Genomic DNA, 57,671 nt, shown 5'->3' on the forward strand with positions numbered 1-57,671 from the left:
ATTAACAACCACCCAACACGCTTACAGCCACAAGGCCAAACCCCCAACATAAACAACGCGTTTAGTTCCTATAGCCCACCCATGCCGAAGCCAAGATTAGGACACCCCGACAAACTCCGTTACGGCATCAAGGGATAATCTTCGCCAATCACTGTCGGCAATCTATAGAACCCACACCTCGATCAAATCTTTAACCTCGACTAACCAGCATTGTTTTTATCTCCCACCTAACAGGATAGAGCTCGCTCAGACTCCCATTCTTCATTGTGAATCATGCTTGCCACAACCTTTGTGCCGACAAACCTCCAAGGGCCTTACAATTATTCTGATTAAAAATGTCGCAGTCTATCTGCAAACAGATTCATGGGCTCATCGCAACGACTCTGGAGGCTTGCACAACAATGACCAGAACTGAAAAGGGCGCACTGGGCGCACTTACTGGGCTGTCCTTGGGAGATGCGCTGGGCATGCCCACGCAGAGCATGAGTCCAGCAGCCATCCATGAGGCCTACGGCAGGGTTGACACCCTTCGTGATGCTATTGCGGATCAGCCGATCGCTCCAGGTATGCCTGCGGGATCTGTGACCGATGACACCGAGCAGGCACTGATTGTCGCAGAGCTGATCATCGAGGGCAGAGGACACATCGATCCCAAAGAGTTCGCTAAGCGCCTTCTGGCCTGGGAGGACGGCATGAAGTCACGCGGATCACTCGACCTGCTCGGGCCATCCACCAAGCTGGCCCTGGAACAGGTTCGCCATGGCGCGGACATCATGACCACAGGAAGGACCGGCACCACCAATGGGGCGGCCATGCGAGTCGCCCCGGTAGGGATAGCCAACAGGCCCGAAGACACTAGACGGCTGGCCAATCGCATCTACGAGTCCTGCCAGGTCACCCACGACACGGTCACAGGCTTTCAAAGCGCAGCGCTGATCGCTACGACAGTCAGTCTGGGACTTGAAGGAATGACCGTTCGCCAGGCACTGAATGAGTCCTTGCGCCTGGTACCCGCCATGGAAACCGCCGGAGCCTGGACACCCAAGGCATCGGTTCCCGCTCGGGCCCGCCAGGCAATACAAGTGTCCGAAGAATTCAGCGATGAGGACGACTTCGAACGCCACCTCATCGAAGACTGCGGCACTTCGGTGGAGGCCAATGAGTCTGTGGCAGCCGCTTTTGCCCTGGCCTGGAGATTCGCCGACGATCCCCAATCGGCTCTATTCGTCGCGGTCAACCTGGGCGGCGATACGGACACCATCGCTGCCATGACCGGCGCAATGACCGGCGCATGCACCGGCCCCGAGGTGTTCGACCCTGCACTCTGCTCCCAGGTGGCTTCAGTATCTCACCTCGACCTGCAGAAAACTGCCCGTGGCCTGATTACCCTAAGGTAAAGCGCAAAACGGATACGACAGAATCCTTCAGGAATACAAGAATGTAAAATCCAGTCAACCCCGAGATCATGGAGTCCACCCAGACCACACCACAGGCCTGACCAGACAATCCATCGCTGCATCCAGTACATCGTGAGTCAAAGGAGACAATCCATGTCAACTGCACCAAAAGAGGGCACCATCCTCTCCAGAGTTGAGCAAAGGGGCATCGAACCCGTGCCCGAGGATCAGAGGAACGGGTCGCCCGGTCAGCTCTTCTGGGTCTGGTTCGCCGCCAACATCTCGATCCTGGGAATCCCTCTGGGAGCTACCCTGATTGCCCAGGGCCTCAATCTCTGGCAGGCCGTGCTCGCCACGACCATCGGAGCCTTCGGATCCTTCGCACTGGTCGGCATCATTTCCATAGCCGGCAAAAGAGGCGGCGCCCCCACGCTGACCCTGTCCCGAGCCATTTTCGGCGTCAGAGGCAATGCGGGCCCCACACTGGTGGCTCTGCTATCCAGGCTGGGCTGGGAGACGGTGAACACGATGACTGGCGCTTTTGCCCTGCTCTCCCTGATTGCCATCATCTTCGGCACCTCAGCTGATGCCAAGCGCTCCCCCTTCCTGACCTTCGTCTGTATTGCCGTCTTCGTAGCCTTGACCGTGGTGGTCTCGGCCGCAGGCCACGCCTTCATCCTCACTGTGCAGAAGTGGGCCACCTGGATATTCGGAGCCCTTACCCTCTTGGTAGCCATCTATCTGGCCACGACCGTCGACTGGTCCTCCTTCATCGGCAATGCCCCCGGGTCAGCCAGCGCCTTTTTTATCGGAGTCGGCACCATAGCCGCAGGGACGGGCATCGGCTGGGTCAATTCCGGCGCAGACATGGCCCGCTACCAAAAGACCTCGGTAAAATCCGGCTCTCTGATCCTGACTGCAGCAGCCGGCGCCGGCATCCCCCTGGTCGTGGTTATCGGCCTGGGATCGGTCCTGACAGCAGGCAACTCCACCATTGCCTCCGCCGCTGATCCGGTCGCCGCGGTTCGAAGCGCCCTGCCCGCCTGGGTTTCGATCCCCTATCTGATTGCCGCCTTCGCTGGGTTGCTCATGTCAAACAACCTGTCCGTATATTCGGCCGGCCTGACCACCATCACCCTGGGCATCAGAATTCCCCGCGTCTATGCGGTCGTCGTCGATGTGGTGGTGACCACCTGCGGAGCCCTGTACTTCACGCTGGGCTCCGACGGATTCTACGGCCCCTTCGTCACCTTCATCTCCCTCTTGGCAGTGCCGCTGAGCACCTGGGCAGGCATCTTCCTGTCAGATATGATCTTCCGCAAGCGCTATGATTCGGACGGCCTTCTGAATCTTCAAGCCGATTCCCCATACTGGTACTGGCACGGCATCAACCTCCCGGCCATCGTCAGCTGGCTGGTGGGGATAGTCGTCGGCTTCCTGTTCGTGACGGCCCAGGTCTCCAAGAACGAGGTCTGGTTCTCAGGACCGCTGGCCGGCAGCTTCTTGGGCAGGAACGGCCTGGCATGGCTGGTATCCCTCCTACTGGGAGGAATCCTCTATGCCATTTTGCACCTCCTCTCCAAGGACTCCGTGGCGGTGAGGGGCAGCAGTAATGACTGAACCCAGCATCCTTCATCTCGGTCAGGTGGTGATTGACCTGAGCATGAACATCGACCACCTCCCGGAACGCGGAGGGGACATTTTCGCCAGGCGAACCGCCATAAAGGTCGGCGGCGGATACAACGTGATCCAGGCAGCCAGGCGGATGGGGGCACCCATAGCCTACATGGGGGCGATCGGCACAGGTCCGATGGCGGACATGGCCCGTGGAGCCCTTGCTGCCCTGCAGGTTCCCGCACAAGGGCCTGTGCTGGATAACTGTGACACCGGATACTCGGTAGCCATGATCGAACCCTCGGGTGAACGCACCTTTGTATCGGCGAGTGGCGCAGAGACCCGGGTACCGGAGGGCACCTACGAAAGCATGAATCTGGTTCCCGGTGATGTCATCTACCTGAGTGGGTATTCCTTCTGCCACAAGGACAACACCCGAAGCCTGCTCGGTTTTGCTGAGAAACACCAGGGCGAAGGATTTCCGGTGCTCTTCGACCTGGGACCCATGGTGGCAGATATTGCACCGGATGTTCTTGATGCGGTCAACGGTCTGCATCCTATCTGGTCCCTCAACGAACGCGAGGGACCAATCCTGGCGAAACGTCTAGGGTGCCAACCCGAAACTGGCGACGTTACTGAGTTGGAATCCCTCTGCCGCTCGCTTTCGTTGAGACTGGACAGTCCGGTGGTTCTCAGAGCCGGCGCCCGCGGTGCCTGGTACTGCCAGCCCAAGGATGCAATGCAGAGCCAGTACATTCCCACCCCGCAGGTCCATGCCATAGACACCAATGGTGCAGGCGATGCACACTCGGGTGTCCTCTGCGCGGGCATCTTCCAAGGTCTGCCCATTGAGGAGGCCCTGGTGCTGGCCAACTGTGCAGGAGCACTTTCCACTACCCAGCGGGGTCCAGCCACATGCCCAAGTGAAGAAGCCATACGAAAGGCCGCCAGCTCCCTGCAATGATGACCGGAGCAAAACCGGAGGAAACAAAGGCGGCCGCCGACTTCATGCTGACGGCCGCTTGGCCTCTCAACGAGGGACCAGAGAATGACGTATCAGAGCTGCTTGCCCAGCTGATCGGCTGCGCGCAGGGCGTGAGCGACATCGGTAGGGGTCACCTCGAAGGGCATGTTGCCCATGGTCTCGTCAGGACCGCAGGCGTGCTCGCCGACCTTGAGCAGATCCTCCTCGCTGGCCTGGCCGATGCCGATCTGCTCCAGGGAGGTGGGCAGACCCACGCTGCGGAAGAAGTCGTAGACCCCGCGGGTCTCCTCCAGGGGCCGATCCTCAAGGACCAGCTGGGCCAGGGTGCCGAAGGCCACCTTTTCGCCGTGCAGCATGGAGTGGGTGCCCTCCAGGGCGGTCATCCCGTCATGGATGGCGTGGGCTGCAGCCAGTCCGGAGCTCTCGAAGCCCAGACCGCTCAGCAGCGTATTGGCCTCGATGATCTTCTCCAAGGCGGCTGTGCGGACACCGGCCTTGGCAGCGGCCACGGCCTTGACCCCATCCTCCAGCAGCGTGTCACGGCAGAGACGGGCCAGGGCGAAGGCGGCCATGGTGGCGTGGCCTCCGGTCATGGTCACCGCGTTCGATTGCACGCAGGCGGCCGCCTCATAGTAGGTGGCGAAGGCATCGCCCAGTCCTGATACCAGGAAGCGCACCGGAGCCTTGGCGATCACGTCGGTATCCATCAGGACCACATTGGGGTTGGCAGGCAGGGGCAGGTAACGGTCAAAGACGCCTTCGGGCGTGTAGAGCACGGACAGCCTTGAGCAGGGCGCATCCGAGGAGGCTGCCGTGGGCACAATCATGACCGGCAGGTGGGCGAAGTGGGCCACAGCCTTGGCGGTATCCAAGGTCTTGCCGCCGCCGATGCCGATCACCGCGTCGCTGTCGCCCAAATGGGCACGATGGCGGTCGATCTCCTCCATGGAGCACTCGCCGCCGAATTTCATCAGTTCGTAGGGGATCCCATCGTGCTCAAAGGAGGCGACAATGTCGTCGTGGTAGAGCCCGTCGATGACCGGGTCGACGATCAGATGGGCGCCCTTGGTGCCCAGAGCCGCGTATTCTCCGGCCAGCTTTCCCATGGCGCCCTCCTGCTGAACATAGGAGCCGGGAGAGCACAGAACCTTGCGCATACATACACCTTTCTCATCGCTGATCCCGTCTTCGGGACCAGGTCCTTAGTGACGAGCCTCTTGACCCGTCTGAAAGTGACCCTAGTCACATTACATGGTGGGATGGGTATGCCGCGCCGAGCAACAGGTTAGTTACGAGGCGCGGAATTGGTCGTGCTTGTCGGCGACGACTGGGGTGTAGAAGCCGTATTTGAGGGGCTGGGCGTGGAGCCGGTCGCGTCGGCAGAGGGCGAAGGCGAGCTCGTAGAGTTTCCACCCTGCTGCTGACCCTGACCGGATCCTTGTTCGTTGCCCTGATTCTGATTCGTTCCTGATGGTTGATTCTGCGGAGCACTCGGGGTCGACTGATATTCAGGCTCCTCAGTGCGCCGCGCAGGCTTGGAAGGGGTCTCCTCCTCCTGGCTGGGGGTTACCTGGCTGGTCGGGGGGCTGACCACGTTACGAACCACCTTGTCGGTGCCCTCGCCTTTGGTCAGGGCGTTGATGGCCAGAGCAGACAGCAGCACGGCCACCAGAGCGCTGACAACAGAGACAATGATGACGTTACGGCGTCGCTGATCCAGCTTCTTCTTGCTGTTTGCCCCAACGGGAGCCGCATGGGCCCGGGGGCCGTTGCTGGACGAAACGGTCCTTCCGGTCTTGGCTGCCGATTTTTCATCACCGACAGGAGGCATAACCTGAGTGGACCCATCAACCGGCTCCATCACCTGGGTGGACCCGTCTGCAGCACCGCTGGAACTGTCCGAAGTGCCTGTCCCCTGTGCCGGCATGACCGTGGTCTGTCCATCCGCGGCTGAATCGCCATCCGTATCCGTCTTGGAATCGCCATCGGCCTGGTCGGCACCGCCAACCACGGACTCCTGCAGCTTTTGGCCAGAGGCTTCCAAAACATTCTTGTAAATCTGCGAGGCCACAGCAGAGACGATGGAACCGATGGCTACGCCGATGATGGATCCCGCCACGCCGATCTTGGCGGCCAGCCAGAAGGAGGTCATGGCTGCAAGAGCGCCGGCGACGATCTGCGCCCAGGAAATGTCATGAAAGAACTGCTTCACTCCGACCCCTTTTGATCCAACGGCTGGTTGCTGCGCTCTTATGGTAGCTGGTGGTCATGGCGATCCTGTGATGGTCAGTCAGTCTGGACCAGCCCTCGGGGATTGTCCCAGTCCCCCCGCATGGCGATGGCAGGACCACGATTGTAGTCGATCATGGACCATCGCAAACCGCCGTCGGGCAGGTCTCGTGGCATCAATCGCGCCCAGTGGGCATTGCGCATGGTGACCAGACCCAGGTATTCGGGATATTCACTGGCCATGCCCAGCAGAGCCTGGAGGGCCTGGGCTATGAAGGACCCATGAGAGAAGACCATGAGATCCGTGTCTGGACCAGCCCGATGAATCCAACGGTTCAGAGTCTCCAAGCCACGTTTGCCTACCTGGGCCTTGGTCTCAGCACCGTGAAGCAGCTCTCCCCCGGCGCCCCGGGACCAGGATTCATAGTCCTCCGGCCAGCGTTGACGAACCTCTTCGGCGCTGGCTCCCTCCCACTCGCCGAAGTTGCGTTCGCGCAGCCCGGGATCAAGATGGACCGTCTGGCCCAAGGGGTCGGCGAAGGCATGGGCAGTGGCGGCTGCCCTGCCCAGATCAGAGGAGACCACCAGCAGGCGGCGGTCCTGAGGTGCCCCATCCACGTACTCGGCCCGGAGCTCCTCGGCTGTCCTCTCCACCTGCCAGCGGCCAACGCTGTTGAGGGGGATGTCGATCTGGCCCTGCATCCGGTGATTCGCATTATATGAGGTCTGCCCATGACGGACCACGGTCATGGAACGCACATGCCGTCCATCATCGACGGCGGCGACCGGGTCAGTCATGGTTGTCCTGAGGATCAGCGAAACGGCTGCGCAGATCATCCCCATTCAAATCATCAGCCTTGGAGGCCAACTGGCCGTCCTGGTCATCATCGGCAAGGGTGAAGGGGTGCTCCAGCTGCAGATCCACCTGGGGGCAGTCCTTCCAGAGCCGTTCCAGGTCATAGTAGGCCCGGGCCTGCTTGTGCATGATGTGGATGACGAAGTCACCGTAGTCCAGCAGAACCCACTGGGCCTCCTGGACGCCCTCCCGCGAACGGGGATCCAGATTCTTTTGCAGGTGGAGCTGCTTCTCCACCTCCTCGGCGATGGCCAGGACCTGACGTTCGTTGCTGCCGGTGGCCACCATGAAGATGTCGGTGATGGCGATGGGCTGGGAGACGTCGAAGGCCACGATGTCCATGGCCTTGATATCGTTGGCTGCCCGAGCGGCCACCCGGACTGCGTCGATGGATTCCTGCAATGCTGGCACTTGTCACGCCTTTCCTTGTTATGAAGCAGATGCTGTCATGGTTACCGCTCCCAGGCGGGCTTCCAGTCCGGAACCTGATGCTGGTCATTGGTGGAGTAGACCATGGCTCCGTCCTCGACCGGATGGCGGATGACCGATCCGGCCCCGGTGGTGACTCCGTCGCCCACCTGGACGGGAGCTACGAAGAGGTTCCCTGCGCCCACATGCACCTCCGACCCGATCTCGGTGCGGTTCTTGTGCACGCCGTCGTAATTGGCGGTGATGGACCCGCCGCCCACGTTGCTGTCGTGGCCTATGTGAGCATCACCCACGTAGGAAAGGTGGGGCACCTTGGTCCCGTGGTCGATGGTGGCCTTCTTCATCTCCACGAAGGCCCCGGCCTTGGTGTCCTCGGCAAGGACGTTGCCAGCCCTCAGATAGGTCCATGGGCCGATATTGGCGCGGGCTCCAATCCGGGTCTCCTGCACGCGGGATCGCTCCACCTTGGCCTGCGGCTCGACAATGGCGTCAATCAGGGCGGTATAGGGGCCGATGACCGCGTCCGAGGCGATCTCGGTATGACCCTGCAGGAAGCATCCGGGCAGAATGACGGCATCCTGCTGGATGACTACGTCATCTTCGATCCAGGTGGTGGACGGGTCCAGGATGGTCACCCCCTGGCGCATGAACTCCTGGCAGACCCGCAGGTTATGGGCCTTGGCCAGTTCAGCCAACTGGACCCTGTCGTTGACGCCTTCGACCTTGAGCGGATCAGGAGCAGCGAAGGCTCCGACCCGGCCCAAGCGGCGGGCTGTCTCCAGGGCATCGGTCAGATAGAACTCCCCCTGGGCGTTGCTGTCGTCCAGACCGCGGACCGCCTGGCGCAGCAGATCCGCCTCGAAGACGTAAACGGAAGTGTTGACCTCCTTGACGGCCAGTTCGGTGCCGGTGGCGTCCCGCTGTTCGACGATGCGCAGAACCCGTCCATCCTGGTCACGAATGATGCGGCCGTATCCGGTAGGGTCGTCCAGATTGACCGTCAGCACGGTGGCCCCGTCGCCGGAATTGACATGATAGTCAAGCAGACTTTGCAGCGTGTCCGCGTCCAGCAGGGGCATGTCCGAGGCCACGATCAGCACCTGACCGTCGTGCCGAAGCTCCCCATCCAGCTGATCCACGGCGCACTGAACCGCGCGCCCTGTACCCGGTCTGCTGTCCTGACGGACGATGCGCACCTGGGGATCGTAGGATCGTGCGGCCTGCGCCACCAGGTCGGCCTGATGATGAACCACCACGGCCGTCAGCTCGGGATTCAGGGCGGTCACCGAAGTCATGACTCTCTGCAGGAAGGTCTTGCCAGCCAGAGTGTGTAGAACCTTGGGGTGGGCCGAGTGCATGCGAGTGCCCTCGCCTGCTGCCAGGATGATGCCAGCGGTCAGCGTCTGCCCGCCGGTCAAAACTCCACCACCCCGCTCTCGGCGATGCCGATCAGATCCTGAATGGAATCCACCACCTGGTCAGGGCGGTAAGGGAAAGTTTCCACCTCGGGTCGAGTGGTGATGCCGGTCAGCACCAGGAAGGTGTTCAGGCCAGCCTCGACTCCGGCCACAACGTCGGTGTCCATCCGGTCGCCGATCATGGCCGTGGTCTCGGAGTGGCCGCCAACCCTGTTCAGGGCCGTGCGGAACATAATGGGGTTGGGCTTGCCCACGAAGTAGGGCTCCCGGTTAGTGGCCTTGGTCACCAGGGCCGCCACCGCGCCGGCTGCCGGCAGGACGCCGTTCTCACTGGGCCCGGTGGCGTCCGGGTTGGTGCAGATGAAGCGGGCGCCGCCCAGGATCAGGCGGATGGCTGTGGTGATGGACTCAAAGGAGTAGGTCCGGGTCTCGCCCAGGATCACATAGTCCGGTTTGATGTCGGAAAGAATGAAGCCGGCCTCGTGCAGGGCCGTGGTCAGCCCGGCCTCGCCGATCACATAGGCTGATCCCCGCGGCATGGTCCGGGACACGAAGTCCGCGGTGGCCAGCGCAGAGGTCCAGATCCGGTCCTCAGGCACGTCGATGCCCGAACGACCAAGGCGGGCCGAAAGGTCACGAGGGGTGTAGATGGGATTGTTGGTCAGCACCAGATACTGGCGGTTGTTGCGCTTGAGGGTGTCGATGAATTCGGCAGCGCCGGGCAGGGCCGTGTTCTCATGCACCAGCACGCCGTCCATGTCGGTGAGCCAGGTTTCGATCTTCTTGACTGCCAAGACAGTTCCTTTCGGTTGGTCACCGACCCCAAGGAGGCCGTCTCCGACCGGAATCGGCGAGCGTAAGCTCCCCCACCTGGATTCGAACCAAGACTAAGGGTTCCAAAGACCCGTGTGCTGCCTTTACACCATGGGGGAAGGGCGGAACCCTTGAGGCCCCGCCAAGTTTATTATGCCACAGCCGGACGATTACGCCACGCCATGCCGGGCAGGCAGGGCTTTAGGCAAAGAGGAAGCCCTGGCCGTGATGAGCCGGATACGTGTCGAAGAGCCGGGCCACCGAGCCATCCTCAAAGACCGCCTTGATGGCCGAGGCCAGCAGGGGCGCGATGGACAGCACAGTCAATCCATCCCAACGCTTCTCCTGGGGAATGGGGACCGTGTCGGTGACAATGACCTCCTTGGCCTGGCAGGACTTGAGCCGTTCCACGGCAGGCCCGGACATGACGCCATGAGTGGCCACGATGGTGATGGAGTTGGCGCCGGCCTCCTCCAGGACGTTGCAGGCCTCGGTGATGGTGCCGCCGGTGTCGATCAGGTCGTCCACCAGCACACAGTCCAGGCCACGCACGTCGCCCACCACCCGATGGGCCACAGCCTTGTTGGGCTGGGTGATGTCACGGGTCTTGTGGATGAAGGCCAGGGGAACGCCTCCCAGGCGCTGGGCCCACTGCTCAGCCACCCGGATGCGGCCGGCATCCGGCGAGACCACGGCCACCTTGGACAGATCCATCCGGTCGCGCACATAGTCCACCAACACAGGCATGGCGATCAGATGGTCCACAGGCCCATCGAAGAAGCCCTGGGACTGGGCGGCGTGCAGGTCAACCGACATGATCCGGTCCGCGCCAGCCGTCTTGAGCAGGTCGAACATGAGCCGGCAGGAGATGGGCTCGCGGCCCAGATGCTTCTTGTCCTGACGGGAGTAGCCCAGGAGCGGGCAGACCGCGGTGATGGATCGCGCCGAGGCCCTCTTGAGGGCGTCGATCATGATCAGCTGTTCCATGATGGACTTGTTGACCGGGTCTGAGTGGGTCTGCAGGACGAAGACATCCGCACCGCGCACCGACTCCGTATAACGCACATACATCTCGCCGTTGGCAAAGTCGTATGCCGTCGTCTCCAGGACGTCGATGCCGAGTTGATCGGCCACGTCCGCCGCGAGTCTGGGATGGGCCCGGCCTGTGACAAGTATGAGATTTTTTCCTGGTCTGCCTTTGAGTATCGCGCTCACCATATCTCCAAACGTTGTTTTCGCTGAAGCGGACAGCCTCCATAATAATGGCGCGCGCTGACACGGCCGGGCTGTCCGTGTTGGCGAGTCCGACAGCATGCGAAGCTCAGGAAGCCGAGCGGTAGAGCCCGTGCTTGTTGATGTACTGCACCACCCCGTCCGGAACCAGGTACCAGACCGGCATGCCCCTGGCCGAACGACGGCGCACATCTGTGGACGAGATGGACAGGGCCGGAATCTCCAGGGTATCCACCCGCTGAGCAGGCACCTGAAGGTCGTCCAGGCTGGAGGAGTAGCCGGGCCGGGAGACGGCCACGAACTTGGCCAGATCCCACATCCGGTTGGCATCCTTCCAGCGCATGATCTCGGCCACGGCGTCCGCCCCGGTGATGAAGAAGAGGTCGCTGTCGGGGCGCATCCGCTTGATGTCGCGCAGGGTGTCCACGGTATAGGTGATGCCAGGCCGCTCAATATCCACCCGGGAGACCGTGAACTTGGGGTTGGAGGCCGTGGCGATCACGGTCATCAGATAGCGGTCCTCGGCATTGGTCACCGTCTTGTTCAGCTTGAAGGCCGGGCGGCCGGTGGGCACAAAAATGACCTCATCCAGGTCGTAGACCCAGGCCACCTCCGAGGCTGCCACCAAGTGGCCATTGTGAATAGGGTCGAAGGTGCCGCCCATGATCCCCACCCGGGGTCGGCGGTTATGGTGGGCAGGCCTACAGGCCCCGTCAATATCTGATGGCTCCTGCCCGGATTCCCCCTCCTTGGACAGCTCAGACATCATCCGGTTCACGCCTGCTCGCCCTCCCGTCTGGCTTCCGAGGCGTTCTCCTCGTTCTCCGACTTGGCCTCCTGACGCATCTGCTCTGCGCTGGGGTTGACCCGGTCGGGATCGATCCGCTCCATGTCGGCATTCCACTCCTCCTGGACCACGCGGCGAATCTCAGAGTAGGTGGGCAGTGGGAAGCCCGGCTGGTAGGCCCGACGAACCTGGGCCACGCATCCGGTGATGGCTACCAATGAATCGGACAGGTCGGCGATGCGCCCCTCCTGCTCCTGTTTGCGGAAGACCGGCACCCGCTCCTCCATGACGGTGATGTCGTGCCTGACCTGATTGAGCTGGTCCTGGTCCAGGTCGTACACATCATCGGCATGTTCGTCAGGCCAGCCAATCAGGACAGCGTCGGCGTACTCCAGGCAGGAGCGCTGGTCTGCATCCGGGATGCCGTCCTCGATTTGGACCAGAAAGACGTACCGCAGCAGGCTCAACCGCTCTGAAGCCACCCTCAGCCAGATGCGCGGATTGTCGTGCTCGCGCTGGAAGAGCTCTTCGATCTTCTCGTTCACGGCCGCACCTGCCCCCTGCCGTAACCGATCCACTTGGTGGTGGTCAGCTCCTGCAGGCCCATGGGTCCTCGGGCGTGCAGCTTCTGGGTGGAGATGCCCAGCTCGGCGCCCATGCCGAACATGCCGCCATCGGTGAATCGCGTTGAGGCGTTGACCATGATCACTGCCGAATCCACCCGACGGGAGAACTCCTCCACGGCCTCGTAGTCCCGGGCCAGGATGGCCTCGGTATGACCGGTGGAGTGACGGTTGATGTGCTCGATGGCCTGATCCAGGGAGTCCACCACGCGCACCCCCATCTTCAGATCCAGATACTCGCGGTCCCAGTCGGCTTCCTCTGCGCTGACCAGCAGTTCTTCAGGCAGACCCTGCCCGGCCAGGATGTCCATGGAGACCGCGTCCAGGCGCAGCTCGACATGGGCCTGCGTCAGCGCTTGGGCCACACGGGGCAGGAATTCAGCGGCCACATCCCGGTGGACGATCAGTTTTTCGGCGGCGTTGCAGACGCCCACCCGCTGGGTCTTGGCGTTGATGATGAGGGGAATGGCCTGATCCATGTCCACCGAGCGGTCCACGTAGATATGGACATTGCCAGCCCCGGTCTCGATGGTGGGCACGGTGGCCTGCTCGATTACGCTGCGGATCAGACCCCGTCCACCCCTAGGCACCAGCAAATCGATATGACCGCGTGCCTTCATCAGGGCCTGGGCCCCATCGCGACCGTATCGGTCCACGGAAGCCACCAGAGCCGGATCCAACCCCTGCTCACGAAGCACCCCGCCTATCAGTTCCACCAGGGCGCGGTTGGTGCGCTGGGCCGCGTGACCCCCTCGCAGGAGGGCCGCATTGCCGGACTTGAGGCAGAGGGCCACCACATCGATGGTCACATTGGGCCGGGCCTCGTAGATCATGGCCACCACGCCCAGGGGGACACGCACCTGATTGAGCCGCATGCCGTTGGGCATGTCATGGCCGCGAACCACCTCACCTAGAGGATCAGTCAGCCCCGCCACCATGCGCACGCCCCGGGCGGCGTCCGCGATACGAACCTTGTCCAGGCGCAGACGGTCGATCAGACCGGCGCTCATTCCTTCTTCAAAAGCCTGGGTGCAATCCTGCTCATTGACTGCGGCAATCTGATCGGCCTGATCGATCAGCGCATCAGCCAAGGCCAGCAGCAGAGCGTTCCTGGCCTGGCCGGTCAGGCCTGCCAGACCTGCCTGTGCAGCTGCCGCCGCATCGGCCATGGCGCAAACCCGATCGAACACATCCTGACGATCGGAGTTCTCGTTTTCACTCATGTTCGTCAGATCCTTTCGCCCTCGCGGGTCCGCCAGACCCATATTCTGTACCGATTGTAACCCTCAGCGAGGGCAATGATGACAGGAGGAGGGAGGGCATTGCTGCGCCTCCCTCCTTCAAGGGCCGATCAGTGGGTCTGATCCAGCTCAGGATAGAGCGGGAAGGCCTCGACCAGCCGATCCACCCGGGCCTTGAGGGCGTCCAGATCCGCCTGGGGACCCTGGGCCAGTGCAGTGCCGATCACGTCGGCCACCTCCTCGTACTGGGCCGGGCCGAAGCCGCGTGTGGCCAGGGCGGAGGTTCCGATGCGCAGACCAGAGGCCACAGATGCCGGGCGCGGATCGAAGGGCACCGTATTGCGGTTGACGGTGATGCCGATCCTGGCCAGCAGGTCCTCCCCCTGACGGCCGTCCATCTCGCTGTTGCGCAGATCCACCATGACCAGGTGGACATCTGTGCCACCTGTGAGCACGGTGATGCCGTTGTCAGCCACATCCTTGGCCATTAGACGCTCAGCAAGAATCTTGGCGCCCTCCAGGGTGCGCTCCATCCGCTCCTTGAATTCAGGCGTGCCGGCCAGCTTGAAGGCCACAGCCTTGGCGGCGATCACATGCATGAGCGGGCCGCCCTGGTTGCCGGGGAAGACCGAGGAGTTGAGCTTCTTGGCATACTCCTGACGAGCCAGGATGAACCCGGAGCGGGGTCCGCCCAGGGTCTTGTGGGCCGTGGAGGAGACCACATCGGCATAGGGCACCGGACTGGGATGCAGACCGGCTGCCACCATACCCGCGAAGTGGGCCATATCCACCCAGAACTTGGCTCCCACCTCATCGGCGATCTCCTTCATGGCTGCAAAGTCCTCAATGCGCGGGTAGGCGCTCCACCCACCGATGATCAAAGCCGGATGAGTTTCCAGGGCCCGTTGACGGATGATCTCGGGCTCGATGCGGAAGGTGTCCGGATCGACCCCGTAGGATTCGGCATGGTAAAAACGTCCGGAGAAGTTGATCTTCATGCCGTGGGTCAGGTGGCCACCGTGGTCCAGGGCCAGGCCCAGCACGGTGTCGCCGGGCTTGATCAGGGCCTGATAGACGGCGGCGTTGGCCTGGGCGCCCGAATGCGGCTGGACGTTGGCATATTCGGCGCCGAACAGGGCCTTGGCACGGTCCCGGGCCAGGTTCTCGACCTGGTCCACCCACTCGCATCCGCCGTAGTAGCGTCTGCCGGGATAGCCCTCGGCGTACTTGTTGGTCAGCACGGATCCCTGGGCCTGCAGGACGGCCTTGGGCACGAAGTTCTCAGAGGCGATCATCTCCAGGCCGCCGCGCTGACGCTCCAACTCCCCATCCAGCAGTGCGGCGATCTCCGGATCCACCTGCGAGATCGAAGAGTTCAGGACATCGTAGGATTGCTGTACCGGGTTCTCTTCGACCATGGGTCGCTCCTTTGTCTATAACGTCCAGCCTCGGATACAGGGCTGGTGGGCAATACTGTACGCCATGCCGACCCCTGGCAGGCCGTGGCGTCCATGGACGGTTTCCTCCGCAAGCCGAGCATGGCCATGGTTCGGACCCCTGCACGGGGTAGAATGCCCTGGTAATGATCAGTTCGGCGACATGGCGGAGGGGCAGGCAACCATGAGCACATACCACAGCACCCGAGGCGGCAAGGAGCAGCTGCAGTCCAAGCAGGCCATCAGACGGGGTCTGGCTCCTGACGGCGGACTCTACGTAAGCGATGAACTGGACGCTGAAACCATCGACCCTGCCTCGGTTGCCGGCCTGGACTACAAGGGCACGGCCAAACTGGTCCTTTCCAGACTGCTGAGTGATTACACTTCCCCAGAGCTGGACTCCTGCCTGGACGCGGCCTACGGAGAACAGTGGTCTGATCCGGCAATCACCCCTCTGGTGGACCTGGGCGGCAACGACTTCGTACTGGAGCTCTTCCGCGGGCCCACCTCGGCCTTCAAGGACGTGGCCCTGCAGCTGCTGCCGAGACTGATGGCCCTGGCCGGGGAGGATGGCGAACGGATCATGGTGCTCACCGCCACCTCCGGAGACACGGGCAAGGCGGCGCTGGCCGGATTCGCAGACGCGCCGGGCACGGGCATCACCGTCTTCTACCCGCAGGGCAAGGTCAGTCAGATCCAGCGCCTGCAGATGGTCACCCAGGAGGGCGGCAACCTGCAGGTCTGCGCAGTTCGGGGCAATTTCGACGATGCCCAGTCCGCAGTCAAGTCCATCTTCGCCGACACCGATCTGGCTCGTGAACTGGAGGAGAAGGCCTCGACCGTCCTCTCCTCGGCCAACTCCATCAACGTGGGCCGCCTGGCTCCGCAGGTCGTCTACTACTTCCGGGCTTACGGGTCCCTGATGGAACGAGGGGTGATCAGACCTGGGGATCCGGTCGAATTCTGCGTGCCCACCGGCAACTTCGGCGATGTGCTGGCCGGATACTACGCCAAGATGATGGGCCTTCCAGTGGCCCGCCTGACCGTGGCCTCGGACCGCAACCGGGTCCTCAACGACTTCCTGACCACAGGCGTCTATGACCGCAACCGCCCCTTCTACACCACTACCTCCCCCAGCATGGACATCCTGATCTCCTCCAACCTGGAACGGATGCTCTACTACATGGCCGGCGGCGACACCAAACTGATTGCCTCGCTTATGGCCGATCTGGAGTCCACGGGACGCTACCAGGTGCCTGAGGCCCTGATGACCAGAATCCGCGGGCTCTTCTCCTGCGGCTGGGCCGACGAGGACCAGGTGGCCTCAGCCATCAGCGACTGCTGGGAGGACCGGGGATACCTGATCGATCCGCATACGGCCTGCGGTTACCAGGTCATGACCGGACAGACCGACAGGGATCCTGCCGTGCCTCGGGTGCTGCTGTCCACAGCCAGCCCCTACAAGTTCCCCCGGGTGGTCTGCCAATCCCTGGGCCTGGAGACCCCGGACAGCGACTTCGACTGCATGGACATCCTGGCCGAGTCCACCAACACCAGGCCCCCCAAGGCTCTGCGCACCCTGGAAAACGCGCCTGTGCGCTTCCAAGACTGCATCGGTCCCGGAGATATGTCCGACTACGTCCGCCACGCGGTCATGCAGTCCTGAAGCCTGAGCGAATTGACTCAGATCTCCTTCCTGGCATAGACCTTGCGAGATATGGCTATCGAAACCATATCAGCCGCCAGAATCACCGCCAGCCCGAGGAGCACCGGCCGCCACAGGTCGGATGTCAAGAATCGCATGAGTGAATTCCAGATGGCCCCCCAGTCAAAGGGCAGCCAACTGCCGATAAAGGCCATTATTGGTACCAAACCGAGAAACGCCAGGAAGGCTATCACAGCTTTAGCTAGTTCCAGCCAATAAAACAGAGGCGCAGCTACAGCAAAGAGCAAAGACTCCGACATGAACAACCCCAGAGTAAACAAGACGGTGTCGCGCCAATGGTCCTGACCTTGCAAAAACGATTCAGTAACGCAGAAATAGAATATTGCATAGCCGCAAGACTGAACGAGGACCAGCAGACTTACAGCAGCATAGCGTCCAAATACCTGGTGATCACGTGTTATGGGCAGCAGACCGTTCAACCGAATCGCCGCATTGCTGAAATCGACAAACAAACCAGATACCAGGCCTACAATCAGTCCGATTCCCATGCCGGCCACTGCTCCCGTCAACGCAGTCCGTGCATCATCCCCATCATGGCCTGTCAGGGCCATGACCAGGTTCAGCAGGATTCCGATGACGGGCGCAGACAGGAAAATCAGCACACCAACCCAAGTTCTCCCTGCTCCTGAGAAACGTTGCATGTCCAGCCTGATCTGCTCGGCTATCGCCTTCATGACCCCACCTCCTTATTCTTGTCGGCCGCAGCAGGTGGGCCTGCGGTCAGTCTGATGATGTTGTCAAAGTCGGCCCGCTCAACCAGGTAGCGGTCCTTTGAAGGCTCTACGGCGGTTGGGGAAGCCGATGCCAGAAAATCCTTCAAGTGTTCGGCAGGCACCAGAGCCTCGAAACCGGTGGCGGAGCGCTGCAAGCCCATCAGATGCGGCATTTGCGCTCCAGCCAGATCGTCCGGCCCTCCTCTCACTATCTGGAAAGCCTCCATCAACTCGTCCTTGGGGCCGGTGTAGAAGACAGACCCCCGATTGATATAGGTGACGAAGTCAGCCACCCGTTCGAGATCCGTGGTGATGTGAGTGGAGAAAAGCACCGAGTGACGGCCGTCGCCGATGTAGTCCAGCAGAATATCCATGAGCTCGTCCCTGGCCAGGACATCCAGACCACTGGTGGGCTCATCCAGAATCAAGAGCCTTGCATCGTGGCTAAGGGCGACGGCCAGCATTAGCTTCATCTGCATGCCACGGGAAAGCTTGCCGATTTTACGGTTTTCCTGCAGACCGAACCGACGCAGATAGTCGTGGTAGCGATCACTGTCCCAAGAGGGATACATGGGTGCCATCACCGGCTCGACGGCCTTGACCTTCCATGCCTCCAGGAAATAAATGGAATCGAAGACCACGCCCAGGTCTGCTTTGACCTCCTCCTCCTGGCTCAAGGGATCACGGCCCAGAATGCTGATTGCTCCGCTGTCCCGGCGGGTCATATTCAGCAAGAGCCGGATCAGGGTGGATTTGCCTGCGCCGTTGGGGCCTATCAATCCCATGATGTAGCCCATGGGCAGGTCCATGGTGACCTGGTGCAGGCGGAAACCCGTGCCGTCAGCCCTGACATAGCTTTTCCCCAGGTCACTGACGCGCAGGGCATAGTCGACCTCTTCACCGGAAGCTGTCACCGGCGGTGATGCACGCATACTGCTATTCCTTTCCCTCTTCGGACGCGGGCGCAGAACCCTTGTCCCCCAGCAGGCCGTCGAGCAGGCCGCGAATCCGATCCGGCTCCATTCCAGCCCGACGAGCCGTATCGACCGCCTCGCCCAGCAGGGACTGCACGCGATCCTCCAGATGCTGCCGCATGACCTGGTCGCCACTGTCGGCCACGAAGGTCCCCTTGCCTTGGATGTTCTCCACCAAGCCCTCTTGGGCGAGTTCGGTATAGGCGCGGGTCACGGTCAGCACGGACACCCTGAGCTCCCGCGAGAGATGCCGCAGAGAGGGCAGTCCCTCCCCCGCTTGCAGGTCTCCGGTCAGGATGGCCGAACGTATCTGGTCCTCGATTTGCCGATAAATCGGCTGTCCGGACAGGGATGAGATGATCAGCTTCATCCAAGCCCCTTTCATTGATGGTCGGCACGACCCTGGCTGAGCTGTGCCGGTGTTCATGTATACATTATAACAGTTTGATCATGAAGACAAACAACTACTGATCTTCTCAGGACGTGATTCACAGATTCCATAGCAACGGCGCTGCAGTGCTGAAATCCCGACCGATCACGGCTTCGGACAAAATCCATGTGGACCAGGTCATCGCCGCATTGCACATGCCAAGGACGGATACGGGTGTCATCAACGAAAATCCATCATGAGTGTTGCCGCACGATCATCTACAGCCGATTGCCTGCTGTCCAAGCAACAGAATGACAGATGCCGAGCACGCAGAAGCACGGCCACAAAGGCAACAAAGTCACCAGCGACAAAGTCGCCAAACCTTGTCAAAGTCACTGAATCGACGAACTTTGGCATGGCGAGGTTGAGGCTACAACCAGACCTATCGGGCCTGGAGCCTGCTGGAGGACAGAAGCTCTCGCGCGTGCTTCAGGGAGGTTGTGGACTCGCTGCCGGCCAGCATCCGGGCGATCTCCCGCTCTCTGTCTTGGCCTTCTACCTGGTGGACCAGGGTCTCTACGGCATCGCCGCCCTCCCGGCCCTTGGCCACGACGAACTGTCGATCGGCCCAGGAAGCCACCTGCGGCAGGTGGGTGACCACGATCACCTGGGCGGTGACGGCCAGCCGGGCCAGACGACGACCTAGTTCTACAGCTGCCCGACCACCGACGCCCGCATCCACCTCGTCGAAGATGAAGGTCATGGTCGGGTCACCGACCTGGGAATCACGGCCAGCATGTCCATGGCCAGACCCGTCAGGCGACGATGATGTCCGGCCTTCGGCGGCCACCAGCTCCAGGGCCAGCATGAGTCGGCTGAGTTCGCCGCCAGAGGCGCTCTTGCCCATGGGCAGCAGGTCCGAACCCGGATACGGCCTGAAGAGAAAGTCGATCTGGTCCAGACCATGCGCATCCATGTCCTGGTCCTGGCGTGGTCTGACACGGATCTCCAGCCCGGCACCCGCCATGGCCAGGGAGCGCAATTCGCCGTCGACAAGTTCGCTCAGCCTTCGTGCAGCCTTGCCCCGTGACGCAGACAGATTCCGTGCGGCCTTCAAAGCGCTTCCGCGAAGCTGCTCAACCTGACCTTGAAGCTCCTCCAGCTTCTCGGGTGAGGCATCCATGTCCTCAAGTTCAAATGCCGCCTTCTTGCGCCAGGCCAGAACGTCGTCGATGTCTGGTCCCCAGCGCCGGGTCAGCTCATCCAGATCGTGGATGCGGGCGTTGATCTTGTCCAGATCGCCCTCCTGGCCTTCGTCATCCAGCTGGCTGCTCAGGGTGAAGACCAGGTCAGACAGATCGGCATTCAACGAGCGCAGCCGCTGGGCCGACACCTGAAAGACCCCCTCCACACCGATGCCCTCCAGGGCGGCAATGGCCCGTTCCACCAAGGCCGTAGCCGATGGTGCGTCGGCATCCGGATCGATCTGGCCGGAGTCCAAGGCGGACAGCGCGGACATGACTCCCTGACTGATCTGGGCCGCGTGCTCGATCCTGTCCCGCTGAGCCTTGAGTTCACGATCTTCGCCGGAATGCGGGTCGACCCGGTCGATCCGGGCGATGGATTCCCGGAGATAATCTGCCTGGGCCATAGCGCCGGACTGCTGGTTACGCAGCTCCTCCAGATGGTCCTGGGCCTGTCGGTACTGCCTGAAGGCCTTGGAAAAAGCCTCCAGCTGCGGACCGTCACCGGCGTAGGCATCCAGAAATTCACGCTGCCGGGCCGGGCTGGCCATACGCATCTGATCCGCCTGGCCGTGGACAGTGACCAGCATCCCAGCCACCTCCTGCAGCAGGCCTCGAGGAGCAGTTCTGCCGTTCAGAGCGGCACGGGAACGCCCCTTGACAGGCATGGTCCTCGCCAGGAAAATCTGCCCCTCATCCTCCAAGGGCAGGCCAGCCTCGGTTATGGATGCGGTCACTGGATTCTCGGCTCCTGCCGTTCCAGCATCAAAAATTCCTTGCACCCAGGACTCCCGAGCTCCAGGCGACACTAACTGCGGACGGGCGGTGGACCCCGAGATCAGCCGGATGGCGTTGAGCAGCATGGACTTGCCAGCCCCGGTCTCCCCGGTGATGGCCGTCATGCCGGCAGCAGGGCGCAACAGGGCATGGTGGATGGGACCCAGGTCTCGTACTTCCAGCTCTTCCAGCATCAGTGCTCCTTGTTCGACTCTGGCGGCTCCCCCTGGTCCTGCCCATTCGCAGCCACCGAGGGGCGATGCTGCTCCCTCCAGCCGACCACCGGCAGGTCGAACTTGGAGACCAGCCGTCTGGTGAAGGGCACCCCCGACAGCCTGGCCAGCCTCAGGATGTCATGGGACTGACGCACCACAATGCGGGACCGCTTGGGCACTGGCCGTTGACGGCGTCCGTCGTTGCAGATCCAGCCGGCCGACTGGGAATCACCCAGAACATCCAGGGTGAACTGCGACTTGGGGCCGATGATCAGGGACCTGGCAAAGAGGGCGTGGGCGGCTATGGGCACCATCTGCAGCGACTGCGCATCCGGCCAGACGATGGGCCCGCCCACCGAAAAGGCATAGGCCGTCGATCCGGTCGGGGTGGCCACAATCATGCCGTCGCAGCCGAAGGAGCTCATCTCCACATCGTCCACTCGGACCGATACCTCGATCATCTTGCCCCGATCATATCGTTCCAGGGTCATGTCGTTAAGGGCCCAGTCGCTCAGTGGTCGATCGGCTCCGGGTATCCACAGGTCCACGTGGGCCACCATGCGCTCGTCGATGGAGTAGTCATGATCGGCCACCCGGCGAATGGCCTCACCAATCTGGAAGCTCTCGAACTCCGCCAGGAACCCCACGTGACCAAGATTGACCCCCAGGATGGGCACATCGGTGCCCTTGACCAGCTCTGCAGCCCGCAGAATGGTCCCGTCGCCGCCCAGGACGATGACGATCTCGGTGTCGTCGGCCACCTGCTGGCTGGGACTGCCGAATTCCGGGGCGGCGATGTTGTCGACAATCGAGACGCGGAATCCGTCCCGGCGCAACTGCTCCTCGACCTCGTCAACCAGGTGGCCGCTTGCCCGGACCCGGCTGTGCGTGACCACGACAGCGCTACGAGCACCCATGGGGCCTCCCTTCCGGCAACAATGCTCATCCTATCGGGCCCGGCCAACAGCGGCGCCCATCGTGGCGGGGTCAGGCCAAACGACGACCAGCAGCTGCGGCCATGCCCTGCCCGGTCTCGTAGCGGGGCGATCCGGTCCCATCCACGGCATCGGCATCCACCACGACACGGGAGACATCCGTCCTGTCGGGCAGCTCGAACATGGTCGCCTCCAGGGTGTGCTCGAGGATTCCACGCAGCCCACGGGCGCCCACCTTGCGTTCCAGAGCGATGGCGGCAACCCGATCCAGGGCGGCATCCGTGAAGACCAGATCAGCCCCGTCATCCAGGAACATGCGCCGGTACTGGTCGACCAAGGCATTGTCCGGTTCGGTCAACACCCGCCGCAGCTCATCGGCACCCAGCGGCTCCAGGGTGGAGATGACCGGCAGCCGCCCCACGAACTCGGGAAGCAGGCCAAACTGTTCCAGGTCCTCGGCCCTGACCTGGCTCATGACCCGGTCGTCGGGCACCCTATCGCTGCCCTGAGTAGCCGAGAATCCGCTCTCCCGCAGGCCCAGCCGCCGACGGACAATCTCCTCAAGACCGACGAAGGCGCCACCGCAGATGAAGAGGATGTTGGCTGTGTCCATGACGACCGTGCGGACATCCCCATGCCGCCGCGAACCCTGGACCGGCACACGGGCCTGGGTGCCCTCGATGATCTTGAGCAGAGCCTGCTGGACCCCCTCGCCGGACACGTCCCGGGTGATGGAGGTGTTCTCGCCGGATTTTCTGGCGATCTTGTCGATCTCGTCGATGTAGATGATCCCCCGCTGTGCCAGGTCCATATTGCCGTCGGCGGCTTGCAGCAGCCCCTGCAGGACGGACTCCACATCCTCGCCCACATACCCCGCCTCGGTCAGGCTGGTGGCATCCACAATGACAAAGGGGACGTTCATGATGGTGGCCAAGGTTCGTGCCAGGTAGGTCTTGCCCACGCCGGTGGGACCCATGAGCAGGATGTTGGACTTGTCCACCTGGACGCGTGGGGCTGCGTCCTTTTGCTCAAACGCTGCGTCAGTAACACGGCCACGGTCGCCCCGGTCCATATTGACGCGCTTGTAGTGGTTGTAGACAGCAACAGCCAGGGTGCGCTTGGCGGCCTCCTGGCCGATGACATACCGGTTCAGATAGGCGAATATCTTTGAGGGTGCAGGCAGGGTCACCCGCCGGTCGGCAGCATCCTTGGCCATATCCTCCTGGATGATCTGGGCGCATAGACGTATGCATTCGTCGCAGATGGCGCAGGAAGGCCCCTTGACCAGTCGACGCACCTGGTGCTCATCCTTGCCGCAGAACTCGCAGCGATTCAGTCCGTCATTGTAGCTGACCACACGGCCCATGGCTCTCCCTTCCCGGAGAATCCGCAAGGATCGCCGAAATCATATATGACCGGCATCGTCCATGATGCCAAAAACGTCCGGAGGCCGTGGGTCCCGAGGATCCGCCGCCATCCGGACGATCAATCATGTGCACAGTCACCGGAGCTAATTGCGGTGCTCCAGGACCTCGTCCACCATTCCGTAATCCTTGGCCTGCTGGGCGGTCAGAATGGTGTCCACCTCGATGTCCTTGCGAATCTTGTCGACATCCTGGCCGGTGTGCTTGGCCAGAGTCTCCTCCAGCCAGGTGCGCATGCGCAGCATTTCCTTGGCCTGGATCTCGATCTCGGTGGCCTTGCCGAAGTCCTGCTCCATGGCCGGCTGGTGAATCAGCACACGGGCGTTTGGCAGGATCAGCCGCTTGCCCTTGGTGCCGGCCGCCAGCAGAACGGCAGCAGCTGAGGCAGCCTGGCCCAGGCAGACAGTTTGCACATCGGGCTTGATGTACTGCATGGTGTCATAGATGGCGGTCATGGCCGTCATGGATCCCCCCGGCGAGTTGATGTAGATAATCACGTCGCGGTTGGGATCCTGGCTCTCCAGAACCAGGAGCTGGGCCATGATGTCGTCCGAGGAAGTGTCATCCACCTGGACGCCCATGAAGATGATTCTGTCGTCGAAGAGCCTGGTGTAAGGGTCCTGGCGCTTGTAGCCGTAGGGGGTGCGCTCCTCGAACTGCGGCAGCACATAGCGGTCGGTGGGCATGGCGCCCAGGCCGCGAGGGCCGGCCAGTCGACGAGCCCGTGCTACGAATTGCGCTTCTTCAGATGCCATGTGGAGTGCTCACTTCCCTTGATCCGCGGTCATAGTGCCGTGGGTGGTCACGATCCGGTCGACAAAGCCGTACTCCAGGGCCTGCTGGGCCGTGAACCAGTGATCGTATTCGTTGTCCCGGTAGATCTCTTCCAGGGTATGGCCGGTCTGCTCGGCCGTCAGCTGGGAGAGCGTGCGCTTCATATCCATGATCAGCTCGGCGTTGATCCTGACATCAGTGGCCGTGCCTCCGACGCCGCCCGAAGGCTGATGCATGAGCACCCGTGCATGGGAGGTGACGAAGCGCTTGCCCTTGGCCCCGCTGGAGAGCAGGAACTGGCCCATGGAGGCCGCCATGCCGACTGCGACCGTAGCCACGTCAGGCTCGATCAGCTGCATGGTGTCGTAGATGGCCATGCCCGCGGTAATGGAGCCGCCTGGCGAATTGATGTAGAGCCAGATATCCTTCTTGGGATCCTCGGCCGCCAGCATCAGCATCTGTGCGCAGATGACGTTGGCGTTGGCGTCCTTGACCTCGTCCCCCAGCCAGATGATCCTGTCCTTGAGCAGTCGGTTGAAGATGGGATCGGTCGGCGTAGGGGCCTCCCCCTCCTCCATCACGGGACTGGTTGCCAATGAGTTGTTCACCCTGTCTCCTTCGATAAACGTATCTGTAATGAGAGTAGCCCCCGCAATCGACGCGGCCACGGTCTTTCCGCTCTTTGCGCAACCGCTACGACAGGGCCGCACCCAGGCTGTTTTGCCTCGGGTGCGGCCCTGTTCGCTGCGACTTGTGAACTACTCCTGATCCTGGGAGAGCTGGTCAGCCACTTCAGCCGCGGCGGAGGCAGCCTGGACGCTCTCGTCCTGCTCCTCCTGGGCCTCAGGCTCATCCTCGCCCAGGAATCGGCTCAGGTCGACCTCCTGGCCATCGGGATCCTTGAAGGTGACGGCCCGCATGCCGGCCAGCATGCCCTTGGAGCGGCCGACTTCCTGCACAGCCGAACCCAGCTGGCCGTTGCGAACGATGCCGTTGATGAAGGCGCTGGGATCCATGCCGTACTGCTGGGCGATGGAAGCCAGGAAGTTGGTCACGTCGGCCTGGCTGACCGTGATGCCCAGCTTCTCAGCCAGGGCATCCAAGGTCATCTGGTCGCGCAGCTCCTTCTCCACGCTCTGCTCGGCCTCGGCCTTCTCATCCTTGCTGGCCTTGTCCGGATCCTTGCCGGTGTTCTTGAGCTGATCGGTCACCATGGACTGCTTGATGCCCTTGGGCACCGGAATGTCCAGGCCGTCCTGGAGCTTGGCGATGAAGGCGTCGCGGGCGTCAGTGGCCTGCCGGCCCTCGGCATCCACCTGGCACTGCTTGCGCACGTCCTCGCGCAGCTCCTCCAGGGTCTCGAACTCCGAGGCCTCCTTGGCGAACTCGTCGTCCAGATCGGGCAGCTCCTCGGCCTTGACCGAGTTGACCTTGACCTTGATCTGGGCCTTCTCTCCCTGGTGCTCGCCGGCCTCCAGGGTGCCCTCGAAGGTGGTCTCTTCCCCGGCAGACAGCCCGTCCAGGGCCTCATCCAGGCCATCCAGCATGGTGTTGGAGCCCAGCTCATAGCTGACCCCCTGCTGGGAGTCCACGGACTCGCCGTCGATGACGGCATCCAGGTCGATGTTGGCGTAATCGCCCTTGGAAGCGGGACGATCCACGCTGACCAGAGTGCCGAAGCGCTGACGCAGGTTGTCCAGCCGCTTGTCCACGTCCTCGTCGGTGACGGCCGGCTTGGGGACCTCAATCTCCATGCCCTCGATGTCGGGCAGCTCGAACTTGGGACGAATCTCCACCTCGGCGGTGAACTTGAGCTTGGTGTCGTCCTTGGCCGAGGAAGGCATGTCCTTGACATCGATCTGCGGCTGGGCCATGGCGTGCAGCTGCTTCTCCTCCAGAGCCTTGGAGTAGAGCTCGGGCACACCGGCGTTGACGGCCTCGCCCGCCACGCTGGCAAAGCCCACGCGCTGATCGATGATGGGTCCGGGCACATGGCCCTTGCGGAAGCCGGGAATGGTCACCTGCTTGCCGATCTCCTTACGGGCCTGATCCAGGTAGGGGTTCAGCTCATCGGGATCGACGGTGATGGTGAGCCTGACCTTGGTGGGCTCGAGGTTTCTGACGCTGATTTTCACGCTGCGCTCCAATTCATCCAAACCGTTTGATCTGCCAGTAAGGCAACCGTTACATAATAGCGCGAGTCAGGGACTCTGACAGGAGCGAAACCTGCCAGGGGCGGGCGCCCTCCTGACGCAGGAAGTCGGCCACATCACGCTTCTCCGGTTGATCGGTCCAGCAGAGGTTACGCAGGTAGCGGGGCTTGATCAGAATCTCGTCGGGGGTATTGGTCTGGCGTCCCACCTCTGTCACCGCCTTGCGCGCTGCCTCCAGCCTGGCATATCGTTCCGGGTGGCGGTGCCGCCAGACCTGCATGGACTTGGGGGCGTTGGTTTCCTCCCCCCGTGGCTTGGGGGGCACCGGCAGCTTCTCGGTAGGCAGACGCAGGGCCTCCAGAATGGCCTGTTTCCAGACCGAGGGCTTGACCCGGCGCTGGATGGGCGCATAGCGCTCGAACATGCGGTCCTGCTCACCGCCGGTGTGGATCCTGACCCGTTCATTCAAGGACCGAATGGCTCGGAATTGGGCGTTATTGTGTGGCTTGCGCCTCCCGGCTTCGATGATGGCCTTGTCGGGCAGGAGGAGGGTCGGAGCGATGTCGTTGCGCCGGGCCAGCTGGTCTCGGGTGGTCCACAGGGAACGGGCCACAGCCAGGCCTCGACGGTCGTTGTGCAGGGCGTTGATATGCGAGATATGCCGCCAAGGTTGCTCGGGCTCCGGCTTGGGGATTCTTCCCTGCTCCAGCAGCCAGGCGAATTCCTGCTCAGCCCACTCATCCTTGCCGTGACGGCGCAGATCCTCCAGCTCGCGCGATCGCACCTGATCCAGCAGCTCTACATCCAAGGCGGCATAATTGCGCCAATCACGCGGCAGTGGGCGGTAGGACCAGTCTGCGGCGGAGTGCTCCTTGGCCAAGGTCAGCCCCAGATAGTGTGCGGTCACTGCAGACAGGCCGTAATGGCCCAGATTGAGCATCCTGGCCGCCAGCTCGGAGTCGAAGAGCGATGAGGGCCTCATGCCCAGTGCATAGAAGCCGGGCAGATCCTGGGGGGAGTCATGAATGATCCACTGGGCCCCATCAACGGCCTTATTGAATTCCGACCAGTCGCAGCCCGCCTGCGTCAGAGCCGGTGGATCCAGCAGGAATATCCCCGCCCCCTGGCGCTTGAACTGGACCAGATAGTCGTCGTGGCCATAGCGGAAGCCCGAGGCCCGTTCGGCATCCGCGGCCAGCGCACCGCTCCCCTGGGACAGCATCCTGCAGGCCCGGCGGTATCCGGCCATATCGTCGATGACCGACGGCACACCCTGGGCGGGCTCTGAAAGCAGCTGCGTCTTAGGTTCCGTGGTCACCTGCGCTCAACCTCTTTTGTAGTTTGTCTTCCATCACGCCACCGGGCCGACCGACCCGGAAAACACTCGCCTGAAAGCATAGTCCATGGCCTCAACCCGCTGACAATCGTTTACCGAGCATGACTGGTCAGCAATTTATCGATTTACAGTGTCGGTCATCCATCGGATCCGCCACCCATTGGCTCTTCCAACCATTAAGTCGGTCATTCAGCGTGCAAGGCATTCAGTGAGTCGGTCATTCGCTGATTGGCTGGCTGGCCTGCGCCCGATCAAACAAAACTCCCCACGGCATCTACCGTGAGGAGTCATAAGTTGATTATTCGGGTTGCTCCTAGGACCGCCCGGGAACCACAGTGGGTTCTGCGGCTCAGTAGACCACGAAGCCGTGGGCCTCAAGCTGCTTCTTGACCCGATCCTTCAGGGCCGCTGAAGGGCCTTTGGCGTCCTCCAGCGGGTAGGGGATGCGCAGCTCGTGCCACTTGGGCCGTCCAAGCTGATGGAAGGGAAGCACATCAATGTGCTCGATGGCATCCTTGAACTGTTCGCACACCCGCGCGACGTTCTCGACGTTCTCCTCGGAGTCGGTCAGCCCCGGCACCAGCACGAAGCGAACCCAGATCTTGCTGCCACGGGCAGCCAGACGCTTGCCGAATTCGATTGTGGGGGCCAACGTGCCGCCGGTCACCTTCTTGTAGGTGGCCTCGTCGCCGGATTTGACATCCAGCAGGCAGAGGTCGATATCGTCAATCATGGCATCGGTGTAGTTGCGATTGAGGAAGCCCGAGGTGTCCAGGCAGGTGTGGACGCCCATCTCCTTGGCAGCGCGAAAGACGCGTGAGACAAAGGCTGCCTGCATCATGGACTCGCCGCCGCTGAAGGTGATTCCTCCGCCCGTGCTCTTGAAGAGGTCCTGGTAACGGGCCACCTTATCGATCATGGCCTGTAGGTATACGGGCTGGCCATCACGCATCTTCCAGGTGTCAGGATTCTGGCAGTACTGGCAGCGCAGGGGGCATCCGCTCATGAAGACGGTCATCCTTGTACCCGGCCCGTCCACTGAGGTATTGATGTCCCAGGAGTGAACAAATCCGATGTCGCCCGTGCGCAGGGCATTCATACGGTCGTGCCGGTCCAGTCCAATGGGCGATTCGAACCCCGAAAGGCCGCCCATCAGGGTCTGGCTCTGGTAGACCTTGGATTCCTTGAGCATGTGCGGCTGTGTGGTATGGAAGGTGGTGGTCTCCGTCATTGGATCCTCCTGAAAAAGACGAAAAGGGGGCGGGGCCTTGGTGCGCCCCGCCCCATGATTCACCGTCTCATCAACGGTTGACTATCGCACAAGGGCGATCAGTCGGTCACCGCGCCCTGGTGGAAGGTGCGGGAGATCACGTCGAGCTGCTGCTCGCGGGTCAGCTTGACGAAGTTGACGGCGTAGCCCGAGACGCGCACGGTCAGGTGCGGGTACTTCTCGGGGTGCTCGACGGCATCCTCCAGCTGCTCCTTGCGCAGGACGTTGATGTTGGCGTGGTAGAGCCCGTGGCCGTTGCCGGCGTCCAGGATGCCCACCAGGTTGTTGATGCGCTCATCCTCGTCGCGGCCCAGGCCGTCAGGGGTGATCGTGTTGGTCAGCGAGATGCCGTCCAGGGCGTCGTCGTAGTCGATCTTGCCCACGGAGAACATGGAGGGCAGCATGCCATGCGAATCCATGCCGTTCTCGGGGTTGGCGCCGGGAGCGTACGGAGTGCCCTTCTTGTGGCCGGAGGGGAAGGACCCGGTGTTCTTGCCATACTCCACGTTGGAAGTAATGGTCAGGATGGACTGGGTCGGCACAGCGCCACGGTAGACAGGCAGACGCTTGATCTGGCCCATAACGGTGGAGACAGTCCACTTGGCCAGGTCGTCGGCGCGATCGTCGTCGTTGCCGTAGATCGGGAACTCGCCGACGGTCTTGTAGTTGACGATCAGGTCGTCGTCAGCGCCCTCGACATACTCAGGGGTGCCCTTGGCATCCTTGTTGTAGATCGGGTAGACCTTGGCGTACTTGATAGCCGACAGGGAGTCAGCGGCGATGGACAGGCCGGACATACCGCAACCCAGGGTGCGGTAGACCTCCTTGTCGTGCAGGGCCATCTCAATGGACTCGTAGTCGTACTTATCGTGCATGTAGTGGATGATGTTCAGGGCCTCGACATAGGTCTCGCTCAGCCACTCCAGGGCCTTCTCGTAATTGTCCTTGACCTCTTGGAAGTCCAGAGAACCGTCTTCCTTGGGGGTGACAGGCTTGATCACGTCCTTGTCGATGACCTGCATGCCGGTCATCTCGTCACGGCCGCCGTTCATGGCGTAGAGCAGGGCCTTGGCGGAGTTGACGCGAGCGCCGAAGAACTGCATCTGCTTGCCAACCCTCATGGGGGACACGCAGCAGGCGATGGCAGCGTCATCGCCCCAGTGGGCGCGAATGTCCTTGTCGGACTCGTACTGGATGGCGGAGGTGTCGATGGAGATACGGGCGCAGAAGCGCTTGTAGCCCTCAGGCAGCTTCGGATCCCAGAAGATGGTGATGTTGGGCTCGGGGCCGGGTCCAAGGTGCTCCAGGGTCAAGGTTGCCAGCAGACGGAAGGAGGTCTTGGTGACCATGGGCCTGCCGTCATCGCCGAAGCCAGCGTCGGACCAGGTGGCCCAGTAGGGGTCGCCCGAGAAGATGTTGTCGTAGTCCTTGGTCCGCAGGAAGCGCACGATGCGCAGCTTCATCACGATGTTGTCGATGATCTCCTGGGCATCGGTCTCGTCGATCAGGCCAGCGGCCAGATCACGCTCGAAGTAGACGTCGAAGAATGCGGACAGACGGCCGATGGACATGGCGGCGCCGTCCTGGCTCTTGACCGAGGCCAGGTAGGCCATGTAGGTCCACTGGACAGCTTCCTTGGCGTTCATGGCAGGACGGCTCAGATCCAGGCCGTACTCCTTGCCCAGGTTCAGCAGCTGCTTCAGAGCCTTGATCTGCTCGGCGTGCTCCTCGCGGAAGCGGATCCAGTGCTCGATCTCTTCCTCGGTGAAGTCGTTGCGGTAAGGAATCGAATCCTTGTCGGCCTTCTTGCGGGCAATCAGCTCGTCAATGCCGTAGAGGGCCACACGACGGTAGTCGCCAATGATGCGGCCACGGCCGTAAGCATCGGGCAGACCGGTCAGAATCTTGTTGTGGCGGGCCAGCTTGATCCTCTTGGTGTAAACGTCGAAGACGCCATCGTTGTGGGTCTTGCGATACCGGGTGAAGATCTTCTTGACCTCGGGGTCGGGCTCCTTGCCGGCCTCCTTGAGGGCCTGCTCAACCATGCGCCAGCCGCCGTAGGGCATCATCGCACGCTTGCAAGGCACGTCGGTCTGTATGCCGACAATCACGTCATCCTGAGTCTCGCCGGCAGGCTTGCCGTCGATGTATCCGGCCGGGAAGGCGTCAATGCCCGCCGGAGTGTGGGTGTCCACGTCATAGACGCGCTGCTTGCGCTCCACAGCGAGGAAATTGTCATCCAGGTAGTTCCACAGGAACTTGGTCTTCTCTGTGGCCGGTGCCAGGAAGGATTCGTCACCGGTGTACGGAGTGTAGTTCTTTTGAATGAAGTCGCGAACGTCGATGTCTTTCTTCCAGTCCTCGCCCTTGAAGCCCTTCCAAGCCTTGGCTTGCAGCTCTGCGGGAGAGACGGTGTTGGTCTCAACTGCTGTCATAGTCAACTCCTTGTTGATATGGTCAATGGCGCTTCCTCACACCACTGTCACTTTCAAGTATAGGGTGCGCATTACCACGGGAAACCGAAACGCGACGTGAGCTATATCACACTAAGGGCGGACTCGCAATGGGCGCCACGCCCATATCTTGCAAACTCGCCCGGCACACCGTCTGAGTCCCGATTCCTTCTGCCTGCATGGCCGACTGGTCGCTAACGCTAGTGAGCGATCCAGCAGGAGCTTCATCTGTCAGCTGATGACTGTCCCTGCCCAGGGTCTCCCTCCCAGGCCTGCCGCCAGCGACGGTCTTCTTCATCCCATTCCTTGTTCCTACGCTTGGCGATCTTCCAGGCATCGAGGGCCTCCTGCTTGCTGCGGTAGGGGCCCATCCGCCTGTCCTGGGGAGACAGCTTGCCCTGTTCGGGCTCGCCGGTGACGGTGTTGAAGTACCAGGCCGTTTGCTCTTGTTCGGAACCCATGGTGATCATTCCCTGAAGGCGTTGGTGACAGGCAGCCGACGGTCCCGGCCGAAGGCCAGGGAGGTAACCTTGGGGCCAAGCGGGTACTGGCGTCGCTTCCACTCGGCCCGATCCACCAGCCGCATGACTGTTTCGACCGTGTCGGGATCGAAGCCGTCGGCCAGAAGGTCGGCACGACCATGCGCATGCTCGATGTACGCCTCCAGGACCTTGTCAAGCAGGCTGTAGTCGGGCAGGGAATCAGAGTCCTTCTGCCCTTGGCGCAGCTCGGCCGAGGGCGGTTTGACGATGGAATTGACCGGAATGGGCTCACGTTCGCCCCTTGCCTGGGCCTGGGCGTTGCGCCAGCGGGCCAGCTGCCAGACCCGGGTCTTGAGCAGATCCTTGATGGGGGCGTAGCCTCCGACTGCATCGCCATAAATAGTTGAATAACCGCAGGCCAGCTCGGACTTGTTGCCTGTGGCTAGGGCCAGAAGCCCCTCGGCATTGGCGTAGGCCATGACGATGACACCGCGTATCCGGGCCTGCAGGTTCTCTTCAGCCACCCCTTCCAGATGCAGCTGCCCTTGGAAGGCGTCGAACTCAGGGCCTATTGGCTGGACCACGTAACGCACGCCCAGACGCTGGGCCAGATCGGCAGCATCATCCCGGGAACCTTCCGAGGAGTAGCGGCTAGGCATGGAAATGCCGCGCACATGCTCGCCTCCGCAGGCATCGGCGGCCATGGTCGCCACCAGGGCCGAATCGATGCCGCCTGAGAGCCCCAGGCAGACACCGGTGAAATGATTCTTGGCCATATAGTCTTTGAGCCCCAGCACGCAGGCCCGATAGACCTCCTCGTCCCCAGGCATCTCTTCGGCCATGCAGGACTGGCTGGGCATTGGACGCTCCCCTGGCACAGGCAGGGTCCAGGTGGACAGATCCTGAACGAACCTGGGCGAGCGCTCCAGCAGGTTGCCATCCTGGTCCACCACGAAACTGCCGCCGTCAAAGACCAGATCGTCCTGCCCGCCCACCTGGTTCAGGTAGAGCAGAGGCGCGCCGACCTGCTTGGCCCGGCGAGCCGCCAGCTCGTAGCGGACATGCCCCTTGCCCTCCTCGAAGGGGGAGCCATTGATGGTCACCAAGAGGTCGATGCCTCGTCCAGCCAGGTCGCTGATGGGATCGCCCTCCTGCCAGATGTCCTCGCAGATAGCCAGCCCTATCCGGTGCCCTTGCACCTCCAGAACCACGGTCCTATCCCCCGGGGTGAAAATCCTGTACTCGTCGAAGACCCCGTAATTGGGCAGGAAGTGCTTGTCATAGCCGGCCTCGACGCGACCCTGGTGCAGGACTACCAGCCGGTTGCGAGGCCGGTCCTGATCCGTATCGGTACCAACGGTCCCCACAATCACATACAGATGGCCCAGACCCTGCTCCTCCAGCTGCCTGGCCAGGCGGTCGGCCCGAGACCAGGCGGCCCGACGGAAGCTGGCACGAAATGCCAGGTCCTCGATCGGGTAACCGGTCAGGCTCATCTCGGGAAAGACCACCAGAGTCGCCCCCTGCTCAGCGGCCTTGCGGGAGTAGTCCATAATAATGTCGGCGTTGCCGTCAAGATCGCCCACACAGGTGTCGATCTGAGCCAGAGCCACCAGCAGATCGCCATTCCGCCGCGGCTGTTCCTCTTGTATGCCCATACCGATGATTCTAAACCGTGCCAGGGCCGACCCACGGCAGACAGCCCGTGTGGGGGCCGAGACAGAGAAGACAGGATTGCGGATGCCTCAGACCTTATCAGCACCAGCCTTGCGGGCGGCCCGACGAACGAGCACTGAGGCGATCAGTCCCAAGAGGAGCAACAGAACTGCAAAGCTCATGGCCCACTGGGCGCCTTGGGTGAATCCCTCGGTCAGGGCATTGGTTACCTGAGGACCCAGGACTCCCAGCCGGCCCCGGGTACCCTGGGCGCGCATGCCGACAATGGCGTTTCCAGCAGAGGACTGGACCGATCTGACCAGGCCATCGGCCATTTGCGCTGAGATCCCCTTGAGGGCCGTAAGATGCCTTGGCAGCACCAGGCTCAGAGCCAGGGAAAGGGCTGAACCAGAGACTGCGGCGCCCAGCGCTGTCCCCCACTGACGAATGGTGGACTGGGTGGCCGAAGCCTGGCCGGACTGGGACACCGGGACACCGGAGAGCACCAGGCTGGTCAGCTGTGCCGAGGCAAAGCCCAGACCAGCACCGTAGACGATCAGAGTCAGGGTCATGGGCCAGACCGGCACCGACCCACGCATGAGCAGAATGGACAGGGCCACGCCGACGATCTCCATCAGCAGACCCGTTTGCACCGTGCCGCCGGCTCCCAGACGGGCTGAGACCACCCGGGCCAGGCCGCCGGAAACCACTGACCCCAGAGCCATGACGCCCAGGATGGACCCGGCCCCCAGAGGACTCAGGCCTCTGGCGTTGATCAGGTAGAGGGGCAGGATGAACATGACTGCGAACTGACCAGCGTTGACGATGGCGGCCGTGAGGTTGCCCCAGCCGAAGGTGCCGATGGCGAACATGGACACGTCCAGGATGACCATCTTGCCCCTGCGCGCCCTGGCCAGCTCGGTCAGCGCAAAGACAGCCAGCAGGGCCAACCCCAGAAGCAGACTGACCGGAACCGGCGACAGGGGCGCCGATGCGGACCAGTGCAGAGGGCCCAGTTCAAGTGCGGCGCGTGGATGCCACCAGCCGTAGGTCTGCCCCTCGATCAGCGCAAAGACCACCAGAGCCGACCCCAGGGCCGAAAGGAGTATGCCCTTCCAGTCGGCAAGCATCCCCCACCTGTCGCCGGTCTGCCGGGGCGCTGACTTGGTCTCGGGCACAAAGACTGCGCTGGTCAGGAGGACGATCAGGCCCAGGGGCAGATTGACCAGGAAAATCCACCGCCATCCAATGGTGCTGGTGAAGACCCCGCCCAGGAAGGGGCCGACCGCCGCAGCAGAGGACATGACGGCCCCCCAGATGCCGAATGCAGTAGCCCGGTGACGACCCCGGAAGGTGGCGGACACGGTAGACAGGGTGGATGGCATGACCAGGGAACCGCCGATTCCCTGAACAAGCCGGGCCAGAAGCAGCATTGTGCCGGTAGAAGCCGATGCGGCGAAGACAGAACCCAGCACAAAGATGACCGTGCCCACCTGCAGAATCCGCTTGCGTCCGATCATGTCCCCCAGTCGACCGGAAGGCAGGAGCAGGGCCGCCAGGACGATGCTGTAGAGGGCGGTCACCCACTGGGCCTGAGCCAGGTTGATGTGGATGGCAGCGATGATGGAAGGAATGGAGACGTTGACGATGGACGAATCCAGCACAATCATGGCCAGACCCAGGGCCAACACCCAGAGGGCACGCCAGGGCGGCGTTGCCTCCTGAGACTCTTGACGGTTCTTCTGGCTGTCCATCTTCACGTCCGCACTTGCCGATCCGGTCATCTGAACTCCCCTCACCCTGGCCTGCGAATTTTTTGCGACTATACGTCGCGAAAACTCGTCTGGCAAGTTCACTCTGCGCGGACAAGCCGCACGCTGAACCAGTCCTGGCAGCTTGGTTCCGCAGCAAATAGGCCATATCATATGCCCCATGACCGGCCCACTCCCAGGAGGCCGGACCAAGGAGGACCATGCCCAGGATCCGCGAATCCACGCTCCAGGAGCACCGCGCCAAAACCCTGGACCAGATCATCGCCGCCGCCGAGGCCATCCTGCGCACCGGCGGACGAGGCCAGCTGACCATGGCCGAGGTGGCCCGACGCGCCAACCTGGCCCGGAACTCCCTCTACCGCTATGCCCGGGATGCCGATCAGCTCTGCGATATGGTCATGGAACGGCATCTGCCTGACTGGGGCCAAGCCCTGGACCAGGCCCTGGGCAGGACAGACGACCCGCGGCGGACGATTGAGGTCTGGACCCGCACCAATCTGGAGCAGGCCGGACTGCACGGACACGGCTGGCTGATGAACCTCTACGCCGAGCAGCACGACGAGCAGTTACGCCGGGCCCTGATCTACGGCAGTCCCTCGAATCCCCAAGAGCCCACCCCAAGGAGCGATCGGTCCACAGACCGGCAGATCCAAGCCCTGCTGAACTTCCACCGGCAGGTCAACCAGCCGCTGATCCAGGCGTGGACAGCCCTGCGCCCAGCGGATCCGGCCATGGGCGTGGAGGTGACGCGGGGCATCGTCCAATCCGGCATGCGACTGATCGACGCCCTGGACTTGGATCTCGCTCCCGAACAACGGCAGGAACGACTGACCATCATCATTGAGAAGGTGACCGCCTGCGCCAAGGCCGTCACCGCCACCCTGACGGAAGGATCCACATGCGCCTGATCGGCAACATCTGCTGGCTGCTGCTGGGAGGACTGGCCATCGCCCTGGCCTGGACCCTGGTGGGTATCGTGCTCTGCCTGACCGTAGTAGGCATCCCCCTGGGCGTCCAGGCCTTCAAGATGGCCAGACTCACCCTGACCCCCTTTGGCCGACAGGTCATCTATGGAGGCGGACTGGGATCCTGGCTGGCCAACCTGCTCTGGATCATCCTGGGCGGCTGGTGGCTGGCTCTGGCCTATCTGGCGGCCGGGCTGGTCACCATGCTGACCGTAGTGGGCATACCCTTCGGTCTGCAGGCCTTCAAGATGGCCCGCCTGGCCCTGATGCCCTTCGGATCCTCAGTGTGAGTCGCCATCTTATGAAAGGATTGGGGATATGAGCACAGTTATCATGCATACCTCGGAGGGCGATATTCGCCTGGATCTCTTTGACGATAAGGCCCCCGAAACCGTAGCCAACTTCCTGGACCTGGCCGCAGGCCGCAAAAACTGGACCGACCCCGAAACGGGCCAGAAGCGTCAGGATCCCTTCTATGACGGGCTGACCTTCCATCGGATCATCAAGGATTTCATGATCCAGGGCGGCTGCCCGCTGGGCACCGGCACAGGCGGCCCCGGCTACGAGTTCGACGATGAGATCGACCCCTCCCTGACCTTTGAGGAACCCTACAAGCTGGCCATGGCCAATGCAGGACTGCGCCGTGACCCCGCCACAGGGAAGACCCACGGCACCAATGGATCACAGTTCTTCATCACCACCGTGCCAACCCCCTGGCTGAACGGGCATCACACCATCTTCGGCCAGGTGGCCGATGAGGATTCCCGGAAGGTGGTCGACAAGCTGGATGCCGTGGCCACCGACCCGGGCGACCGTCCCCTTGAGCCGGTCTTCATCAACAGCGTCGAAATCCTCTGAGCCGTGCCGGGGATGGTTTCGAAAAAGGCACCCAGCAGATTCCAGCCCGGCACACGCAGCTACACCATGTCCCGCATCAGGGGCACGGAAACATCAATAGAACGCCAGGTCCGGTCCTACCTCTTCTCGCGCGGTCTGCGGTTTCGCAAAAACGACAAGCGGTATCCGGGCCATCCTGATGTGGTCCTGCCCAAGTGGCGGGCCATGGTATTCGTCAATGGCTGTTTCTGGCACATGCATCAGGGCTGTGCCAAATTCTCCCTTCCCAAATCCAATGTGGAATATTGGACCACAAAGCTGACAAGGAACCGTCTGCGGGATCAGGAGCAGGGCAAAAAACTGAAAGCCATGGGTTGGCGGGTTTTCACAGTCTGGGAGTGCCAGCTGGATGCCCGCCATGCCCAGGAAACCCTGCAAACATTATATGAGGCCATCACGGCTGATGGCCATCCAAACGAAGGAGTCAAGGATGAGTAGATTGAACGGCAAACGACAAGAGGCTGAGCAAGCGGGCATGCGGATCAACTTCGCCATTCTCGGCGCCGGACGGATAGCCAATGCGCTGGCCAAGACGGTGGCCATGATGGCCAAAGACCAGCAATACAGCCATCTGGTAGCCCCATACGCCGTGGCCTCCAGGGATGGGGATCGTGCAGCTGCCTTCGCCCAAAAATATGGATTCGCACATTCCTATGGCTCCTACCAGGAACTCCTGGACGATCCCCAAGTGGATCTGGTCTACATCGCCACGCCTCACAGCCTCCACGCCGAGCAGGCCATCGCCTGCATGAAGGCGGGAAAGAACGTGCTGGTCGAGAAGTCCTTCACGGCCAACGCCGACCAGGCCAAGCAGGTCATCGAAACATCCGAGAGCACCGGCCTGCTCTGCACCGAGGCCATCTGGACCAGGTACATGCCCTCGCGCTCCATCATCGACGACATCGTCTCCTCAGGGGAAATCGGCACCGTCAGAACGGTCACCGCCAACCTGGGATATGTGACCGTGGGCAAGGCCAGAATGACCGACCCGGCCCTGGCCGGCGGCGCCCTGCTCGACGTAGGTGTCTACCCTCTCAACTTCATCGACATGGTCATGGGACCCAAGCCTATTGAGCGGGTCTGCACGGATTGGGTCCGCAGCCCGGAGGGGGTGGACAGCCAGAACTCCACGACCATTTTCTACCAGGATGGATCCATGGGGGCAGCGACCAGCTCCATGGTCTCGGCCAGCGACCGGACCGGCGGCGTCTGGGGAGACCAGGGCTACCTGCAGTGCATCAACATCAACAATGTGGAGTCCGTCGATCTGTACGACGCAGATCACCAATTGAAGAAGCGCTACCCCGTCCCCGACCAGCTGACCGGTTATGAGTATGAGGTGTCCAGCGCAGCACAGGCCATCCTGGACGGCGAGACCGAGTGCGCCCAGATGCCCCACAAGGACACCCTGCGCATCATGGAGCTCATGGACTCTCTGCGCCGCCAGTGGGGATTGGTCTTCCCCTTCGAATCATGAACTAGCAGCACGAATGGGGGCTGATGCCGCAATCGCCACGGCATCAGCCCCCATTCGGATCATCCAGGAAAACCCTGCGTCATTCCTTTCTCACGAAGGTCACCAGACGCTGGAGGATGACGAAGACCAGAATCATCAGACCAACCACGATGGTGACGGCCTCGGCAGGAACGCCGAAGTCCGAGGTCAGAGGATCGATGATCGAACGGACCAAGGCTCCTATGACAGAACCCAGCACGTAGCCGTAACCGCCAGTGATCAAGGTGCCGCCGATGACGACTGCAGCCACAGCGTCTAGCTCCCAGCCGACGCCCATGGTGTTCTTGGCCGAACCGATGCCAGCCACGTAGACGATGGAGGCGATGGAGGCCAGGACAGCCGAGGTCAGGTAGATGACATACTGCGTCCGCTTGACCGGAAGGCCCATCAGCTCGGCCGAGGACCGGGAACCGCCGATGGCGTAGATGGTACGGCCCGTCCTGGTCTTGTGGAGGATGACATAGCTGACTGCCACAACAACCAGCGCGACGATCACGCCGAAATTCAGCGAAAGGTCATTGGAAATCTTCGGGTTGTCAATGATCTTCAGTCCCTCGCCGCCGATCCAGCTGAAGTTGTTGTTCTGCGGCATATTGAGCGAATCAGTCGAGATGATGGAGGCTATGCCCCTGGCCAGGAACATAGTGGACAGGGTGGCGATGAAGGGCTGCATGTTGAACTCTTCAATGAGCACACCGGCCAGCAGTCCGAAGGCCGCGCCGATGGCAATCATGATGACGATGACCAACCCCGCCGGCACGCCGGCGATCATGAGCTTGACACCGACCACGCCTGTGATGGCGACTATGGCCCCCACGCTCAGATCGATGCCGCCGGTGAGGATGGGGAAGGTCATGGCTACTGCCAGGATCACCAGGTAGGCGTGGTCCATGAACAGCGAGGACATGAATCCCAGCCGAATATAGGTTCCGAAAAGCACCTGACCCATGATCAGCATGAGCAGGAAGATGACCACGGCAGCGACTGTCGGAATGGCCCTGGGGCTCAGCCGGAAACCTGCTTGTCTGCTTGAACTCTTCTTCATCATGCCACCACCTCTGCAGACTGCCTCATGGCACGCCTGCGTTTGAACTCAGCGACCGCGTTGTGCACCTTGGGCGCCTGCATGACGCAGATGATGATGACCACCACGGCGAAGAAGGCTGGCGTGGCGGCTGAATCAATGCCCAGGGTGATGATGGTCTTGCGGATCATCGCAATGATCACGGCGCCGAAAGCGCTTCCCAGCAGCGAGAACTTGCCGCCCAGCAGGGAGGTGCCTCCAATGACCACAGCCAGAATGGCGTACATCTCCAGGTCCTGACCGGTCTTGACTACGTCGACCCTCATCACTGATGCAGTAGCGAAGAGCCCTGCCACAGCGGCCAGCAGGCCGGAGATGGCGTAGACCAGGAAGAGGATCCGCCGAGGCTTGATGCCGGTCATTCGGCTGGCCTCCTGGTTGATGCCCACCGACTCGATCATCATGCCGGCTGCCGTCTTCCTCATCAGAAGACCAACCAGGCAGACGATGATCACTGCAATGACGAAATTGGCCGGAATTCCCAGAATGAAGCCATTGGCCATCCAGCGCAATGGACCGCTGCCGGCCACGCCTGAAGCGTCGGCATTCTGCCCATTGGTGATGACCTTGGCCAGTCCCCTGCCTGCCAGCATCATGATCAGCGTGGTGATGAAGGGCTGGAGTCCCAGAATGGAGACCAGGGCGCCGTTGATGCAGCCCAGAACCAGACCTACGGCCAGGGAGATCAGTATGGCCATCCAGACGTTCACCCCGTTGATCAGCATCTGCATGGCTGCAGCTCCGGCCACGGCCATGACTGAGCCGACCGAAAGGTCGATGCCCGAGGTCGAGATGACCAGGGTCATGCCGGTGGCGATCATCAGGTATCGTGCAGACTCCTGGATCATGGTGATCAGGGGTCCTGCCAGGCCACCTGTACGCGGATTGTATGACAGGCTGAGGAAGGAGTGATCCACTAGGGTGCAGACCAGAATCAGCGCGAGGAAGGCGACCACGCTCCAAATCAGCTGATTGCCGAATATGCGGCGCAGGAAGGATGGACCTTCATCCTCCGATTGCTGCTTGGCGGGCTTGCTCATCGTTCCTCCTTTCCTTGAGATTGTCCAGAGACCGAGGTGTTGGCTATGTCTTCCACAATGGTCTGCTGGGAAACCGTATCGTCGTTGTCCATCAGGTCGATCTTGTGACGGTCCTTGAGGACGGTTATCTGATCGGAGAGGCGGACGACCTCATCAAGCTCAGAGGAGATGAAGACCACGCTCATGCCCTGAGCGGCCAGATCCAGCACCGTCTGCTGGATCTCCGCCTTGGCGCCGATGTCGATTCCCCTGGTCGGTTCGTCCAAGATCAGCAACTCCGGATCCGTGGCCAGCCACCTGGCCAGCAGGACCTTCTGCTGGTTTCCACCTGACAGGTTCTTGATCAGCCTGTCGGGATCGGCCGGGCGAACATTGAGCTCCTTGATGTACTTGTCGACTATCCGATCGGCTTCCTTCCTGGGGATTGGCCTGAACATGCCCCGGGTGGCCTGGAGGGCCAGGATGATGTTCTCCCTGACCGTCAGATCGCCGATGATGCCCTCATCTCTTCTGTTCTCCGTGGAGTAGGCGATTCGGTTCTTCAGGGCATTGGCCGGGCTGTCGATGGAGATCTTCTTCCCATCAAAGGTGTAGGTGCCCTTGTCGGGCTTGTCTGCGCCGAAGAGCAGACGGCCGATTTCGGTTCTGCCGGAGCCCAGCAGGCCGGCCAGTCCCATGATCTTGCCCTTGAAAAGATCCATGTCGAAGGGGTAGATGCTGCCCTTTCTGCCAAAGCCGCGGACACTGGCCAGAGGCCGGTCTGTGGCAGCTTGGGGTGTTTCTTTCCTCGACTTGGTACCGATCAGCGAGAGCTCATCGGCGTTCTTGCCGATCATCTTGGTAATAAGGACATCGCGCGGCATGTCCTTGACCATGGTTTCCTCGACGAATTTGCCATTGCGCAGAATGGTCATTCTGTCGGCGATTTCATAGACCTGGTCCAGGAAGTGGGAAACGAACAGAATGGCGATGCCTCTGTCCCTGACCTTGCGCATGATCCGGAAAAGATCCTGCACCTCATTGGCATCCAGCGACGATGTCGGCTCATCCAGGATCAGGACCTTGGCATCGATGACCATGGCCCTGGCGATGGCCACCAGTTGTTGCATGGCTATGGATATCTCATTGAGCGGTGTGTGAGGATCCAGATCCGTCAGGCCCATCTGGGCCAGAAAGCCTTTGGCCGCCTCGTGGGTCTTGCGCCAGTTGATGCCCAGGTGCCCCCTTACCTCGTGCCCGAGCATGACGTTTTCGCCCACGCTCAGGTTGGTGCACAGGTTGACTTCCTGATAGACCGTGGCGATGCCGGCGTTCTGCGCATCGGCTGTGCCGTTGAAAATCCTGTTTTGGCCGTTGACGGTGATGGTTCCCGCATTGATTTTGTACACCCCGGTGAGCGCCTTGATCATAGTCGATTTGCCTGCGCCGTTCTCACCCATGAGGGCATGGACCTCACCGGGGAACAGACGCAGATCGACATTGTCGAGCGCCTTGACACCAGGGAATTCAATGCTGATTCCCTTCATGGAGACCAAGGGTTCTTCTTTTGTCATTGTCTTGCCTCATCAAACTGAATGCTGATCGAGGGGCGGTACCGCGGTCCAAAGACCCTTTCCCGCCCATGAAAAACGGCGTACCGCAACCTTCCCGGGTGCGCCGTCCTGTGTCCTATGCGATCAGCGAGAGATCAGTACGCTCTGGAATCGATGACCTTCTTGGCCTCGTCGGCGGTGAAGACCTTCGAATCAATGACGATGTTCTTCTTGACCTTCTTGCCGTCCAGGTAATCCTTGACGGTCTTGGCGGTCGTTTCGCCGAAGAGCGGGTTGTACTCGATCACCAGCGACAGATCGCCGTCGATCAGGGCCTTCAGAGCCGGCTTGGTGCCATCGATGGTGATGATCTTGACCTTGCCCTTCAGACCTGCGGCATCAACAGCCTGCGCAGCGCCCAGGCCCATCTCGTCGTTCTGCGAGAAGATGAACTGGACATTCTGGCTCTTGTACTTGTCCAGCAGGCCGGCGGTGACGGTCTTGGCCTCGTCAGTGGACCAGTTGGCCGACTGGCTCTCCAGAACCTTGATGTTGCCGCCGATCTTGGAGTCCCAGCCCTTCTGGCGGTCCTTGACCACCGACAGGCCGGCAGGGCCCTCCAGGATCAGGCCATTGGCTCCATCAGGGAAGTTCTTGTTGACGAACTCCGCAGCCTGCTGCCCTGCCCACTCGTTGGAAGGCCCGATGTGGGAGGCGACCAGGCTCTCGTCCTTGGTCTGCACGTTGCGGTCGACCAGGAAGACCGGGATCTCGGCCTCCTTGGCCTTCTTCAGCGACTCGTCCCAGCCGCTGTCCTCGGTGGAGGACAGGACGATGGCGTCCACCTCGTCGTTGACGAACTTGTTGAAGGCCTGGATCTGCTTCTGCTGATCGTTGTTCTGGGTCGGCGAATAGATCATGTTGAATCCGGCGTTCTTGAAGGCCTTCTTCAGATCGTTCTCGTTGGCCGTACGGAAGCCGCCCTCAGGACCCACAGCAACAAACCCGATGGTCTTCTGCTTGTCGCCGCCCTTGCTGGAGCTGGATCCGGAAGACCCGCAAGCTCCCATGGCCAAGACCGCAGCCGAGGCCGTGGCGATGGTCAGCGCCTTCTTCAGTACTGTATTCATTGTTCTCCTCCTTGAGTAGTCACCATCGAGGCCACAGCATTATGATCATCGATGATGACATCCACGGTTTTCAGTATCGTTTTTCCGCCTGCCGAGCTCAAGGCGCAGCGATAACAAATCGATAACAGTTCAACCGCATTGACAAGCAAGCCGCAGCCGAGCCGCAGCCGGTCCTGCCCATCCTGGTGATTGTTACCGGCCGCTGGTAACCGTATCCACCTGGGAATCAATGATGTACCACATGCCCTCCAGTGCTCCGGAAAGGCAGTGAACGATGCCCGAACGGTCCAGGGCGATCAGGCTCTGCATCTGATTGACCTGCCCTGCAGCCAAGCCTGTGGTTCCGGCCGGCAGATGCTGGACAGTCTCCGGACCAGGGGCGATCTGGGAATGTCCGCCCGCATCCATGTCGCCATCCTTGTAGACCAGGGTGTTGTCGTTGTAGAAGGTCAAGGCCCTGATGTCCCGATGTCGGGCGATGACCTGGATCTGATCGCTCAGGCCCTTCGGCCGCTGGTTCTCGCCTCGGACAATGCCCAGCATGACCAGGGTGTTCATACCCTGCGAACCGTCATCGAGCACCAGGCACAGACGCTGCCCCTCAGGCGCCAGAGCCAGGGCAACCACACGCCGCCCATGCAGACAGGGCAGGGCGAATTCCAGGACACCCGGCTTGCCCGTTTCGACCAGGATGGCGGAATCACTCTGCCTGACCGCCCAGATCTCATCGGTCAGACTGCCCGTTATTGCGGCAACGGGCGAGTCGGCAAACAGCTTCCCGCAGGATGAAGCATCAGGCTTCAGACAGGTCACCTGGCCCTGATCGGACAGCAGCGCACCCCCGTTGGAGGAAAAGACCAGCCCCTTGGGCTCATGAAAGACCGGAGGCTGTCCGACCCTGATCAGGTTGGAGGAGTTGAAACCTACCACCCCGCTGCTGCCCAGACTGTAGATGCGGTTGGAAGTCAGCCCTGAAGCCATGGTCAGGTCGTCATCCGCATGGGAGTAGTCAGTCCCGGACGCATCGACCACGCGCAGATCAAACTCGCCATTGCCGTCGCCCAAGAGCATCCGCATTTGATGGACCAGCATGGCCTGGTTTTCGCTGCTCAGGGTGGCGAAGGAGCTGCTGACCTTGATTTCCATCTGCCCCTTGACCTGCTGGACCGCATCGACTGCCAGGGAGACCTTGGCGGTGTTGAAGTTCGTCACGGAATCCCGCAGCCAAGCCGGAGGGCCCTTCAGCAGTTCCTTCAGGGCCAGGGTCCGCCAGTTTCGCCAGCCGAACCACCGGTTGTCAGGAACAGGCACACCCTTGGCCAAGGGGAACTGATAGATGACGACCTGACGGTAGACCTGCATGAAATCATCCGAAGAGATCACGATCCCCGCCGGGGCCTTGCTGATCCGCCATTGGCCGCGAACTTGAGCGAGCTCGAACCGTTCGGTTTTGTACCCTGAGCCGCAATCCTGTTCGGTGACGGAGAATATGCCATGGGCGTCCAAGGAGCCAATGCACTCGGTCGTCAGGTCAAGGGCAGTCCTCTGCCCGCTGCCCTGGTCATCCACGCGGTCATAGACAGGGGAACCCTTATAGATCGAGACAGGTGCATTGAAATCCCACTTTGCAAAGGCCGGCTTGGTCATGTAGGACTTGGCGACAGCAAAGCCATCGCTTTGAATGCCGGTCGGGAGAGCCGCCAGGAAGCCCTTGACAATGCTCTCTGGTCCGGCTCCGTCCACTGGACCCTCCGGAGACGAGAAGACGCGATGGGGCTGATTCTCGATGGGACTGAGCTGACGGACCGACCCGGAAGTGGGGAGCCCGAATGGAATGGAGCAACCTCCGGTAACCAGTGCAGTCACCATGGCGACACACAGGCCCAGCATCCGCACAGGACGAACAAATCTTGGCCGGCGGGACGGTCTGAAAACACTCATGATGCAGCCTCTTCAAAGGAGCCTTCCACATCCAGACCCTGGCCAGGCTGGAATCGAACCGGCGCACTCCCCTGATCCAGTTGCTCACAGACATCCCTGGGCAGGGTCAGCAGGAACCAGGTCCCCTGCTCGATCTGCGAGCGCACCTGGAGCAGGCCATGCATGAGATTGGTATTGTCCAGGGCTATCGACAGCCCCAGACCTGTACCGCCCGTCAACCGAGACCGCGATGGATCGGCCCGCCAGAACCGTTCAAAGATATGAGTCAGGTCTTCGGGCGCAATGCCGGTTCCCCAGTCGCGCACGCTGAATACCACGGCCTGCTCCGAGACGGCCAGCCGCAGCTGCACCGGCCCGTCCTCAGCGAAATCGATGGCATTGTTGACCAGATTGCGCAGAATCGAAGTACAACGGTTGGCATCGACGGTGATCATCACCTTGTGGTCGGGAAGGAGCGCATTCACGGGAACCCCCTTGGTCCCGGCTATCTGGGCGACCTGCTGGACCACCTTGCGGACCAGATCGCAGGCATCGCACAGGTCCGGATTCAGCGATGTCTGGCCAGCCTCATACCTGGATATTTCGAGGAGATCCTCAAGCATGCTGGCAAAGCGCGACACCTGCTTGTCCAGCAATTCCACGGTCCTGCGCTTGTTGGGATCCAGGTCGTCCCGACTCTGGAAAAGCAGGTCCGTGGCCATGCGGATGGTGGTGACCGGGGTCCGCAGCTCATGGCTGACGTCTGATACGAACCTGCGTTGATAGGCTTCGGCCTCCTCCAGCTGCCCGATCTTTTCATTGATGGAATCAGCCATCACGTTGAAGGAACGCTGCAGGGTGCCCAGCTCATCGGTCCGGTCCTCGGTGACCCGGACATCCGACTCCCCTTGGGCCAATCCCTTGGCGGCACCTGCCACCTTGGTCACCGGACGGATGACTGAGTGAAGGGCCAGGAACACGATGATCCCCATCACCACGCTGGTCACCACGCTGACCGCAAGAAGGGCCATCTGCACGGAGAGCACGGAGCGCTGCTGGTCTGCGAACGAGTAGATGGCGTAGAACTCGATTCCTCCGGTGGTGGCCGGCCTCAGCATGGAACCCATGACGATGCCCGGGACCGGGTACTGACCCTTGTCGGCCGTATTGATCATCTGCGAGTATGAGTGGCTGCCATTCGAGACGACGGCATTCCTGATTTCCGGAGTGATCAGGTCGCTGTCTCCCGGGGCTGTCGATACGGGGACGAACCTGCGGGCCGTGGAGTCATCCGGCCAGATGAAGACCCCAACCATGTTAGGAGCCCCCTCACTCTGAACATTGGCTGCCATATTGACCACCAGCTTTTGATAGCTCCCCTCGTCGTCGGAGATGTCTGCAGAGTCGAGTCCCCCCTGAGCCCTGTTCAGCTCTGCAGCAAAGTCGGCCTGTGCCTGTCGCAGGACCTGGTTCAAGAGGGAAGTCCTGACCGAATACAGGGATGCTGTCATGAAGACGATGCCGATCAGCAGCGCCGAAACCGTCGCCAGAAGGACCATGCGTACCTGCAAAGAGCTCCTGACCGCTTTGTTGAGCCTGCGCAGGAACTTCCCGACTGCCGACGCGCCCTTGGGCTTGGTGCGAGTGCTCATGATCCTGGCTGCTCAGCCGCATACTTGTAGCCGATTCCCCGAACAGTCTCGATGATTCTTGGATTTTCGGGATCGTCTTCGATTTTCTGTCTGAGACGCTGCACGTGGACGTTGACCAGGCGGGTATCACCCATGTCTTGATAGTCCCAGACCTTTCGCAGCAGCTCTGCCCGATTCAGCACCTCACCTGGATGTGACGCCAGCACATAGAGCAGCTCGAACTCCGTAGGGGTCAGGGAAAGCTGAACCCCCCGCTTGACTGCAGTGTGTTCCTGCCGATTGATCTCTATCAGGCCGTGAATGATGGCCGGCAATCCCTGCCCATTGTGAGCAGCGCGGACCGAGACCGGACGGAGGCGGGCATGGATCCGGGCCAGGAGCTCGTCAGTGCTGAAGGGCTTGACCACATAATCATCGGCTCCGGCCTCCAGACCCTCGACGATGTTCTTGGTATCGGACTTGGCCGTCAGCATGATGATGGGGACATTGGATCGTGACCTGATCCACCGTGCGATGCCGATCCCATCCATGCCGGGCAACATGATGTCCAGCAGCACCAGATCAGGTTGCACCGTAGGGAATATCTCCACTGCCCTGGACCCATCCGTGCAGGTCACCGGCCTGTAGGACTTTGTCTGCAGCACTATCGACAGCATCTCGCCCAGATCCCTGTCATCGTCGACAATCAGTATCGTGGCCGGCTCTTTCACAAGAAGCCCTCCCTCGTTCTCAGCATGCCATTATGCTCACTTGCTTCTAAGCAGAACGATAGCAGGGTTGGTCGGGGCTGCACCCGCCGACGGATCCTAGTAGGAATTGCCAGGGCTGACCTATTTGATCCGACGGACCCGGCCATGCTCCACCATATAGGCTCGCCGTGCCAGATCGATCATGGGCAGATCGAAGGCCGAATCGGTGTAAAAGGCGTCAATGGCCGTCTTATGGCCCAGGATCTGCTGAAAGTGCAGGGGCTTGTCAGGCCCGAAGTTGAGGTAGCCCACGGTCAGGGATTCCAAATCCAGGGTGGAGCCGATACAGCGGGTGATGCCCAGTCGGCGGCAGGCCTCCCCCGCCACCAGATCGAAGGAGGCGGTCACCACCACGTCGTCAGCCTGGGGAGTGTACCAATCCATGATCTTGTGCATGTTGGCATCCCAGAATTGGTTGACCAGCCGGTCCATGTCAAAGCCGGGACGCGAGGTCAGCCGACGCAGGTAGCGCGAGCCCACCCGACGCATGGCCGAGTCCAGCTGCTCCAGGGTGACCCGGCCCAGACGATAGCGGACGGCATAGAAGAGGGCAATCGGCAGGTAGCCAAGCACCCGCGGATCCTTTCGGGCAGTGAACAGGTAGAAGTCAAGCAGGCTCTCGCCATCGTAGATGGTGCCGTCGAAGTCCAGTACCCGCATGCCAGTCCTTTCCAGATCTCAGCGCTAAAAAGCGAACATCTTAGCATACCGTGGAGCAATGACGGTGATAGTCCCCGACTTCCATGGGTCATACTCCCCCAAATGCTGACCCGCACAGCCTCGTGAACAGGCAGTCCCTGTCCTGATCGTGGATCATCCCCATGGTGTCGACGGTATTGATATGATGAAAATGCGTTGTTCATTTAAGGCCGAGGTTTGGGACTTGTCGAAAATAGGCCTGGAAGGGGAACGGCGCCGAAGGGGTCCATGCGGTCAATCATGTCCGCCGAGCTCTTTGATTTTCCTTACCAGCTAGGGGGCAGCAGCGATGTTGAAGAAGAGCCACTACCACAACCTGAGCAGCTGCATAGCCGGAATCTACCGGCATGCACGCAATGACACCAGCCGGTACACAGGCGACTCCACCTTACGGGGCACTCAAGGTGATCTGATTGTATATCTCTATGATCATCCAGGCCTCAGCCAGCGGCAGATCGCCCGGGATCTGTGCGTAGACCCCAGTCTGCTGGCCAGGGATCTCAAGGCTCTGAAGGCCCAGGGCCTGGTCAGCCGTGAGCAGAACCCCGCCGATCACCGCGTCAATATCATCGCCCTGACCAGGTCGGGCGCAGACATCGCGCGCAAACGGATCAGGTCGGTCAACAACTGGTGGACGGACCTGTTCAAGCAGAATCCCGATATCGACCCCGAGACCTTCCAGACCGAGCTGCGCTGCGTCTACAACCGGCTGCTGGCCAATCAGCTCTGACCCCACTTACTGAGAATCAGCCCACCGAACGGCCCGAGGTCTCCCAACCCATCAGGCCTACGACCAGCATGGAGGCCAGGGCCACCAGGCTGATGGTGACGAAGATCGAGGTGCTCCCCCATACGCTGAGCATGGCACCGATCAGCACGGGCATGAGCACATTGCAGAGCTTGGCAACGGCATTGGCGATGCCCACGCAGCGGAAGCGGACCGTGGTAGGGAAGAGCTCGGGCGCATAGACGGCCACCACCGAAGACATGAGCACGTAGAGGCTGGCCATGAGCAGGATGCCCACCAGAATGGCCGTGACCTGGCTGGTCTGCGCAGCGTAGAGCAGCCCAAAGACCGCCGTCAGCAGGAAGGCCGTGACGATGATCCGCTTGCGGCCGATCCGGTCCAGCAGCAGGGATCCTATCAGGCAGCCCAGCGGAGCGCCCAGCATCATCAGGGTGCTGATCCACAGGGATCCGCTCAGATTGATGCCCCGCTTGAGCAGGATGGTGGGCACCCAGGAGGTGAAGGCGTAGGAGCAGACATTGGTGGCCGAGACCGCCACAGTGGCCACAATCAGGCCGCGAACCACGCTACCCGATGCCTTGGCGGATGCCTCAACGCCCTCATCCTTGCCAGCACGTGCTGAACCGCTGGCAGAATCGGAGCTTGCCCCTCTCCGGCCATTGTCGGCCTCCAGAAGCTCGACCACCTGGGTGGCCTCGTCCATTCGCCCGTGCAGGGCCAGCCAGCGAGGGGACTCAGGGATGTCACGCCGCAGATACCAGATAAACGCCGCTGCCAGACCAATGCCCACAAAGAGCGGTCGCCAGGACCAGCGCGGAATGATCCAGGCGCACAGAAGCATGGCCAAGGGCACTCCGGTGTTGGCCACCAGGGAGACGATGGCACTCCAGCGACCGCGATGCCGGATGGGAGCGAATTCGTTGACCATGGAGAAGCCGGTGACGATTTCGGCGCCCAGCCCCAGCCCCGCCCCCAGACGGCAGACCGAGAGGACGGCCATGTTCGGAGCCAGAGCACCCAGCAGGGTAAAGCCACCGAAGAGCAGCAGGTTGATCTGATAGGCGGTCTTGCGCCCCCGCAGGTCTCCGATGAACCCGGCCAGCAGCGAGCCCACCAGGAGCCCCAGGAAACCGGCCGACAGGAAGAGGGAGTTCTGGGCGACCGTGGACCACCCGGTGCTCAATGCCGAACTGGCTACTGCGCTGCCCACATAGACATCGATGCTGTCCATGAGCATTCCCGCGGCCACCAGGGCCACGATCTTGTAAAAAGTAGCCGATTCACGAGCATTGTCTACTCGCCGGGTAATCTCGCGGACCGCCAGGTCGTCCCCGGCAACGCCGGGATTCTTGGATTGTTCGGATATGTCTGCATTGTCAATGACCGCTGTCGACATCGTCACCCTCGCGCCCGTCCATGAGGCAGGCATGCCCCATGCGTCCATGCCAGACCCGCCGACGGCGACAGGCTCCTTCTGAGAGCATGGCGACCGTCACTATGGAAGGCCTGGACCCTGCGGCGTTTCGGTCATTGTGTGGCTGCTCAACGTCTATTGGGTGCCCAGTATAGGAGTCTGGACGGTCATTGCCCAGACCCGGCGTTTCCCTCCGGTCCGGCGGCCCTGTCCAGGATGGCTCTGATGGCCTCCAGACGGGGACCCAGCTGACGCTCATAGCCCCGGTCATTGGGGTGATAGTAGCGTCGCCCGACCAGTTCGTCCGGCATGTACTGCTGGGGCGCCACTGCATCCGGCGCATCATGGGCATACTGATAGCCCTCATGATTGCCCCAGGCCTTCATCAGTTTGGTGGGAGCGTTGCGCAGATGCAGGGGAACCTGGCCGATATGCCCGGCGTCCACGTCCGCCAGGGCCTGGTTGATGGCCATGTAAGAGGCGTTGGACTTGGGCGCAGTGGCCACCGCGATGACTGCCTCAGCCAGGATCAGCCTGGCCTCTGGCATGCCCACCATGGCCACGGCCTGGGCAGCCGCGACCGTGATCTCCAGCACCTCCGGAGAGGCCATGCCCACCTCCTCGGCGGAGGCGATCATGATCCGTCGGGCGATGAAACGCGGGTCCTCGCCAGCCCGGATCATCCGAGCCAGATAGTGCAGGGCCGCATCCACGTCGGACCCCCGCATGGACTTGATGAAGGCCGAGGCCACGTCGTAGTGATCGTCGCCCTTCTTGTCATAGCGGACAGCGGCTACGTCCATGACCGAGGAGACCACCTTGGCATTGATCAGGGGCCGACGCGCCCCCTTGGCACGAGGCCCGCCCTCGGTGACGGCCCCGGCCGCAGCCTCCAGAATGGTCAGGGCCCGGCGGGCGTCACCCCCCGAAAAACGCACGATCTGGTCCAGAGCCTCTGCATCCAGCCGCACCTGGTCCTTGAGCCCCCGCTGGTCCTTGACAGCCCGGCGGACCAGCTTGGCAAGGTCCTGGTCGTCCAAGGCCTCCAGCTTGACCACCACCGAGCGCGAAAGCAGGGGCGCAATGACCGAAAAGCTGGGATTTTCCGTAGTGGCTGCGATGAAAGTCACATCCCGGTTCTCCACGCTGGGCAGCAGGGCGTCCTGCTGGGACTTGGAAAAGCGGTGGACCTCATCGATGAAGAGGACCGTCTCCTGCCCCTGGCTGACCAGCCGCTCCCGGGCCTGGGCGAGGACCTGCCGGACCTCCTTGACCCCCGAGGTGACGGCCGAAAGCTCCTCGAAATGCCGCCCTGACTGTCGGGCGACGATGTAGGCCAGGGTGGTCTTGCCCACCCCGGGAGGTCCGAAAAGAATGACCGAACTGGGAGCCGTCAGGCGGTTGTTCGGATCCGACCGAGCCAGCCGCTCCAAGGGGGTTCCAGGAGCCGTGACCTTGTCCTGGCCGACCACCTCGTCCAGGCTCCTGGGCCGCATCCTGACCGCCAGAGGCAGAGTGTGCTCCTCGGGGGGATCCGCCGCCTGGAAGAGATCACCAACCATCTGCAATACCTCATTCCTCGGGGCCCTATGGCTCCCCGCCTTCACCAGCATAGGCCTGCGCCTGCCACAAACAGCAAGACGAACGCGCTAGACTGGAAACCTATATGACCGTATCGCCCAGCGCGTAGTTGGGTCCCGGAAACCCGGTGTGTGTACAGTTTACTGGTCATCCGCCTGAACATCTTCAGGTAGGCCCATGAAAAACCGGGACCGGCACAGTAGGAGCAATAAGGAGAATCGCCAGTGATCGCCAAGCATGTTCGCCAGGGATGGACATCCGGTCCAGGCAGGTGGGCCATGGGCCTGCTCGCCCTGGTCCTGGGGCTCTCAGCCCTGATTGTCGCCCCCCTGGCCACGCCGGCGCAGGCGGCCCAGGACTCACCCGCCGCGCAGGCGGTCCACGGACGCACCTTCCGCGTCGCCACCGACACCACCTTTGCCCCCTTCGAATTCCGCGACTCCTCCGGCAAGCTGGTCGGCATCGACATGGATCTGATCCGCAAGATCGCCGACATCGAGGGGTTCTCGGTGCAGATCCAGTCCCTGGGCTTCAACGCCGCCCTCCAGGCCTTGAACTCCCAGCAGGCCGATGTGGTCATAGCCGGCATGACCATCACCGACCAGCGCAAGCAGGTCTACGACTTCACCGACCCCTATTTCGACTCCGGCGTGCAGATGGCCATTGCCAAGGACAACGACCAGATCCACAGCTACAAGGATCTGCGAGGCACCGTGGTGGCCGTCAAAACCGGCAGCGAGGGCGAGGCTTTCGCCAAGCAGCGGGCGGCCCAGTACGGTTTCACCGTCAAGGCGGTGGACCAGTCCTCCACCATGTACGAGATGGTCAAGTCCGGCAATGCCCAGGCGGTCATTGACGACTACCCGGTCCTGGCCTACGGCATCGCCCAGGGCAACGGGCTGAAGACCGTGACCAAGAAGGAGCCTGGCGCCTCCTACGGGGCGGCCGTCCGCAAGGGCGAGAACAAGGAGTTCGTGGCCGCCTTCAACGAGGGTCTGGCCAAGATGAAGGCCGACGGCAGCTATAAACAGCTGGTCGATTCCTATGTGGGCAGCGGCCAGTCCAGCAAGAGCGCCCCAGCCTCCAGGCCAGGATTCTTCGAGCTGGTCCGCCAGGCCTTCCCCTCCCTGATGCTGGGCCTGCGCAACACCCTGGCCATCACGGCCATATCCTTCGTCATCGCCCTGGCCATCGGCATCATCCTGGGACTGTGGCGGATCAGCCCCAATCGGGTGCTGTCCTGGATCGCCCGGATCTACGTGGCGGTCTTCAGGGGCACACCCGTCCTGGTCTGGGCCTTCTTCTTCTACCTGGGTGTCCCTCAACTGATCGGCCACCGCATCAGCATCTGGCTGGCCGGCGCGCTGACACTGTCCCTCAACTCCGGAGCCTACCTGGTTGAGATCGTGCGCGGGGCCATCGAGTCGGTGGATGTCGGGCAGATGGAGGGAGCCCGCAGCCTGGGCCTGACACGTCGCATGGCCCTGCGTCGGGTCATCCTGCCCCAGGCGGTCAGATTCGCCACGCCCTCCATCATCAACCAGCTGGTCATCATGCTCAAGGATTCCTCCCTGCTGCTGGCCATCGGCTTCGGCGAACTGCTCTACCAGGCACAGCAGATCTACGCGGCCAACTTCCGCGTGACCGAAACCCTGTTCATGGTGGGCGTCATCTACTTCGTCGCCATCAGCGCCCTGACCTGGATGGCCAATATGCTCGATAGGAGGCTGCATCGATGAACTTCGAGGACCCGGACATGGACACCGGACGACTGACCCGTCGCATCCGCCAGAACCAAAGTCGCCTCAACCAGGGAACTTCCCAGGCGGCCGTATCCATCCGCGACCTGCACAAGCGCTACGGCGACACCGAGGTCCTCAAGGGGATCGACATGGAGGTCAAGCCGGGCGAGGTCATCTCCATCATCGGCCCCTCGGGCGCGGGCAAGTCCACCCTGCTGCGCTGCATCAATGCCCTGGAGATGCCGACCTTGGGCACCATCAGCGTCTATGGAATCGACATTTCCGATCCCAAGACCAACATCGACAAGCTACGCGAGCACGTGGGCATGGTCTTCCAGCACTTCAACCTCTTCCCCAACATGAGCGTGGCCGACAACATCACGCTGGCCCCCCACATGCTGCACAAGACGCCCAAGGAGGATGCCCGGCAGCAGGCCCTGGACCTGCTGGAGACCGTAGGGCTTCAGGAGAAGGCGGACGCGCGGCCCACGGATCTGTCAGGCGGGCAGCAGCAGCGTGTGGCCATCGCCCGCGCACTGGCCATGCACCCGGACATCATGCTCTTCGACGAGGCCACCTCGGCCCTGGATCCGGAGATGGTGGGCGACGTGCTTGAAGTCATCCGCTCCCTGGCAGAGGGCGGCATGACCATGATTCTGGTCACCCACGAGATGGCCTTCGCCCGGGAGGTCTCCTCCAGGGTGATCTTCACCGATGCCGGGATCATCGAGGAGGAGGGCACGCCCGAACAGATCTTCGGCCACCCGCAGAGCCCTCGGCTGCAGTCCTTCCTCTCCAAGGTCCTGTAACGCCTCGGGGCTAGAGGTCCATCAGCTCCTCGATGGGACCCACCCGGTATTCTTTGAAGACGGCCTGGCCGCTCTCCTGGGTGGCGTCCAGGTCCACGATGCCGGCGATGCCCCAGTCGTGCTCGTCCTCAACGTCGTCGAAGATCTGCTGGGCCCGCCAGGTGTGGCCCTTTCGCTCATCACGGTCATCCAGGCTGAAGAAGTCCGAGGACCTGGCCTGGGCATCGGTCAGAATCTGCTCATGGTCCTCGTAAAGGTCGTCCAGCGCGTCGCTCCAGGCCCGCAGGCCATAGCCCCAGTCCGCATCCAGGTCGGCCAGGGCCTCCGGCCGGTCGGCGGCAACCAGCTCCACCCGCTGGAACATGGCGTTGCGCACCAGCAGGGTCAGTCCCCGCCGGTCCGTCACCACCTGGTTCTCCACCTTGGGCGGGGCGGCATCCAGGCCGCTTGCGACTTCGCCATGTTCAGCCCTGCCCGTGGCCTCCCACTCATCCACCAGGCTGGAATCCACCGAGCGCACAATAAGTCCCAGCCAGGCCAGGATGTCCTCCAGCCGCTCATCCATGAACTCTTCGGGAACCGTCCTGCTGAGCGCCCGATAGGCATCGGACAGATAGCGCAGCAGGGTCCCTTCCGATCGGGATATTCCGTAGCGGGCGATGTAGCCGTTGAAGTCCGAGGCCGTCTCGATCATGTCCCGCAGCACGGACTTGGGGTGGATCTCATAGTCGTTGGCCCAGGGAACATCCCGACGGTAGCGGTCGAAGGCCTCCCCCAGCAGCTCCTCCAGGGGCTTGGGCCAGGTCACCTCCTGCAGGCGTTCCATCCGTTCCTCGTACTCCAGGCCATCCTCCTTCATCCGCTGGATGGCCGCGTCGCGGGCCTGCCGCTGCTGGGCCTTGAGTATCTGCCGGGGATCCTCCAGGGTGGCCTCGACCATGGAGAGCAGATTCATGTCGTAGTCAGGGTCCTCGGGATCCAGCAGCTCCAGGGCGGCCAGCAGGAAGGGCGAGAGGGGCTGGTCCAGGGCGAAGTCCTCGGGCAGGTCCACGGTCGTGAAGTAGTCCAGGCCGCCGTCGGGGTTTCGTTCGGTCTCGATGACCCCGGTGTCGGTCAGGGTCTGGAAGATCTCGTCGGCCCGGTCCTGCAGATGCTCCTTCTGCTGCGGGGTCTGACGGGAGTCCTCGATCAGGTCCTCGACCCGTCTCCTGGCATCACCGCCCTGGTCGACCTCGTTGAGCACCATGGCGTGGGAGATCTTCAGGTGCGGCGTCAGGGTCTCGGGACGGGCCTCGATCAGCTTGTCGAAAGTCCCCTTGCCCCAGGTGACAAACCCCTCCTGGGGCTTCTTGCGTTTGATCCGCTTGAGCTTCTTGGGGTCGTTGCCAGCCTTGGCCACGGCCCTGGCGTTCTCAATCTCGTATTCGGGGGCCTCGGCCACGACCAGCCCGCTGGTATCGAAGCCCATGCGCCCGGCCCTGCCAGCAATCTGGTGGAATTCCCGGGCCCGCAGGCGACGCATCCTGTAGCCGTCGAACTTGGTCAGCCCGGTCAGCAGGACCGTGTGGATGGGCACATTGATGCCGACCCCCAGGGTGTCCGTGCCGCAAATGACCGGCAGAAGGCCATCCTGGGCCAGCTGCTCCACCAGGCGCCGGTACCGGGGCAGCATGCCGGCATGGTGGACCCCGACCCCGGTGCGCAGCAGCCGCTGCAGAATCCTGCCGAAGGCCGTGGTGAAGCGGGTGCCGGCCATGGCCTCCTTGATCCGGTCCCGCTGCCCCCGGTCGGAGACCCCCGTGCTGGACAGGGCCTGGGCCGTCTCCAGGGCGGCATCCTGGGAGAAGTGAACAATGTAGACCGGCGAATCCCCATCGGCCAGCAAGGACTCCACAGTGTTGGGCAAGGGGGTGTCCACATAACGGTAGTCCAGAGGCACCGGTCGTGGGGCATCGGCGACGATGTCCACACCCACCCCGGTTTTGCGCTCCAGGTCCACGGCGATCTGATCCACGTCGCCCAAGGTGGCAGACATGAGCAGGAACTGCACATCGGGCAGGGTCAGCAGGGGCACCTGCCAGGCCCAGCCTCGGTCCGGGTCCCCGTAATAGTGGAACTCATCCATGGCCACGCAGCCGATATCGGCGTGCCTGCCCTCCCTGAGCGCCTGGTTGGCCAGGATCTCGGCAGTGCAGCAGATGACCGGGGCATCCGTGTTGATGTGGGTGTCGCCGGTGATCATGCCCACCCGGTCGCGGCCCAGAACCGAAACCAGGTCGAAGAACTTCTCGGAGACCAAGGCCTTGATGGGAGCCGTGTAATAGGAGCGCCGCCCTGTGCACAAGGCGATGAAATGCATGGCCAGGGCCACCATGGACTTTCCCGAGCCGGTCGGGGTCGACAGAATCACATGGTCGCCAGAAACCAGGGAGAGCACGGCCTCCTCCTGGTGCGGCCAGGGGGTGATGCCCCGGGAAGCCACCCAGGAGAAGAAGCGGTCGTAAATCTGATCCTCGGTCAGGTTGCGGGGGCCTCCCGCCTCGGGGACCAGGTCGCCCAGGGAGGGAGGCTGGTCGGTTGGGGCGGTTGAGGAATCAGCAAGTTCTTGAACCATGTCCACCAGTCTATCCGGCCAGGCACACAAGTCCGGCCGGAGACCGGGAAAGCCGCCAGACAGGAAAGCAGCCGGGAGATCTTGGTCAGCTCCTGTGCCTGCTGTCTTTGTCGCCACCGTCTTTCTCGCCCTTTCCAGTCTTGCCTTCGGCGTGCTGATCGCCCCCGGAGCGGCCGCCACGGCCGGGCTTGAGGAAGTCCGGAATCTCCAGGCTCGCCTTGTGCGGATCGACCAGCGTGTCGGG

50 protein-coding genes and 1 tRNA gene (1 of these 51 running past the window's edge) are annotated in these 57,671 nt (G+C 61.9%); 12 read left to right on the forward strand and 39 right to left on the reverse strand.

Features of this window, described 5'->3' with window-relative positions:
• Positions 1-401 precede the first annotated feature (401 nt).
• The 3 genes from AC0AII_RS07815 (at position 402) to AC0AII_RS07825 (ending at position 3,975) form a co-directional block, all read left to right on the forward strand.
• Positions 402-1,397 (forward strand): ADP-ribosylglycohydrolase family protein, encoded by a 996-nt coding sequence (locus tag AC0AII_RS07815; protein WP_015021725.1) that lies wholly within the window; start codon positions 402-404, stop codon positions 1,395-1,397.
• Positions 1,398-1,550: 153 nt separating this feature from the next.
• Positions 1,551-3,017: a purine-cytosine permease family protein gene (locus AC0AII_RS07820; RefSeq protein ID WP_490446723.1), complete on the forward strand. Its 1,467-nt coding sequence runs from the start codon at positions 1,551-1,553 to the stop codon at positions 3,015-3,017.
• Entirely contained in the window at positions 3,010-3,975 is a 966-nt protein-coding gene (locus AC0AII_RS07825) for a PfkB family carbohydrate kinase (protein WP_490446724.1), read from the forward strand. The genes AC0AII_RS07820 and AC0AII_RS07825 overlap by 8 nt, the downstream gene beginning before the upstream one ends.
• Before the next feature lie 92 nt (positions 3,976-4,067).
• Here the strand turns inward: AC0AII_RS07825 and AC0AII_RS07830 are convergent, their stop codons facing one another.
• From AC0AII_RS07830 to glyA, 12 genes are all read right to left on the reverse strand, one after another.
• Positions 4,068-5,153 carry a glycerol dehydrogenase gene (locus AC0AII_RS07830; protein ID WP_144086041.1) on the reverse strand — a complete coding sequence of 362 codons (1,086 nt, stop codon included), beginning with the start codon at positions 5,151-5,153 and terminating at the stop codon, positions 4,068-4,070.
• 128 nt (positions 5,154-5,281) lie between these two features.
• Positions 5,282-6,208, reverse strand: coding sequence for a hypothetical protein (locus tag AC0AII_RS07835; RefSeq protein ID WP_490446725.1), 927 nt, complete (start codon positions 6,206-6,208; stop codon positions 5,282-5,284).
• A 74-nt stretch (positions 6,209-6,282) separates the two neighbouring features.
• Entirely contained in the window at positions 6,283-7,023 is a 741-nt protein-coding gene (locus AC0AII_RS07840; protein WP_490446726.1) for a histidine phosphatase family protein, read from the reverse strand.
• Positions 7,016-7,492: a ribosome silencing factor gene (gene rsfS / locus AC0AII_RS07845; RefSeq protein WP_490446727.1), complete on the reverse strand. Its 477-nt coding sequence runs from the start codon at positions 7,490-7,492 to the stop codon at positions 7,016-7,018. The genes AC0AII_RS07840 and rsfS overlap by 8 nt, the downstream gene beginning before the upstream one ends.
• Before the next feature lie 41 nt (positions 7,493-7,533).
• On the reverse strand, positions 7,534-8,910 hold the full coding sequence (gene glmU / locus AC0AII_RS07850) for a bifunctional UDP-N-acetylglucosamine diphosphorylase/glucosamine-1-phosphate N-acetyltransferase GlmU (RefSeq protein ID WP_490446775.1): 1,377 nt from the start codon (positions 8,908-8,910) through the stop codon (positions 7,534-7,536).
• Between the two features lie 14 nt (positions 8,911-8,924).
• Positions 8,925-9,722: an HAD-IIA family hydrolase gene (locus AC0AII_RS07855; protein WP_101432244.1), complete on the reverse strand. Its 798-nt coding sequence runs from the start codon at positions 9,720-9,722 to the stop codon at positions 8,925-8,927.
• Positions 9,723-9,789: 67 nt separating this feature from the next.
• Positions 9,790-9,860: transfer RNA gene (locus AC0AII_RS07860), tRNA-Gln, on the reverse strand.
• An 82-nt stretch (positions 9,861-9,942) separates the two neighbouring features.
• Positions 9,943-10,959, reverse strand: coding sequence for a ribose-phosphate diphosphokinase (locus tag AC0AII_RS07865; protein WP_045924211.1), 1,017 nt, complete (start codon positions 10,957-10,959; stop codon positions 9,943-9,945).
• 103 nt (positions 10,960-11,062) lie between these two features.
• Positions 11,063-11,743: a nicotinate-nucleotide adenylyltransferase gene (nadD, locus tag AC0AII_RS07870; protein ID WP_198201328.1), complete on the reverse strand. Its 681-nt coding sequence runs from the start codon at positions 11,741-11,743 to the stop codon at positions 11,063-11,065.
• A 5-nt stretch (positions 11,744-11,748) separates the two neighbouring features.
• Positions 11,749-12,306: a phosphoribosylglycinamide synthetase gene (locus tag AC0AII_RS07875; protein ID WP_463318866.1), complete on the reverse strand. Its 558-nt coding sequence runs from the start codon at positions 12,304-12,306 to the stop codon at positions 11,749-11,751.
• Positions 12,303-13,607 (reverse strand): glutamate-5-semialdehyde dehydrogenase, encoded by a 1,305-nt coding sequence (locus tag AC0AII_RS07880; RefSeq protein ID WP_490446728.1) that lies wholly within the window; start codon positions 13,605-13,607, stop codon positions 12,303-12,305. Before AC0AII_RS07880 ends, AC0AII_RS07875 begins: the two co-directional genes overlap by 4 nt.
• A gap of 128 nt (positions 13,608-13,735) precedes the next feature.
• The gene (gene glyA, locus AC0AII_RS07885) at positions 13,736-15,043 is read right to left on the reverse strand and encodes a serine hydroxymethyltransferase (protein WP_045935291.1); all 1,308 of its coding nucleotides are present in this window, start codon (positions 15,041-15,043) and stop codon (positions 13,736-13,738) included.
• Between the two features lie 202 nt (positions 15,044-15,245).
• Between glyA and thrC the strand changes: the two genes are divergently transcribed.
• Positions 15,246-16,727, forward strand: coding sequence for a threonine synthase (thrC, locus tag AC0AII_RS07890; RefSeq protein ID WP_490446729.1), 1,482 nt, complete (start codon positions 15,246-15,248; stop codon positions 16,725-16,727).
• 17 nt (positions 16,728-16,744) lie between these two features.
• Here the strand turns inward: thrC and AC0AII_RS07895 are convergent, their stop codons facing one another.
• The 15 genes from AC0AII_RS07895 to AC0AII_RS07965 form a co-directional block, all read right to left on the reverse strand.
• A complete protein-coding gene (locus AC0AII_RS07895; protein ID WP_490446730.1) occupies positions 16,745-17,461 on the reverse strand; it encodes an ABC-2 transporter permease in 717 nt (238 codons plus the stop codon).
• The gene (locus AC0AII_RS07900) at positions 17,458-18,414 is read right to left on the reverse strand and encodes an ABC transporter ATP-binding protein (protein ID WP_490446776.1); all 957 of its coding nucleotides are present in this window, start codon (positions 18,412-18,414) and stop codon (positions 17,458-17,460) included. The genes AC0AII_RS07895 and AC0AII_RS07900 overlap by 4 nt, the downstream gene beginning before the upstream one ends.
• Positions 18,415-18,436: 22 nt before the next feature.
• The gene (locus AC0AII_RS07905; protein ID WP_490446731.1) at positions 18,437-18,844 is read right to left on the reverse strand and encodes a GntR family transcriptional regulator; all 408 of its coding nucleotides are present in this window, start codon (positions 18,842-18,844) and stop codon (positions 18,437-18,439) included.
• A 442-nt stretch (positions 18,845-19,286) separates the two neighbouring features.
• Complete coding sequence (locus AC0AII_RS07910; RefSeq protein WP_490446732.1) at positions 19,287-21,059, reverse strand: DNA repair protein RecN; 1,773 nt, start codon at positions 21,057-21,059, stop codon at positions 19,287-19,289.
• Entirely contained in the window at positions 21,059-21,997 is a 939-nt protein-coding gene (locus AC0AII_RS07915) for an NAD kinase (RefSeq protein WP_490446733.1), read from the reverse strand. The genes AC0AII_RS07910 and AC0AII_RS07915 overlap by 1 nt, the downstream gene beginning before the upstream one ends.
• 70 nt (positions 21,998-22,067) lie before the next feature.
• Positions 22,068-23,381, reverse strand: a complete 1,314-nt coding sequence (gene clpX / locus AC0AII_RS07920; RefSeq protein WP_490446734.1) for an ATP-dependent Clp protease ATP-binding subunit ClpX — start codon at positions 23,379-23,381, stop codon at positions 22,068-22,070.
• Positions 23,382-23,525: 144 nt separating this feature from the next.
• Positions 23,526-24,194 carry an ATP-dependent Clp protease proteolytic subunit gene (locus AC0AII_RS07925; RefSeq protein ID WP_144086028.1) on the reverse strand — a complete coding sequence of 223 codons (669 nt, stop codon included), beginning with the start codon at positions 24,192-24,194 and terminating at the stop codon, positions 23,526-23,528.
• Positions 24,195-24,203: 9 nt separating this feature from the next.
• Entirely contained in the window at positions 24,204-24,791 is a 588-nt protein-coding gene (locus tag AC0AII_RS07930) for an ATP-dependent Clp protease proteolytic subunit (RefSeq protein WP_029678947.1), read from the reverse strand.
• A 180-nt stretch (positions 24,792-24,971) separates the two neighbouring features.
• Positions 24,972-26,348, reverse strand: coding sequence for a trigger factor (gene tig / locus AC0AII_RS07935; protein ID WP_490446735.1), 1,377 nt, complete (start codon positions 26,346-26,348; stop codon positions 24,972-24,974).
• Positions 26,349-26,397: 49 nt separating this feature from the next.
• Positions 26,398-27,684, reverse strand: a complete 1,287-nt coding sequence (locus tag AC0AII_RS07940) for an HRDC domain-containing protein (protein WP_490446736.1) — start codon at positions 27,682-27,684, stop codon at positions 26,398-26,400.
• Between the two features lie 367 nt (positions 27,685-28,051).
• Positions 28,052-28,933, reverse strand: coding sequence for a pyruvate formate-lyase-activating protein (gene pflA, locus AC0AII_RS07945; RefSeq protein WP_015021700.1), 882 nt, complete (start codon positions 28,931-28,933; stop codon positions 28,052-28,054).
• A gap of 98 nt (positions 28,934-29,031) precedes the next feature.
• Complete coding sequence (gene pflB, locus AC0AII_RS07950) at positions 29,032-31,407, reverse strand: formate C-acetyltransferase (RefSeq protein WP_046322815.1); 2,376 nt, start codon at positions 31,405-31,407, stop codon at positions 29,032-29,034.
• A 242-nt stretch (positions 31,408-31,649) separates the two neighbouring features.
• Complete coding sequence (locus AC0AII_RS07955; RefSeq protein ID WP_490446737.1) at positions 31,650-31,886, reverse strand: hypothetical protein; 237 nt, start codon at positions 31,884-31,886, stop codon at positions 31,650-31,652.
• A 5-nt stretch (positions 31,887-31,891) separates the two neighbouring features.
• Positions 31,892-33,565, reverse strand: a complete 1,674-nt coding sequence (locus AC0AII_RS07960; protein ID WP_490446738.1) for an NAD+ synthase — start codon at positions 33,563-33,565, stop codon at positions 31,892-31,894.
• 87 nt (positions 33,566-33,652) lie between these two features.
• Positions 33,653-35,347: an MFS transporter gene (locus AC0AII_RS07965; protein WP_490446739.1), complete on the reverse strand. Its 1,695-nt coding sequence runs from the start codon at positions 35,345-35,347 to the stop codon at positions 33,653-33,655.
• Positions 35,348-35,535: 188 nt separating this feature from the next.
• Here AC0AII_RS07965 and AC0AII_RS07970 point away from each other — a divergent pair, with 188 nt between their 5' ends.
• The 5 genes from AC0AII_RS07970 to AC0AII_RS07990 are packed head-to-tail and all read left to right on the forward strand — an operon-like array spanning position 35,536 to position 38,674.
• Complete coding sequence (locus AC0AII_RS07970) at positions 35,536-36,243, forward strand: TetR/AcrR family transcriptional regulator (RefSeq protein WP_463428324.1); 708 nt, start codon at positions 35,536-35,538, stop codon at positions 36,241-36,243.
• Positions 36,234-36,590 carry a YccF domain-containing protein gene (locus AC0AII_RS07975; RefSeq protein WP_490446740.1) on the forward strand — a complete coding sequence of 119 codons (357 nt, stop codon included), beginning with the start codon at positions 36,234-36,236 and terminating at the stop codon, positions 36,588-36,590. Before AC0AII_RS07970 ends, AC0AII_RS07975 begins: the two co-directional genes overlap by 10 nt.
• 28 nt (positions 36,591-36,618) lie before the next feature.
• The gene (locus AC0AII_RS07980; RefSeq protein WP_490446741.1) at positions 36,619-37,158 is read left to right on the forward strand and encodes a peptidylprolyl isomerase; all 540 of its coding nucleotides are present in this window, start codon (positions 36,619-36,621) and stop codon (positions 37,156-37,158) included.
• Positions 37,159-37,170: 12 nt separating this feature from the next.
• Entirely contained in the window at positions 37,171-37,635 is a 465-nt protein-coding gene (locus tag AC0AII_RS07985) for a very short patch repair endonuclease (protein ID WP_101432227.1), read from the forward strand.
• Entirely contained in the window at positions 37,628-38,674 is a 1,047-nt protein-coding gene (locus AC0AII_RS07990) for a Gfo/Idh/MocA family protein (RefSeq protein WP_490446742.1), read from the forward strand. Before AC0AII_RS07985 ends, AC0AII_RS07990 begins: the two co-directional genes overlap by 8 nt.
• A 79-nt stretch (positions 38,675-38,753) precedes the next feature.
• On the opposite strand, the gene AC0AII_RS07995 is transcribed toward AC0AII_RS07990, so the two are convergent.
• The 8 genes from AC0AII_RS07995 to AC0AII_RS08030 form a co-directional block, all read right to left on the reverse strand.
• Positions 38,754-39,761 carry an ABC transporter permease gene (locus tag AC0AII_RS07995; protein ID WP_490446743.1) on the reverse strand — a complete coding sequence of 336 codons (1,008 nt, stop codon included), beginning with the start codon at positions 39,759-39,761 and terminating at the stop codon, positions 38,754-38,756.
• Positions 39,758-40,837: a fructose ABC transporter permease FruF gene (fruF, locus tag AC0AII_RS08000; protein WP_267400104.1), complete on the reverse strand. Its 1,080-nt coding sequence runs from the start codon at positions 40,835-40,837 to the stop codon at positions 39,758-39,760. The genes AC0AII_RS07995 and fruF overlap by 4 nt, the downstream gene beginning before the upstream one ends.
• Positions 40,834-42,390: a fructose ABC transporter ATP-binding protein FruK gene (gene fruK / locus AC0AII_RS08005; protein WP_490446744.1), complete on the reverse strand. Its 1,557-nt coding sequence runs from the start codon at positions 42,388-42,390 to the stop codon at positions 40,834-40,836. The genes fruF and fruK overlap by 4 nt, the downstream gene beginning before the upstream one ends.
• Positions 42,391-42,524: 134 nt before the next feature.
• Complete coding sequence (fruE, locus tag AC0AII_RS08010; protein ID WP_045924190.1) at positions 42,525-43,499, reverse strand: fructose ABC transporter substrate-binding protein FruE; 975 nt, start codon at positions 43,497-43,499, stop codon at positions 42,525-42,527.
• A 192-nt stretch (positions 43,500-43,691) separates the two neighbouring features.
• Positions 43,692-45,368, reverse strand: coding sequence for an LpqB family beta-propeller domain-containing protein (locus tag AC0AII_RS08015; protein ID WP_490446745.1), 1,677 nt, complete (start codon positions 45,366-45,368; stop codon positions 43,692-43,694).
• A 68-nt stretch (positions 45,369-45,436) separates the two neighbouring features.
• Complete coding sequence (gene mtrB, locus AC0AII_RS08020; protein WP_490446746.1) at positions 45,437-47,071, reverse strand: MtrAB system histidine kinase MtrB; 1,635 nt, start codon at positions 47,069-47,071, stop codon at positions 45,437-45,439.
• A complete protein-coding gene (gene mtrA, locus AC0AII_RS08025) occupies positions 47,068-47,781 on the reverse strand; it encodes an MtrAB system response regulator MtrA (protein ID WP_490446747.1) in 714 nt (237 codons plus the stop codon). Before mtrA ends, mtrB begins: the two co-directional genes overlap by 4 nt.
• A gap of 120 nt (positions 47,782-47,901) precedes the next feature.
• Positions 47,902-48,480 carry a haloacid dehalogenase-like hydrolase gene (locus AC0AII_RS08030; RefSeq protein ID WP_490446748.1) on the reverse strand — a complete coding sequence of 193 codons (579 nt, stop codon included), beginning with the start codon at positions 48,478-48,480 and terminating at the stop codon, positions 47,902-47,904.
• Positions 48,481-48,808: 328 nt separating this feature from the next.
• Here AC0AII_RS08030 and AC0AII_RS08035 point away from each other — a divergent pair, with 328 nt between their 5' ends.
• Positions 48,809-49,249: a MarR family winged helix-turn-helix transcriptional regulator gene (locus tag AC0AII_RS08035; RefSeq protein ID WP_101432224.1), complete on the forward strand. Its 441-nt coding sequence runs from the start codon at positions 48,809-48,811 to the stop codon at positions 49,247-49,249.
• 16 nt (positions 49,250-49,265) lie between these two features.
• Here AC0AII_RS08035 and AC0AII_RS08040 read toward each other — a convergent pair whose 3' ends face one another.
• Positions 49,266-50,663 (reverse strand): MFS transporter, encoded by a 1,398-nt coding sequence (locus tag AC0AII_RS08040; protein ID WP_101432279.1) that lies wholly within the window; start codon positions 50,661-50,663, stop codon positions 49,266-49,268.
• Positions 50,664-50,848: 185 nt separating this feature from the next.
• Positions 50,849-52,243: a replication-associated recombination protein A gene (locus tag AC0AII_RS08045; protein WP_490446749.1), complete on the reverse strand. Its 1,395-nt coding sequence runs from the start codon at positions 52,241-52,243 to the stop codon at positions 50,849-50,851.
• Between the two features lie 243 nt (positions 52,244-52,486).
• Here AC0AII_RS08045 and AC0AII_RS08050 point away from each other — a divergent pair, with 243 nt between their 5' ends.
• Positions 52,487-54,001 carry an amino acid ABC transporter substrate-binding protein/permease gene (locus AC0AII_RS08050; RefSeq protein WP_490446750.1) on the forward strand — a complete coding sequence of 505 codons (1,515 nt, stop codon included), beginning with the start codon at positions 52,487-52,489 and terminating at the stop codon, positions 53,999-54,001.
• Positions 53,998-54,813, forward strand: coding sequence for an amino acid ABC transporter ATP-binding protein (locus AC0AII_RS08055; RefSeq protein WP_490446751.1), 816 nt, complete (start codon positions 53,998-54,000; stop codon positions 54,811-54,813). Before AC0AII_RS08050 ends, AC0AII_RS08055 begins: the two co-directional genes overlap by 4 nt.
• Before the next feature lie 10 nt (positions 54,814-54,823).
• Here the strand turns inward: AC0AII_RS08055 and AC0AII_RS08060 are convergent, their stop codons facing one another.
• Both AC0AII_RS08060 and AC0AII_RS08065 read right to left on the reverse strand, forming a co-directional pair.
• On the reverse strand, positions 54,824-57,427 hold the full coding sequence (locus tag AC0AII_RS08060; RefSeq protein WP_490446752.1) for a DEAD/DEAH box helicase: 2,604 nt from the start codon (positions 57,425-57,427) through the stop codon (positions 54,824-54,826).
• An 85-nt stretch (positions 57,428-57,512) separates the two neighbouring features.
• Positions 57,513-57,671, reverse strand: partial view of an amino acid ABC transporter permease gene (locus tag AC0AII_RS08065; RefSeq protein WP_490446753.1) — the end only. The gene runs 1,032 nt beyond the window's last position; 159 of the gene's 1,191 nt are visible here — the last part of the coding sequence; its start codon lies beyond the right edge, outside the window; it ends in the stop codon at positions 57,513-57,515.

The organism is Bifidobacterium sp. VU/mBH4 (B4), assembly GCF_058199535.1.

Bases quoted from the DNA above. Each gene is read 5' to 3' on its own strand.
- AC0AII_RS07930 (WP_029678947.1), bottom strand. From the start codon at position 24,791: ATGGAGGAGGGGGAGGCCCCTACGCCGACCGATCCCATCTTCAACCGA.
- AC0AII_RS07880 (WP_490446728.1), bottom strand. From the start codon at position 13,607: ATGAGTGAAAACGAGAACTCCGATCGTCAGGATGTGTTCGATCGGGTT.
- AC0AII_RS07840 (WP_490446726.1), bottom strand. From the start codon at position 7,023: ATGACTGACCCGGTCGCCGCCGTCGATGATGGACGGCATGTGCGTTCC.
- AC0AII_RS07960 (WP_490446738.1), bottom strand. From the start codon at position 33,565: ATGGGCATACAAGAGGAACAGCCGCGGCGGAATGGCGATCTGCTGGTG.
- glyA (WP_045935291.1), bottom strand. From the start codon at position 15,043: ATGGTCGAAGAGAACCCGGTACAGCAATCCTACGATGTCCTGAACTCT.
- AC0AII_RS07895 (WP_490446730.1), bottom strand. From the start codon at position 17,461: ATGAAGGCGATAGCCGAGCAGATCAGGCTGGACATGCAACGTTTCTCA.
- clpX (WP_490446734.1), bottom strand. From the start codon at position 23,381: ATGGGCCGTGTGGTCAGCTACAATGACGGACTGAATCGCTGCGAGTTC.
- AC0AII_RS07830 (WP_144086041.1), bottom strand. From the start codon at position 5,153: ATGCGCAAGGTTCTGTGCTCTCCCGGCTCCTATGTTCAGCAGGAGGGC.
- AC0AII_RS07975 (WP_490446740.1), top strand. From the start codon at position 36,234: ATGCGCCTGATCGGCAACATCTGCTGGCTGCTGCTGGGAGGACTGGCC.
- fruE (WP_045924190.1), bottom strand. From the start codon at position 43,499: ATGAATACAGTACTGAAGAAGGCGCTGACCATCGCCACGGCCTCGGCT.
- AC0AII_RS07995 (WP_490446743.1), bottom strand. From the start codon at position 39,761: ATGATGAAGAAGAGTTCAAGCAGACAAGCAGGTTTCCGGCTGAGCCCC.
- AC0AII_RS08015 (WP_490446745.1), bottom strand. From the start codon at position 45,368: ATGGTGACTGCACTGGTTACCGGAGGTTGCTCCATTCCATTCGGGCTC.
- AC0AII_RS07915 (WP_490446733.1), bottom strand. From the start codon at position 21,997: ATGGGTGCTCGTAGCGCTGTCGTGGTCACGCACAGCCGGGTCCGGGCA.
- AC0AII_RS07820 (WP_490446723.1), top strand. From the start codon at position 1,551: ATGTCAACTGCACCAAAAGAGGGCACCATCCTCTCCAGAGTTGAGCAA.
- fruK (WP_490446744.1), bottom strand. From the start codon at position 42,390: ATGACAAAAGAAGAACCCTTGGTCTCCATGAAGGGAATCAGCATTGAA.
- AC0AII_RS08030 (WP_490446748.1), bottom strand. From the start codon at position 48,480: ATGCGGGTACTGGACTTCGACGGCACCATCTACGATGGCGAGAGCCTG.
- thrC (WP_490446729.1), top strand. From the start codon at position 15,246: ATGAGCACATACCACAGCACCCGAGGCGGCAAGGAGCAGCTGCAGTCC.
- AC0AII_RS07990 (WP_490446742.1), top strand. From the start codon at position 37,628: ATGAGTAGATTGAACGGCAAACGACAAGAGGCTGAGCAAGCGGGCATG.
- pflB (WP_046322815.1), bottom strand. From the start codon at position 31,407: ATGACAGCAGTTGAGACCAACACCGTCTCTCCCGCAGAGCTGCAAGCC.
- AC0AII_RS07865 (WP_045924211.1), bottom strand. From the start codon at position 10,959: ATGGTGAGCGCGATACTCAAAGGCAGACCAGGAAAAAATCTCATACTT.
- AC0AII_RS07955 (WP_490446737.1), bottom strand. From the start codon at position 31,886: ATGGGTTCCGAACAAGAGCAAACGGCCTGGTACTTCAACACCGTCACC.
- AC0AII_RS07825 (WP_490446724.1), top strand. From the start codon at position 3,010: ATGACTGAACCCAGCATCCTTCATCTCGGTCAGGTGGTGATTGACCTG.
- AC0AII_RS07815 (WP_015021725.1), top strand. From the start codon at position 402: ATGACCAGAACTGAAAAGGGCGCACTGGGCGCACTTACTGGGCTGTCC.
- pflA (WP_015021700.1), bottom strand. From the start codon at position 28,933: ATGACGGAGACCACCACCTTCCATACCACACAGCCGCACATGCTCAAG.
- AC0AII_RS08060 (WP_490446752.1), bottom strand. From the start codon at position 57,427: ATGGTTCAAGAACTTGCTGATTCCTCAACCGCCCCAACCGACCAGCCT.
- AC0AII_RS07985 (WP_101432227.1), top strand. From the start codon at position 37,171: ATGGTTTCGAAAAAGGCACCCAGCAGATTCCAGCCCGGCACACGCAGC.
- mtrB (WP_490446746.1), bottom strand. From the start codon at position 47,071: ATGAGCACTCGCACCAAGCCCAAGGGCGCGTCGGCAGTCGGGAAGTTC.
- AC0AII_RS08045 (WP_490446749.1), bottom strand. From the start codon at position 52,243: ATGGTTGGTGATCTCTTCCAGGCGGCGGATCCCCCCGAGGAGCACACT.
- nadD (WP_198201328.1), bottom strand. From the start codon at position 11,743: ATGATGTCTGAGCTGTCCAAGGAGGGGGAATCCGGGCAGGAGCCATCA.
- AC0AII_RS07910 (WP_490446732.1), bottom strand. From the start codon at position 21,059: ATGCTGGAAGAGCTGGAAGTACGAGACCTGGGTCCCATCCACCATGCC.
- AC0AII_RS07980 (WP_490446741.1), top strand. From the start codon at position 36,619: ATGAGCACAGTTATCATGCATACCTCGGAGGGCGATATTCGCCTGGAT.
- AC0AII_RS07965 (WP_490446739.1), bottom strand. From the start codon at position 35,347: ATGACCGGATCGGCAAGTGCGGACGTGAAGATGGACAGCCAGAAGAAC.
- fruF (WP_267400104.1), bottom strand. From the start codon at position 40,837: ATGAGCAAGCCCGCCAAGCAGCAATCGGAGGATGAAGGTCCATCCTTC.
- AC0AII_RS08035 (WP_101432224.1), top strand. From the start codon at position 48,809: ATGTTGAAGAAGAGCCACTACCACAACCTGAGCAGCTGCATAGCCGGA.
- AC0AII_RS07970 (WP_463428324.1), top strand. From the start codon at position 35,536: ATGCCCAGGATCCGCGAATCCACGCTCCAGGAGCACCGCGCCAAAACC.
- AC0AII_RS07925 (WP_144086028.1), bottom strand. From the start codon at position 24,194: ATGGCATCTGAAGAAGCGCAATTCGTAGCACGGGCTCGTCGACTGGCC.
- AC0AII_RS07905 (WP_490446731.1), bottom strand. From the start codon at position 18,844: ATGAAGCTGATCATCTCATCCCTGTCCGGACAGCCGATTTATCGGCAA.
- AC0AII_RS08055 (WP_490446751.1), top strand. From the start codon at position 53,998: ATGAACTTCGAGGACCCGGACATGGACACCGGACGACTGACCCGTCGC.
- AC0AII_RS08040 (WP_101432279.1), bottom strand. From the start codon at position 50,663: ATGTCGACAGCGGTCATTGACAATGCAGACATATCCGAACAATCCAAG.